Genomic DNA, 53,313 nt, shown 5'->3' with positions numbered 1-53,313 from the left:
CCGCCGGCGTGCCGAAGCTGCAACTGCTGGTGCGGCGGGAGAATGCCAAGGCCGGCGCGTTCTACCAATCGCTCGGCTATGACGAATCGACCTCGGTGATGCTGGCCAAATGGCTCGACGGTCGCGAAGCGACGCCGTGAGAGGGTTGAGGATCAACGCATGAGCATCGCCGACCGCGTCCGCGTCAAGGACGTCGAGCTGCTCTCGAAGCGCCGCTACGAGCTGAAGAGCGCGACGTTCGATTACCGGCGCGCCAACGGCGAATGGCAGACCCAGGTGCGCGAGGTCTACGACCGCGGCAACGGCGCGGCGCTGTTGCCCTACAATCTGACGACCCGCAGCGTCGTGCTGGTGCGCCAGTTCCGCTACCCCGCCTTCGCCAACGGCTATGACGGTCTGCTCATCGAGGCTGCCGCCGGCATGCTCGACGATGCCGAGCCGGAAGCACGCATCCGCGCCGAAGCGGAGGAAGAGATCGGCTACCGGCTCGCGCATGTGCGCAAGGTGTTCAAGGCTTTCACGTCTCCGGGCGCGGTGACCGAGAAGCTGCATTGCTTCGTCGCCGAATACGACGCCGCGATGCGCATCGGTGACGGCGGCGGGCTCGCCGACGAGGGCGAGGACATCGAGGTGCTCGAGCTCCCGATCGACGACGCGCTCGCCATGATCAGCGACGGGCGCATCGTCGACGCCAAGACCATCATGCTGCTGCAATACGCCGCGCTGCATCTGTTCAGGTGAACGCGGCTTTGTCCCGGCCGGTGCCGGGACGGCCTTGCGGCTTCGCGCACTCAACGCTTTAGACTAGCTGTCCCCGTCATCCCTGCGCAATGGCTATGCCATTGTCGCTGGAGGTGCGAGCCTCTTCGGCGAGCCTCGAAGGATGAATCGGCCACCAGCCGGGCCATGCATCCTTCGAGACGCGCGAAGACGCGCTCCTCCAGCGACAAAGGCCAAGCCTTTGCGCGGGGATGACGGGGATAAACTGAACGAAATGCTCTACCGCATCGTGATCGCAAGGCCGCTCAGATCGGCGTTGGCCATCAGACCGACCTGGTGTCCGGTCAATTCCAGCACCGCCCCCTTCTGATTGGTCAGCACGATCGCGCGCGCGCCGCGTCCGACGGCAAGCCCCGCGCCGGCCGCACCGTAGACGCCGGCCACGTCGGACGGACGGTTGATGTTGCTGACGCGGCCGCGCAGCACGGTCTTGGAGCCGCCGAACACCAGGCCGTAGTCGAGACCGCCGGTGGAGAGCCGGTAGGAGCGGCCGCGGAAGGTCAAGACACCGCTGCCGCCGGAGCCGCCGATGATCCATCCGGCCTTGTAGATCGTGAGCGTCACGAAGCCGCTGTCGGCACGGGCGGCGGAAGAGAACGCAAGGCCGGTGAACGCCAGCAGCGCCACCAGCGCGGCGCGAAGGGTGGATGAAAATTTCATGTGCGGTCTCCCCAGGATTTGCTCTCGTCGATTTGCTCGCGTCGCGACACGGCTGCGAATCGCGATGCTCCGACTGTAACAAGCGCGTAGATAGGCGCAATTTGGCACAGCGATGGCCGATTTGTTGACGGGTGCTTTCGCACGACCAGTGTTGAACCTGTTCCCGGGGTTGCAACACTCACTGCATGTCCGGGGCGATCGGCCCCTGAGCTCCAGGATTGCCCCGTGGAGCATTCATTTTCAAACCGGAGATTTCCCATGCGTCGTCTTGCGATTGCCTGTGCCGCCATTGCCGCCACCGTGTCCGTGCTTGCCGCGGCAAGCCCGGCCAGCGCCACGCCATATCATCTGATCCGCTGGCAGGACACCGGCTTCTGCCAGATCTGGGACCAGAGCATCCCGACCACGCCGTGGCCGACGAACTTCTCCATCGTCAGCGAGGAGCTGCCGACCTTCGACGCCGCGTTCAGCTACAAGACCGGCCTCCTGAACAACGGCACCTGCTCGTTCTGAGCGAACGCCATTCGATCACGCAAAAGGGCGGACCCGCGGCGACAGCGCGGCGTCCGCCCTTGTGCTGTCAGGTAGTGACGCGATCCAGCGTCAGTGATGCTTGATCAGGGCGTCGCGCGCGGCGGCGAGTTCGAGGAATGCCGCACCGTTGCCGCCACCGTTGGGATGCACCGTCTTGGCGGCGCGCTTGAAAGCCTGCTGGACTTCGGTCGCAGCGAGGCGGCGGCCGAGCGGCAGGCCGAGCAATTGCCGGTACTGCTCCTCCTGCGTCAGCGCCTTCGGCGCCAGGCCGCGCTGGCCAAACCGCGGTGCCGACAGCATGTGCAGTGCATCGCCGATGATGCCTAGACGGCGCAGTGCCATCGATTTGGTGCGGCGGTCAGCCGATTTCAGCGCCGCCTGACGCAAGATCGGCAGCACCTGTGCGGCCGCATGCCGCAGCGTCTCGTCGATGTCGGTCGCGGCGATCTCCGCGACCATTTTGGCCATCTCGCGGTAGTCGGGATCCGGCGCCGCGCAAAAGCGCTCGATCGCAACTTTCCAGTGTCTGATATTCGGGTCCATGTCCGCGGTCCATAACTGTCATCCGAATCCGGATAACAGCAACGCGCAAACGCGGCTTGGCGTTTCGGTTGGCGCAGTTTTGAATAGTGTTGTCGACAACGCTCACAAATCAGAACAAGGAAACGCCATGGCCCTTCTCGACAATCACATCGCCGTCATTACCGGTGCGGGCTCGGGCATCGGGCGCGCCATCGCATTGGGCTACGGCCGCGAGGGCGCGCGCGTGGTGCTGCTCGACATGAACGGCGATGCGGCGGCGGAAGCGGCCAGGGAGATCCGCAGTGCCGGCGGCAAGGCGGAGAGCTTTGCACTCGACGTGACCAATCGCGACGCCTGCGTCGCGATGGCAAAGCAAGTGGCCGACAAGGTCGGGCCGGTCTCGATCCTGGTCAACAATGCCGGCATCGCGCGCCGTAACGGCATGCTCGGCACCGACGAGGCCGTGATCAAGGATTGGGAAGACATCATCTCGATCAATCTCACCGGCGTTTTCAACGTGACGCATTCGTTCCTCGCGCCATTGCGCAAGAACAAGGGGCGCATCGTCAACATCGGCTCGATCCAGTCCTTCGTGCATCTGCGCACGCCGAGTTCGCCGGCCTATACCGCCTCCAAGCACGGCGTGCTCGGCTTCACCAAGGCGTTGGCCGCCGAGCTCGGCAAGGATGGTGTGCGCGTCAATGCGATCGGGCCGGGCTTCATCGAGACGCCGTTGAACGAGAAGGTGCGCGCCACCAACCCCGACCTCGTCAAGGTCTTCATGGACCACACCCCGCTCGGCCGCGCCGGCAAGCCGGAGGACATCGTCGGCCCCGCCATCTTCCTCGCCTCGGACCTGTCGGCCTATGTCTCGGGATCGATCGTGATGGTCGATGGCGGGTACCGCACATTGTGACGGATGGAACCGCAATCGTGGCGATTTCTGGGTATTTTGCTTACAGAGCAGGGAGTTAGGGCCACGTTAAGGACTTGTTAACCAAACCGGCACACCGTGGATCTACGGGGTAGTTGGTTCTCGATGTCTTCGCTTCACCGACGAAGCGGGCGTTGATCGGGAGGAGTTCATGTCTTACGCGTCCACCGTACCGTCGCCGGAAGCGCTGCTGCCGTCGCTGGCTCCAAATGAAATCGTCCCACTGCTGATCGGCGCGACCGTCGATGAAGTCGAGCGCGAGCTCGTGCTGCAAACGCTTGCGCGCTGCGACGGCAATCGCACCCGCGCCGCGCGCGTGCTCGGGCTGTCGGTCCGGACGTTGCGGAACAAAATCCGCGAATATTCGGCCGACGGCATCGACGTGCCGCTGAGCGAGCACGCCGCAGCCTAGAGCAAGATCCGGAACCGTGCGAAGCGGCTTTCCGGGACGATCATGTTTGGACAACGAGCTAAGCGTGATGACGATCCAACCCGATCTCATCACGCTTTAGCGGCACGTCGACGCTAGATCGGCAGGTCGATCGCAAGCCGCCGCCAGCGCGACAATAGCTCGCTGCCGTCGGCATCGAGGCAGCGAGCGAGACGCACCTCGGTCGTCGCGGCCCGCTGCATCGTCCGCGCGACCAGCGCCGTCGCATAGTCCCAATAGTCGCGCCGCCCCTTCGGATCGTCGTCGACCAGCGATTTTGCGAGGATCTCGACATAGATCGCAGCGACGGCTCTTTGCCAGAGCTCACCCGCGCGCTCGCCCTCCGCCGAGGCCGCGCCGGTCTGCGACTGCCAGGCCAACCAATAGTTTTCCTCCGCGCCGACCCAAGCGGATGGCAATAGCGATGGATCGAGGCATGGCGAGCGACACTCAAGCGGCTGCATGCCGCGCGCGTCGCAGAAGAAGCAATAGCCGAGCTTGTCGTACCAGCTGACGCGCAGCAATCTGCGAATCTCGGTCTGTTGATCCGCCGCGAGCTGCCTCACGCCGGTCCGTTCGAGATCACCGATGATCGCCGCCAGGCGATCGCGATCATACGGCTCGACCTCGAGCACCACGCCGATATTGCGCGGAAACAGGGCGTCGAGCATCTCGATCATCTCGCGATAGAACCGGCCCGCCAGGCCGCCGCCGCGCCACGTCTTCGCGACGCCGACATAGTTGCAGTAGATCAGCTCGCTTGCGTGATCGTAGGTGAAGAAGCCGAGGCCGATCGCGCGCCCTTCCGCGCGCAGGATGAAGCAGCGCGAGTCGAGGCAATATGACAGCTTCCGACCGCCGACGCTGAACTCTCGTCGCTCGCCGACATCGTCTGACAGCACCCAGCGCACAATGTCGTCGGGGGCGTCGCGCTCGTTCGGAGGAAACAGCTCGGCATACAGATCGAGGACGCCGGTGTTGCGAAACGCCGCTTCGTCGCGCAGATCGTGCCGCGTCACCACGATGTCGAACGTCGGCGCCCCTGTTGCGTCACCTGCAACTGCCCCGCGCCTGTCGTTCAGAATCCGCAACGCGTCCTCCCGTCACAATCTTCGCATCGAATTATGACTGTTGATCGCTTGCATCAGCCGCGCCGGGCAGAATTGAAGCCGTCATCCAACCTCTGTTACAAGCGGCTTGAAATCGCGACGGAGCATATCAGTGGCTGACGAGACAATCTCCCGCCAGGGGTCACGAGGGGCGCAGGGACCGCAGGGCCGTCAGGGCGAGCCGGGTCGGCCCGGTCCGCAAGGACATCCGGGGCGGCCGGGGCCGGAAGGTGCGCGCGGCAAGCCGGGTCCGCAGGGCAAGCCCGGACTGGTTGGGAAGGCGGGGCCCCAGGGCAAGCCGGGAGCGCAAGGCAAGGCGGGCGTGCAGGGTCCGCGCGGCGAGGCTGGCCCACAGGGACCGCAGGGACCGGCCGGCCCGCGCGGTGAAGCCGGCCCGCCCGGACAATTGCCGTCGATCGAACAGGTGATGCCGTGGCTGCACATGATCTTCGACGCCTGGGAAGACTACAAGCGCACCAGGGAGCGTGAAGCCGCCGAGTTCGCCGAGCGCGATGCCGCCGAGCGCGCGGCAGCGGAGGCGATCGCGCTTGACGTCGACGCCATCGACTTTGCGGAAGATGACGACGAGGACGACGATCACAAGAAAAAGAAGAAGCACCGCAAGAAGGACAAGAAGTAATCCTTCCTGTCCTCGCGCGGCGACACAGCCAGCTCTGTCCGTGTCGCGCCCGATGCCTACTGCTCCGCGCCCGGATTGGCCGGAGGATCGGAGGGCCGAGCGAGGTGCATGAGCTGGAAGACCCAGCGCATCGCGTAATACCAGGCAACGCCCGCGAACGCCCCGCAGGCCGACAGGATGATGACATTGGCAAGGTCGATCGTCCCGCTCGACCACAGCATGCCGCAGGTCCAGAGCACGGCGAACGCAATCGAACAGGACGTGAGCAGGGCAGGCTTCATGGCGTCGCTCCGGGATCGGGTGAACGGCACCGATGCCCGGACGCGCAGAGCGGTACCGTGATCTGCATCACGGTACGCCCCGCCCTCAGCCAAACCGCAGGCGCGAACGCTCCCTCGCCTTCTCCGCCTCCACCTCGCGATCGCGCGCGGGTGCCGTGGTCTGCAACGAGATCAGGAGCTTGCGCGCGGCGGTCGAGACCTCGGCCACGGCCAGGTTGAAGGCGGCCTCATTGGACTGCGACGGCTTGTTGAAGCCGGACAGTTTGCGCACGAACTGCAGCGCCGAGGCGTGGATCTCGTCTTCGGTGGCGGGCGGCTCGAAGTTGAACAGCGTCTTGATATTGCGGCACATGTCGGTCTCCCTCGCCCGCGGCAACGGGGCGGCTCCCTCAAAGACGATCGGCTGCTGCAAATTACGACATCGTGGTCTATTCTGGCAGTCTCATCGTCCACGGTGGAGCGAGGTTCCGGATGAGCCACGTGATCTACAAGGTCGTCCAGCACGACGGCGGCTGGGCCTATACCGTCAACGGGGTGTTCTCGGAACCATTTCCTACCCACGCCGCGGCCCTTGCCGCTGCCCGACGCGCCGCCAACGAGCAGCGCGTCCCCGGCCGCACCGAGGCGATCCAGTACGAGACATCGGACGGCAAATGGCTGACCGAAACCGCCTCCGGTAACGACCGCCCGGAGACCGAAGTCGAGGACGGCCGCTAGTCCACCTCGTCGCCTTCAGAACGGAACCTGGACGCCAAGCCGGTCGAAGAACGCCCGCCCCCGATCGGTGATCCGCAATGCGCGCGGAATCCGATGCGGCGCAACGCCGCGCATCTCGACCAGCCGTGCCAGCACGGCATTGGCAAACGGACCGGCGAGATGCGGCACGCGCTCGGTCCAGTCATTGCAGAGCCGCAGATGCGGCTGCCGCGCCGGATCGAAATCGATCGCCTCGGCCCGGCACCAGGCCAACCCCTGCTCGGTCACGCGACCATCGCGGCCGTCGATCAAGACGAGGCGGCGGCGGATCAGCGCATTCGACAGCAGCACGCCGAGCTGACCCGCAAGGTGGTGGTAGCAGGTGCGCGATTGCCTGAGCTGCTCGGCCGGCATCGCACGGCGCCGCCCCACGGTGGCCTTGGCCGCAAGATCGACGAGGTTCTCGATCAGCGCCGCGACGTCGTCGTCCCTGATCCGGTAATATCTGAACCTGCCCTGTGCCCACACCGACAGCACGCGGGCGTCGACCAGCTTCTGCAAATGCGCGCTGGCGCCTTGCGGCGAAATGCCGGCGACCGCAGCAAGCTCGCCCGCCGGCAACGCCTTGCCGTCGGCCAGCGCACTGACCATCGCCTCGCGGACCGGATCGCCCAAGGCCTCGGCGATCCGCGAAAATCCTGTCTGCAGGGCTTGGGATGATCCCACCGCATCGTCCTCCGGATCGCGCCGAAACGTCCTACCCGCATTCGCCGTGCCGCGCAGCTCATTTCAGATTTTCCTGAAACGTCGCGGCGGCCTCTTCCGCTCAAATGGGCAACAGTCGACCAAACACAAGGGAACAATCATGACAGCTGGCAGCAACGACGCGGAACGCATCTACAGGCTCTGGGATGAAGCGCTCGGCAACAAGGACCTCGAGGCGGCGCTCGCGCTCTACGCAGCCGACGCCTCGATCGAGAGCCCGCTGGTGCAGCATTTGATGCAGACCAAAGACGGGTTCGTCCGCGGCCGCGACGCGCTACGCGAGTTCATCACGCGCGTGTTCCGCACCAACCCGCCGCAACGGCGGCGCTTCAAGCAGGGCTTCTTCAGCGACGACCGCGTCCTTACCTGGGAATATCCGCGGCAGTCTCCGGACGGCGACCAGATGGATCTCGTCGAGGTCATGGAGATCGAGCACGGCCTGATCCAGCGTCACCGCGTCTATTGGGGCTGGTACGCACTCAACGTGCTGAAGGCGAGTTAACCGGACACTTCTGCGTCAGGCGCGTGGACGACGCTTTCCGTCATGCTAGGCTTGCACCGACGCGGCTGGACAAATGCGCCGTGCGTGGGGAGAAGCACCATGATCCGTTTATGCGCGGCGCTTGCGGCCGCTCTCGTCTCGATGTCGGTACCGGCCATGGCTGCAGATTACCCCACACCGCAGGATGGCGAGTGGACCGCGAAGGACTTCAAGTTTCACAGCGGCGAGGTGATGCCGGAACTGCGGCTGCACTACACCACGGTCGGCGCGCCGACCGGACAGCCGGTGCTGGTGCTGCACGGCTCCGGCGGCTCGGCCGCCAGCATGCTGACGCCGAGCTTTGCCGGCCAGTTGTTCGGCCCCGGCCAGCCGCTCGACGCGGCGAAATACTACATCATCATCCCCGACGGCATCGGGCACGGCAAATCGTCGAAGCCGTCGGACGCGATGCGGACGAGCTTTCCGAAATACGACTACAACGACATGGTCGACGCGCAGTATAGGCTCGTCACCGAGGGGCTCGGCATCAAGCATCTGCGGCTCGTGATCGGCAACTCGATGGGCGGCATGCACACCTGGATCTGGGGCGTGCGCTATCCGCGGATGATGGACGTGCTGGTGCCGATGGCCTCGCAGCCGACCGCGATGGCGGCACGCAACTGGATGCTGCGGCGGACGATGCTGGAAACGATCCGCAACGATCCCGACTACAACGGCGGCAACTACGCCAGCCAGCCGCGGATGATGAAATACGCCATCGCCGCCTATCGCTTCGCCAGCGCCGGTGGCACGCTCAATTACCAGGCGCTGGCGCCGACCGCAGCGCAGGCCGACAAGATGGTCGACGACCAGCTGGCGTTGCCGGTCACCGCGGATGCCAATGACTACATCTATCAATGGGAGGCCTCGCACGACTACGATCCCTCCGCCGGACTGGAGAAGATCGAGGCAACCCTGCTTGCCATCAATGCCGCCGACGATGAACGCAATCCGCCGGAGACCGGCGTCACCGAAGCTGCCGTGAAGCGGGTCAGGAACGGCAAGATTGATCTGATCCCGGCAAGCAGCGAGACACGCGGCCATCTCACCACCGGCGATGCGAAGTTCTATGCCAGGCAATTGCAGGAAGTGTTGCAGACGGCGCCGACGATGTAGCCATCGAGGTCAGGGCGATGTCCGCTGATCGCTTCCGCCGCATTGCGCTGAGCCTGCCCGAGGTCGTTGAAGGCGCGCATCACGGCACCGCCGACTTCCGCGTCGGCAAGCGCATCTTCGCGACGCTCGGCTATCCCGACCAGGATTGGGGCATGGTGAAGCTGACACCAGAGCAGCAGGCGATGGTGGTCGAGGTCGAGCCGGAGATTTTCCGGCCGGTGCCGGGCGGCTGGGGCAAGAGCGGCAGCACGAATGTCCGCCTCGCGAAGGCGGATCAGGTCACGCTGCGCAGCGCGCTCAAAATGGCGCGGGACAATATCGCGGTAAAAGCCGCGAACAACGCGCGCACGAAGAAGCCATCCTGAGCGCAACCATCCCGCACTGCATCAAGCGAGACGCGCGGTTTCGCTGATTCTTTGAGCATGCATCCCGCGCGCGGTTCGTGCCTAATCGCGCAAACACCGGATTCGCGCGACGCTACGCGCGGGTCACGTAGAAATTTTCGCCGGAGGAAGGCAATGCGAAGGCTCGCGCATGTCGCGGTGCTTGCGTGGCTCGCCATGATGGCGGGTGCTGCACTGGCGTTCGACAACGGCCAATATGACAACGTGCCGCCCGATATCCGCGCCTGGTTCAAGAGCGTGATCGCGCCGAATGGCGTGCCGTGCTGCGACATCTCCGACGGCCATCGCACCAGCTACGACGTTCGTGGCGGCGCCTATTGGGTGCCGATCGAGGGCGAGTGGATGATGGTGCCGGAGCGCGCCGTAATCCGCGATCGCGGCAACCCGGTCGGCGAGGCCGTGGTGTGGTACGTGCACCACCGCGGCAGCATCATCATCAGCTGCTTCGTTCCGGCGGATGCTGTCTGAACGGCGCCCGCCGTCTGCGCGGGGAAGCTCCGCGCGCGAGATCGCGTCAATTTGAAATAGTTACTCTCTGTTAACCTTACTTTTTAACCAATAATTAAGGATGAGTTTGCGGGCGCCATGAGGCGCGGCCTAGCGTCTGCAGAAATGCTCCGTAACCGCGAGTTGGTGCGTGCCATGGCTCTTCGAAGAATGGCGTATCGAACATATGGGGTGCTGATGGCGTCCCTGATGGCTTCCCTTGGCGTTGCAGCGCTGCTGCTTGCTTCTCCGACCGAAACCTATGCGAGATCCGGATCCGCGGCGCGCGGCACGTTCTCCTCGCACCATCCGGCCTTCCGCCATCATGTGCGGGTGCCCGGCATCGTGTTGCCGGATGCGGGCGGATATTATGATGGTGCGGCGAGCGTTCCCTTCGCCGCCGAGGTCCCGCCGCCGGTCTCCAACGACGTCCGCTACACCTACACCCAGGACGTGCCGTGGGATTGGGCGCATCGCTATCCGCCGGCCGTGGTGCCGTCGGATCGCCCCTATGTGTCGAGCTGCCCCACCGAGAGCGTCACCGTGCCCGGACGCGGCGGCGACCGCACCGTCAACATCACGCGGTGCTACTGACGAATAGCTCTATCCCGTTCGCGAAAACAAAAGAGGCCGCCCGCAAGGACGGCCTCTCGTATTTTGGCCGACGCTCGGCGCGCCGGCGGACAGCCGGTTAGGAATCCTCGCCCTTCAGATGACCGACGTGCTTCTGGGTGTAGAGCTCAAGGCCGATGCGCTTGATCAGGTCGAGCTGGGTCTCGAGGAAGTCGATGTGGTCTTCCTCATCCTTCATCAGCTGCTCGAACAGGTCACGGCTGACATAGTCCTTGACGCCATGGCAGTAGGTCGCCGCCTCCTGGTAGAGCGTGCGGGCGCCGATCTCGGCGGCGAGGTCACACTCGATGATCTCCTTGACGTCCTGGCCGATCTTAAGGGGATCGAGCACCTGCAGGTTCGGGAAGCCGTCGAGGAAGAGGATGCGATCGACGAATTTGTCGGCGTGCTCCATCTCCTCGATGGACTCCTTGCGCCAGACCTTGGCCATCTCCAGGAGGCCCCAATTGTTGAGCATCCGGTAGTGCAGCCAGTACTGATTGATGGCGGTCAGTTCGCTGCGCAGCCCCTTGTTCAGATAATCGATGACCTTCGGGTCGCCTTGCATGATCCACTCCACCTGTCGCGGCCAACCTTGGCCGACACTGAATTTAGAATGTTTCTAAATCAGATTACCGGCAAGAGCAACCCTTCGCAGAAGCGGCGCCTGGATAACCGGATTCGAGGGGATTTGGTGAAATCAGCAGGCCGCGAGCGCGAATTCGGCCGGCTCGGCGTCCTCGTTGGCGGCGTGCGGATGGCCGCTGTGGGGGCAGCCGGAACAGCAGGCCTTGGCGCAGGGACCGAGCGCCTCGTCGATGATCGCCTTGATGGTACGCGCGCAGCGGCCGCATTCGGCACTGCAGCCGAGGCAGCCGTACACCTGCTTGGCGTTTCGTGTCACGGACCCACCGCCGTTGACGGCATTGCGGACGTCGTGGTCGCTGAGGACGTTACAGGAACAGACAATCATCGGAGCAAGGCGGGGTCCAACGGTGATGCTTCCCAGTATGGATATTGTCGGCTCCCGCACGATGCAAAAGGAAAAAGCGGTTTTTGTAGCAATTCCAAACTGATGCGGGATTCATATTGGAATGAGTCTAAATCGGTCGGAGTTCGAACCCGCGGGGTGGCTACGGGCCAATAAGCGATTCCTTCGCCGCCGACCGCCATGAGCACGCGCCTCGCTGGGCGCTATCGGGCTTGTGCGTTGCAAGATATTCCAAAAGCTGCAAGCATTTGGTCGCGAATACGGCAGCGTCGTTCATTGAACATTCAAGCTGAGTATGGAACCCTCCGGCGAGACGGATCGCCAATGCACGCTGTCCCTGCTGCCGTGAGAAAGGTCAGGCCATGAAGAAGACATTGCTGGCGCTTTGCGCCGTTGCCGCTGTGGCGGCTTCGACTGTGGCGGTGCCCGCCCCCGCCCAGGCACAACGCGGTGTCGCCGCCGGCGTCGCTGCGGGATTGATCGGTGGCGCCATCGTCGGTGGCGCGATCGCTTCGCAGAACCGCTATTACGGTCCCGGATACGGCTACTATGCGCCCGGCCCGGCCTATGTCGCCGAACCCGGCTACGGCCCCGACTGCTTCTGGCAGCGCCAGCGGTTCTGGGATGGCTACACCTGGCGCGTTCGCAGCGTCCGCGTTTGCGATTGATCGCCGTTCATCTCGATTAAATCGAACCAGTTGTCCCGGAAAACCGACTGTTTCTCCGGGACATCTGCTGTAGATGGCCAGAAAAAACCGCTTTTCTGCGCGATCAGCCTGCGGACGTTTACTTTCGGTTGACTGTTCTGCGCTGTTTAGCAAGACAGCAGTTCGAGATCAGCGTGCGAGTCACCTCAACCCGGCGCCGGACCACGACGCCACCACCTTCCAGGAGAGCCAAAGACATGAAGAAGACTTTAGCTGCCCTTGTCGCCGTTACCACGATTGCCGGTTCGCTGGCCGTTGCTCCGGCTGCCAAGGCTGGTGACGGCGGCGCCGTCGCGGCCGGCGTTGCCGGCGGCCTGATCGGCGGCGCCCTGCTGGGCGGCGCGATCGCAGGCGCTCGCCCCGCCCCGGTCTATGTCGCACCGGCGCCGGTTTACGTCGAAGAGGCCCCGTGCCGCATGGTTCGCGAGCGCTTCTGGGACGGCTACGGCTGGCGCTTCCGTCGCATCCAGGTTTGCGACTGATCGACCGACACGCTTTCAGCATCACACTCGAAAACCCGGCCTCGCGGCCGGGTTTTTGCTTTGCGCCACCAGGCGGTCCTGCGAGCCAGCCCGGTCAGCGCTGCCCGTTCATCGCGCGCAGCACCGCCTCGCTCGGCCAGCAATCGACCTTCAGCCCGGCCTGCTTCTGATAGGCGCCGAGCGCCGCGCGGGTCTGCATCCCGGCCTTGCCGTCGAGCTTGTCCTTGTAGAGACCGATCTTCGTCAGCTGCTGCTGCATCGCCTCGACATCGGCGGAGCGCAGCTGCTTCGATGCCGACCATGGCGTCGCGAAAGGCTGCGGGCTCGTCATGCGGTCGGCGAGATGGCCGACGAACAGCACGTAGAGGTCGGAGAAATTGTATTCCTTGATCACGAAGTAGTTCGGCGTGGTCAGGAAGGCAGGACCGTAGCTGCCTTCCGGCTGCAGCAGCGACGCCGATTGCGCCTGCTCGGCGGTGCTGAGCTTCTGCCCGCGCACCGGCACGAAGCCAGCGCGCAGCCACTGGCTGATCGGCTTCGTCACTTCAGGCACGCCCATCGTGCAGTCGGCATTGGCCGGCGCCTGCACCTCATAGGCCCAGCGCACGCCGGGCTGCCAGCCCTTGTTGACCAGCTGCTGCGCTGCGGAGGCGAGCGCGTCCGGCACCGAGTGCCAGATATCGACGCGGCCGTCGCCGTCGAAATCGACGCCGTGCTTGTAATATTCAGACGGCAGGAACTGGGTGTAGCCGGTCGCACCGGCCCAGGAGGAGCGCATCTCCTTGCGCGTCACCGCGCCCTCGCCGAGGATCTTCAGCGCGAGGATGAACTCGGTGCGGTACTGATCCTTGCGGCGGCCGACATAGGCCTGCGTCGCCACCACGCGCAGCGTGTCGTAGGGCAACGAATAGCGCCCGTAATCGGTCTCGCGGCCCCAGATCGCCAGCACGACGGTGGCCGGGACGCCGAACCGCTTCTCGATCGCATCGAGCGACGGCCGATACTTCTGCAACAGCCGCTGCCCCTCCGCCGCGAGCCGCGCGATCGAGGCTTCCTTGATGTAATCGGCCGGCACCTGCACGAACTCGGCCTGCGCCGGCGCGCCGGTCTTGGGACGTCCGGGCAGGATCAGGTCGGGCAGCTTGTAGTCGGGCTCGAGCGAGCGCGTCTCGCGATCGAAGGTCTCGCGCGACACGCCGGCGGCCTTGGCCTCCGGCCACAGCGAGGCGATGAACTGGGTGAACGCAGCATCGGCGGCGTATGCGGGCCGCTGCACCGGCGCACAAAGCAGCAGCGCGAATGCGACAATGGTGGTTGGCCATTTCATGATCGATCTCACCCTGCGGAAACGGTCATTGCAACGCGGATTCGGCAATTGTCAGAATTCAATTCTGGGTGGTAAGTTTTGCCATGCGCATATTTCTGTCATTTCCCTCCGAACTGGAATCGCAGGCTGACAGCATCGCCCAGTCCCTGCGCAATTGCGACCATGACGTTTTCTTTTCGCACGACGATCTTCCGCCGGGCGACAGCTTCGATGCGCGCGTCGAAAAAGCCATCGAAAGCAGCGATTTTATGGTGTTCCTGATCAGTCCGGAATCGGTGACCAGGGGACGCTACACGCTGAGCGAGCTCGCCTTTGCCCGGAACAAATGGCCGAACCCCAGCAATCGCGTGCTGCCGGTGATGATGGCGCCGACCCCGCTCGACCAGGTTCCGACCTATCTCAAGGCGGTCACGATCCTCGAACCTCAGGGCAGCGCGGCCGCCGAGACACGGGCCGCCGTCGATCGCATGCTGGAAGCCAAAAGCGAGCAGTCGCGCGACCGATCGATTTTGCCCTTCGCCGTGCTGTCGCTTGCGTCGGCCATCCTGTGCAGCCTGGTCGCGACCTATGCGCTCAACGTCCTGCAATATTCGTTCGTCGTCTCCGACGCCGGCGGGATCACGATCCTGCCCGGCGTGATATTCGGCGCGGCGATCGCGACCTGCAATGTGATGTTTGGCGCCAGGGACCGGTTTCAGCTGGCGCTGGTGGTCGCGATCACGACGGCGGCGTGGATCGCGGCCTACGATGCCAGCGCCGTGACGCTTCAGGCGCTCGGCCAGTATGCGAGAACCGTGCCGATCGAGGGCAATGCCGCGAACCCGGCCCAGATCACCGAGACGCTCGGCAACAATCCCTACATGGGATTTTTGATCGGCGGCATCGGCGGCGCTGTCGGCGGAGCCATCACCATTCTCGGCGTGCTCCTGACCAACCCCGCGTTCAGGCGGATCGACAGCGTCGTCGTGACCTGGATCGCGGCCATCGCAGCCGGAACGGTTTACGGCGCGATCGTCAGGCTGCCGACCTTGCTGGGCTGGCTGGTGCTGTTCGGCGTCTGGCAGACCGCGTTCGTCCTCGCGATGGCGTGTGGATTTCCGCGCGGCGCGGCGCAGATCCCCGAATGGCTCGGCAGATCCGCGCCGGCACTGTTCGGCTCACGCGCGGCGCGGTGACGCCGCGCCGCCGTTCATCCCTAATGCCCAACCTGCTGCTTGGCGCCCTCGATCGAATCGTTCGACAGCTTGTCGACGATCGCGATGCCGATCGCCGACAGGATGAAGACGCAGTGGATGATGGTCTGCCACATCACGCCGGTCTCGGTGTAATTGCCCTTGCCTGACGACAGCGCGCCGGCCTCGATGAAGGTGCGCAGCAAATGGATCGAGGAAATGCCGATGATCGCCATCGCCAGCTTGATCTTCAGCACGCTGGCATTGACGTGGCTGAGCCATTCCGGCTCGTCCGGGTGGCCCTTCAGATTGAGGCGCGAGACGAAGGTCTCGTAGCCGCCGACGATCACCATCACGAGCAGGTTCGAGATCATGACGACGTCGATCAGGCCGAGGACGGCCAGCATGATCTGCTGTTCGCTGAAATCGAAGGCATGGGCGAACAGGTGCCACAATTCCTTCAGGAACAGCACGACATAGACGCCCTGGGCGATGATCAGGCCGACATAGAGCGGCAATTGCAGCCAGCGCGATCCGAAGATCAGCATGGGAACGGGACGCAGCGACCGGCCCTTTGCGGGGGCGCGCGCCTCGGAAAGTGCGGACATGGTGGAGTGCTCGCAGAATTTGATTTGCGGGAGCGCTCTATCTACGCAATCCCGCGCGCTTGAAAAGCGACAACTGGCCGCAGATTGCGCCGCGATGCCGTCACGATCCTGCCAACGAGCAACGGTCGAACGCGGCGCGATGGCCGCGCTCGACCGTTTGAGCCGATCAGCGCGTCAGCTTCTTGTACTTCACGCGATGCGGAATGATGCTGTCCTGGCCGAGCCGGCGCATCTTGTCCTTTTCGTAATCCTGGAAGTTGCCCTCGAACCATTCGACATGGCTGTCGCCCTCGAAGGCCAGGATATGGGTCGCGATGCGGTCGAGGAACCAGCGGTCATGGCTGATGATGACGGCGCAACCGGCGAAATCCTCCAGCGCCTCTTCCAGCGCGCGCAGCGTGTCGACGTCGAGGTCGTTCGTCGGTTCGTCGAGCAGCAGCACGTTGGCGCCCGACTTCAGCATCTTGGCGAGATGCACGCGGTTGCGCTCACCGCCCGACAGCGCGCCGACCTTCTTCTGCTGGTCGGCGCCCTTGAAGTTGAACGCCGAGCAGTAGCCGCGCGAATTGACTTCCTTCTTGCCGAGCAGGATCAGCTCGTTGCCGCCGGAGATCTCCTCCCACACGGTCTTGTTGCCCTCAAGCGCGTCGCGCGACTGGTCGACATAGCCGAGATGCACGGTCTCGCCGACCGTGATGGTGCCCTTGTCCGGCGTCTCCTGCTCGGTGATCATCTTGAACAGCGTGGTCTTGCCGGCGCCGTTGGCACCGATCACGCCGACGATGCCACCGGGCGGCAGCTTGAAAGTGAGATCGTCGATCAGCAGGCGATCGCCAAATCCCTTGCTGAGGCCTTCGAAGTCGACGACGTTGGCGCCGAGGCGCTCGGCGACCGGAATGATGATCTGCGCGGTCTGGGTCTGCTTCTCGCTCGCCTTCTTGAGCAGATCCTCATAGCGCTGGTAGCGGGCCTTCGACTTGGCTTGGCGCGCCTTCGGCGAGGACGCCACCCATTCCTGCTCGCGGGCCAGCGTCTTCTGATGCGCGGCGTCCTCGCGGCCTTCCTGCTCGAGCCGCTTCTGCTTCTGCACCAGCCAGGACGAGTAATTGCCCTCGTAGGGGATGCCGCGGCCGCGGTCGAGCTCGAGGATCCAGCCCGTGACGTTGTCGAGGAAGTAGCGGTCGTGGGTGACGATCAGGATCGCGCCGGGATAGTTGCGCAGATGGCCTTCCAGCCACGACACCGACTCGGCGTCGAGATGGTTGGTCGGCTCGTCCAGCAGCAGCAATTCCGGCTGGTCGAGCAGCAGGCGGCACAGCGCGACGCGGCGGCGTTCACCGCCGGACAGCTTGGTGACATCGGCATCGTCGGGCGGGCAGCGCAGCGCGTCCATCGCCTGGTCGACCTTGCTGTCGAGATCCCACAGGCCCTGGGCCTCGATCTCGTCCTGCAGCTTGGTCATCTCGTCGGCGGTCTCGTCCGAATAGTTGACCGCAAGCTCGTTGTAGCGGTCGAGGATCGCCTTCTGCTTGGCGACGCCGAGCATGACGTTCTCACGAACGTTGAGTGCCGGATCGAGGTGCGGCTCCTGCTCGAGATAGCCGACGCGGGCGCCCTCGGCGACCCAGGCCTCGCCGTTATACTCCTTGTCGAGGCCGGCCATGATCTTGAGCAGGGTCGACTTGCCCGAGCCGTTGACGCCGAGCACGCCGATCTTGGCGTCCGGGTAGAAGCTCAGATGGATGTTATCGAGCACCTTGCGGGTCGGGTACGCCTTGGTCAGACCCTGCATGAAATAGATGAACTGGCGAGCCATCCGCTGTCCCTGGAATTGATCCGATTTGTGGAAATTTTGCTGCCGCCGATGTAACGGCCGGCCCCCGAAAGCGCAACCGCGGGGCCTCTGTTTTCCGTCCGTTCACCACGTTTCGCGGCTTCACCACGGATGATTACGGGGTCGACGCCATGTGTGCGCCGAATCACGACAATTGAAACCATCTTTTAATAAATCAGGCCAAAACTCGTTCTCAACGTCGAAAAACGGCGATTTTCGCGGCAGAACCGCGGCCAAAACAGTTGAGGCCACGTCATGGCTACCATCATTTCAGCACCCCTTCCGCGCCCGACGACCAAAGGCGAGGCGACGCTGTTCGCCGAATTCCGCGCCTTTTGGCGGGCCTTCGTCGCCAAGGCTTTCAATCCCTACCGACCGGAACTGCACTATATGCGCGGCCCGGGTCCGGCTTGCCGCGCCAAGCAGATGGCGCTGTCGCCGGCGGTCCGCGCGATGCTCGCCGATATCCGCTCCACGAAGACGCAGAAGCCGTCTCCGCGCGTGTGACAATCGCCGCTTTTTGAAACCGCGGCCGCTTGCGCGCCTGCCGATTGCGCGCGACCATAACGGGTATCCCGACGGTTGATCTCCCGCCGTCGCCCTCACCCTGAATGGACCTTCCCCGATGACGCGGCTCCGCTGTGCAATCCTCGACGACTATTTTGACATCGCGCTTTCGGTGGCCGACTGGCCAAAGGTCAAGGACCGGGTCGACGTCACCGTGTTCGACAAGCCGTTCGCGAGCGAGGCGGAAGCGGCGACGAAGCTGAAGGATTTCGAGATCATCTGCGCGATGCGCGAGCGCACCCCGTTCCCGAAGAGCCTGCTCGACGCGCTGCCCAGGCTGCAGCTCCTGATCACGTCGGGCATGCGCAACGCGGCGATCGACATGGAGGCCGCGAAGGAGCGCAAGGTGGTGTTGTACGGCACCCAATATAGCCGCGATCCCACCGCGCCCCTGACCATGGGCCTGATCCTGGAACTGACGCGCGGCATCGGCCGCGAGAACGCGCGCATGCACGCCGGCGAGGCGTGGCAGACCTTTGCCGGTACCGAGATCGAGGGCAAGACGCTCGGCATCATCGGCCTCGGCAAGCTCGGCAGCAAAGTCGCCGGCATGGCCAAGGTGTTCGGCATGAACGTCATCGCCTGGAGCCCCAATCTGACGCCGGAGAAGTGCAATGAGGCCGGCGTCGGCTATGCCAGCAAGGACGAGCTGTTCGCGACATCAGACATCATCACCATCCATGTCGTGCTGAGCCCGCGCTCGCGCGGACTGGTCGGCGCCGCCGATCTCGCCCGCATGAAGCCGTCGGCCTATCTCGTCAACACCGCACGCGGGCCGATCGTCGATGAGGACGCCCTGTTCGCGGCGCTGCGCGACAAGACGATCGCCGGCGCCGGCATCGACGTGTTCTCCGTCGAGCCGCTGCCGTCGGATCATCCGCTGCGCAAGCTCGACAATGTCGTGATCACACCGCATCTCGGCTATGCGACGCGCGAGAGCCTGCAGGCGCACTATCAGCAGATGGTCGAGTGCATCGACGCCTTCAGCAAGGGCAGCGAGCCGCCGCGGCCCCTGGCCTGATCGTCACTCGCCGAGCCAGCGGAACGCGCGTTCGAGCTCGGCGCGACCGTTCCGGTCGTACCAGCGCCCGTGGGCGAGGATGATCCGCTCCGGATTCCATTCGATCATGCGGGCGACGATGGCCTTCAGCGCAGCGCGGTCCCGCGAGAAGGTCAATCGCATGTCGCGCGGCGTGCTGCCGTCAGGATCGCGCACGCCGCCGAGCCAGGTCAGGAACCGCATCAACGGCGAGCGGACTCGCCCGGCCTCAAAATTCTCGATCAGGTCGGTCAGCAGCAATGTCCGCGACGGCAGATGGAAGAACACGACCTCCGTCATGTAGCTGCCTGCCACCGGCAGCGTCGCGATCCCACTCATCCCAGGGATAGCCGGATGATCGTTCCAGTGGCTCGCCTTCGAAGGTCAGCCGACTGCCCGCCTGTTGCTTGATCCCGGGCGCAAGGAAGATGCGCGCGTCCGGATAGGCAGCATGCCATTCCGGAATCCACCAATAGTGCAGACGATTCGGACCGATGATCCAGCGCGGTACGCCCAGCTCAACGATTGCGGCCTTGAGCTCGGCCAGCAATGGTGTCGGCGAGTGAATGAACAGCCGCCCACCCGGCAGACGAACGATCGTCGCGCGCGTTGGAAACGGCATTTTGAACCAGCGCGGGCCGAACCGGATGATCGGACCATCGATCATCCATACGTCATCGGCGACAGGCTTCGGCGTATTCAGCGGCGGATAGGTCTCGCAGACGTCCCGCATCGCATTGCCTCCCGGCCGGCAACGTCGAGATGCGCGGCTTGTTGCAACAAAAAAGGCGCGCTGTTCGCGCGCCTTTTTCAATGATGAACTTGCCGGTTGGCCTAGCGCACCGTCACCGGTGCGGGCAGCGGCTGCACCGTGGTCGGCTGCGTGCCGGGCAGCGGCGCGGCCGCCTGAGCCGCAGAGGGAGCCATCGGGTTCGCGGGCGCGGCAGAAGCCGTCGCCGTTCCCGGCGGCGGACCACCGGGCAGCACAACCACGCGGGTGCCGACCTTGGCGCGTTCGAACAGGTCGGAGACGTCTTCGTTCAGCATGCCGATGCAGCCCGACGAGACGAACTTGCCGATGGTCGACGGCTGGTTGGTGCCGTGAATACGGTACACGGTCGAGCCGAGATACATCGCGCGGGCGCCGAGTGGGTTGCCGGGTCCGCCGGCCATGAAGCGCGGCAGATAGGGCTGACGCTCGATCATCTCGGTCGGCGGATGCCAATCCGGCCACTCGGCCTTGCGGGTGATCTTCTGCACGCCGGTCCAGGTGAAGCCGTCGCGGCCGACACGGACGCCGTAACGAACCGCCCGGCCATTGCCCAGGATGTAATAGAGGTAGGTGTTCGACGTATCGACAACGATCGTGCCTGCCGGCTCCTTGGTCGCGAACGACACTTCCTGGCGACGCAGATTCGGCGGCAGTTGCGCCGGGGCGTCTTCGGGCTGCTCGTCCGGCGGCAGCGCCGCGATCTGTACCGGCTTGCCATTGGCATCGACCGGCGCCTGCTGCTGCGGCACGGCTCCGGTAACGCCCTCGGGCGGACGCATGCCACCGCGGTCGTCGCCATAGGAAACGCCGGCGGCCGGAACGCCATTGTCGCGATTGGCTTGTTGCGCACCCGGACGATCGCCGTAGATCACCGGCGGCGGCCCCATCGGCCGGCCATAGCGGGGATCATCGGGCGACATCACCGGGCCAGTCGGCGCACCACGGTCGGAATAGACCGGAGGAGCATTCATCGGGCGGCCATAGCGCGGGTCGTTCGGCGACAGCACCGGACCGGGCGGCGGCAGCGCAGCCGAATCCTGCCCGTCGTCGTCATTGAGCGCGTCGAAATCCGGCATGTTGCCCTGGGGGTAGGGCTGCGGCGCCGTCGAATAGGCGGTGCCCTGGGGCGCCGGATAACCCTGCTGCGCATGCGCAAGCGAGGTTCCTGCCACGCCGAGAGCCGCGGCAGCGCAAATCGTCAGAATGCGGTTGATCATCATTGCTCTGTTATAGTCCCCAAGCCACACCGGACTGTTAACGGCCCAATGCAGGAAGATAGCGGCGCATTCAAGACAATTCCGCGAAACCCGGGCTATTCCGGGCCTTTTGTGATTTCGCGTCAACGCTGCGGCAAAGATGTCTCATGAGCCCGGAATGTTTGTCCACGTGGCCAAAGTCATCAATCACCCGCATTTTGTAACAAACAGTCCCGGGACGTTGCGATATCTTCGAATCGGCCTGATTCGCGCTCGCGACGCCGGCTTTCTTGTGTGGTCACCGCGTTCCCTCGACATCGAAGACCCTCCCGCAGAAGGGGGAACCCGCGCCCATGCTCCCCGGCCTTCGTTTTCTGTTCGCCGCGATCGTGCTGGCGACCTCGCTTCTGGTGTTCGGGTTAGGGGCAGCCGCGCTGTTTCGCGCGGCGCATGAAGAGTTCGCCAGCATTCCGGCCCGCCGGGCGCCGCCCGAGCCGCAATTCGCGCAGCAGCCCGAGACCCCGCCAGTGCTTGCCATGGTGCGGGTCGAACCGCCCGCCGCCGACAAGGTGACGACCGATACTCCGGCAGCCCCGTCCGAGCCGGCCGCGTCCGAACCGGCTGCTCCCGCTGAGATCACCCCTGCAGCCGAGCCGGAGAAGGTCGCCGCCGTGACGGCGGATGATCCGGTCCCGCCCGCCCCGCCGAAGCCGGAAGCCCAGGCCGCGACGACCCCGGCGCCAGCCCAATCCGCCGACACCGCGGCTCAGACTCCGACCGCAGCTCCCTCGCCGGCATCGGAGCCGACGCCCGCTGCAGCCGAAGCCGCACCGGCAGCCACCGAGGCCAAGGTCGCCGCCATCGCCGATCCGCCCGCCCCCAGCGAGCCCGCGCCTCCTCCGCCGGCACCGGCGATGGCAGCGCCCGAGCCGGCGCCGCTTCCGTCACCCGAGGCGATCGCGGCCGCGACCAAGATCGCGACGCTGGGCGGACCTGAAGTTGTTGTCGAAGCGCCGGTGGCGCCGAAGGCCATCGAGGCGAAGAAGCCGGAGCGCAACGCGGTCAGCAAGCCGGCACATCGCAAGGAGCGGCGGCGGATTGTCCGCGCGCAACCGGTTCGGCAGGTCGTTCAGCAGCAGCTCGATCCGTTCGGCCAGCCGACCCTGGTGCCGCTCACCCGACGCTAGCAAGCAAGGATTACTCTGTCAGGCCGGCCCCGTCGCGATCGGCGGGCCGCTCGCCTGCCCCCATTCCGACCACGAGCCGTCATAGAGCGCGGTCTCGGTGACGCCGAGCCGGTAGAGCGCAAGCGTCAGCACGCCGGCCGAGACGCCCGAGCCGCAGCTCGTCACGATCGGCGCATCGAGCTTCACGCCGGCGCCCGTGAACGACTTGCGCAGGTCATCGAGCGGCTTCATCTCGCCGGTCGCCGCATCGAACAGCTGGTTGTAGGGCACGTTGCGGGCGCCTGGGATGTGGCCGGCGCGGATGCCCGGCCGCGGCTCCGGGGCGCGGCCCTCGAAGCGATCGGCGGCGCGCGCATCGATCACCTGCTCGGCACGGCTTTCGACATTGGCGATCATCTGCTCGATGCTGCGCACGCGCTGCGGATCGTAGCTCGCCTTGAAGGTCGCAGGCTTCGGCTTCACCTCGCCGCTCTCGACCGCCCTGCCCTCGGCGCGCCACTTCTTCAGGCCGCCGTTGAGGATGCGCACGTTGCGATGGCCATAGGACAGGAACATCCACCAGGCGCGCGGCGCCGCAACCCAGCCGCCGGAATCGTAGATCACGACGGTGTCGGCACTGCTGATGCCGAGCCCGCCGACGTCGCGGCCGAACTGCTCGGCGCTCGGAAACATGTGCGGCAGCGGATTGGAATGGTCGGACACCGCATCGACGTCGAAGAACACACCGCCCGGCAGATGCGCGGCGAGATAATCGTCCTTCGGCAGCGGCAGCACGCCGGGCAGCTTGAAGGTCGCGTCGAGCACCTTGACGTTGGCATCGCCGAGATGCGCAGCCACCCATTCGGTCGAAACGAGCGGATCGTCGGTGGCGGTCATGATCATTCCTTCTTGTCATTCCCCAGTGCGCAATTGCGCACCTGAGGGCACGCGAAGCGTGAACCCGGAATCCAGAGGTTGTCGCGCGAGATTCCGGGTTCGCGCTACGCGCGCCCCGGAATGACGGAGAACCTTCAGCCCTTCTTCTTCGGCTCCCACGCCTCGATCGGCCCGCCGGCCTCGCGCCAGGCGGCAAAGCCGCCGCCCATATGCGCGACCGGCTTCAGGCCCATGTCCTTCGCGGTCTTGGCGGCGAGTGCCGAGCGTAGGCCGCCGGCGCAGTGGAAGATGAACTTCTTGTCTTCCTGGAAGATCGGCTTGGCATAGGGGCTGTTCGGATCGATCCAGAACTCGAGCATGCCGCGGGTGCAGGAGAACGCGCCCGGGATCTTGCCGTCGCGCTCAATCTCGCGGGGATCGCGGATGTCGACGATGACGACGTCGTTCTTGCCGATCAGCGTGATCGCATCGGCCGCGCTGATGGTCTCGATCTCGGCATTGGCCTCGTCGATCATCACCTTGATGCCGCGGTGGATGTTCTGGGGCATGGGGCTCCTCCCTGGCTTTTCTTGATCGTCATTCCGGGGCGATGCGGCAGCATCGAACCCGGAACCTCGATCGAATTTCATCAGCTCGAGATTCCGGATCGGTCCTGCGGACCGTCCGGAATGACGGGATCGGCTACCGCACCAGCTCCCGCATCGCGTTCTCCAGACCTTCGATCGTGATCGGATACATGCGCTCTGAGAACAGGCGGCGGATGATGGTGGTCGATTCCGAATAGTCCCAGTGCTTCTGCGCCACCGGATTGAGCCACACCGCGTGCGGATAGGTGCGGATGATGCGATCGAGCCAGACCGAGCCGGCCTCTTCGTTGACATGCTCGACCGAGCCGCCGGGCACCATGATCTCGTAAGGCGACATCGAGGCGTCGCCTACGAACACCACCTTGTAGTCGTGCGGGTACTTGTGCAGCACGTCCCAGGTCGGCGTGCGATCGGTGAAGCGCCGCTTGTTCTGCTTCCAGACGCCTTCATAGAGGCAGTTGTGGAAGTAGAAATATTCCATGTGCTTGAATTCGCTCTTGGCGGCCGAGAACAGTTCCTCGACCTGCTCGATATGCGAATCCATCGAGCCGCCGATATCGAAGAACACCAGCACCTTGACCGCGTTGCGCCGCTCGGGGCGCATGTGCACGTCGAGATAGCCGTGGTTGGCGGTCTCCTTGATCGTGGTGTCGAGGTCGAGCTCGTCCGGCGCGCCGGTGCGCGCGAACTTGCGCAGCCGCCGCAGCGCGACCTTGATGTTGCGGATGCCGAGCTCGACATTGCCGTCGAGATCCTTGAACTCGCGCTTGTCCCACACCTTCACGGCGCGGTTGTTGCGGTTCTTCTCCTGCCCGATGCGCACACCCTCGGGATTGTAGCCATGGGCGCCGAACGGCGAGGTGCCGGCGGTGCCGATCCACTTGCTGCCGCCCTGGTGGCGGCCCTTCTGTTCCTCGAGCCGCTTCTTCAGCGTCTCCATGAGCTTGTCCCAGCCCATGGCCTCGATCTGCTTCTTCTCTTCCTCGGTGAGATATTTCTCGGCGAGCTTCTTCAGCCACTCCTCGGGGATCTCCGCCTTGCCCATGGCGTCGAGCAGGCTCTCGAGCCCCTTGAACACGGTGCCGAACACGCGATCGAACTTGTCGAGATTGCGCTCGTCCTTCACCAGCGCGGCGCGCGACAAATAGTAGAAATTCTCGACCGTCTGCTCGGCGAGATCGGCGTCAAGCGCTTCCATCAAGGTCAGATATTCCCGTAGCGTCACGGGGACCTGGGCGTCGCGCAGCGATGTGAAAAACTGCAGGAACATACCCACCTAGATCGCCCGCTGGGCCGGTGGCGTCAAGGGCCCCCGGCCGTGCTTCATCCCGAGATCAGCTATCCATTTTCACCGGGTTACCTCCACCGCCGTCGGCCCGTGGCGGCGCCCGCGCCATCGCGGCAAGGTCGCGCCACGCCGGCGATCATTCCGCAGAACGGAAAGATGATGCATGACATTCCATGCGGAAGCCCACATCGGTACCGCTGCGCTGCGGAATCCGCGCTAGACCGCCCGGCTTTTTCAACTAGAATTGTACCGGACAAGATATCGGAGAGAACATGCGACCGCTGCGAGAGCGGTCGTTTCGTGTGGGGCCCGGGCCGCCGACGAACGAAGCAAGGCAAACAGATAAATGAAATTCACGGGTACCAAGGACTACGTCGCCACCGATGACCTCAAGGTCGCCGTCAATGCCGCCATCGTGCTCGAGCGCCCGCTGCTGGTGAAGGGCGAGCCCGGCACCGGCAAGACCGTGCTGGCCGAGGAAGTCGCCAAGGCGATCGACGCGCCACTTTTGACCTGGCACATCAAGTCGACCACCAAGGCGCAGCAGGGCCTCTACGAATACGATGCGGTGTCCCGGCTGCGCGACAGCCAGCTCGGCGACGCCCGCGTGTCCGACATCAAGAACTACATCAAGCGCGGCAAGCTGTGGGAGGCCTTCACCAACGAGAAGCGCCCGGTGCTGCTGATCGACGAGATCGACAAGGCCGACATCGAATTCCCCAACGATCTGCTGCTCGAACTCGACCGCATGGAATTCCACGTCTACGAGACCGGCGAGACCATCAAGGCGAAGCTGCGCCCGATCGTGATGATCACGTCGAACAACGAGAAGGAACTGCCGGACGCCTTCCTGCGCCGCTGCTTCTTCCACTACATCAAGTTCCCCGACAGCGAGACGATGGGCAAGATCGTCGACGTGCACTTCCCCGGCATCAAGAAGCGGCTGGTGGAAGAGGCGCTACGGATCTTCTTCGAGGTCCGCGAGGTGCCGGGCCTGAAGAAGAAGCCCTCGACCTCGGAGCTGCTCGACTGGCTCAAGCTGCTGCTCAACGAGGACATCACGCCGGAGATGCTCAGGGAGCGCGATCCGCGCAAGCTGATCCCGCCGCTGCATGGCGCGCTGCTCAAGAACGAGCAGGACGTGCACCTGTTCGAGCGGCTGGCTTTCCTCAGCCGCCGCGAAGTCTAGTTCCGATATCGGTACACGCCGGGGCGATGGCTCCGGCGCTTTGCTTCTGCAGCTCAACAAACAAGCCAACAAGCAAGAAGACCAGGGAAGATGAACGTCCAGACCCAGATCCGCGCCGCCGAGCCCGTCACCACAGAGCATTTCGACGTCCTGATCGCAGGCGCCGGCATCTCCGGCGTCGGCGCCGCCTACCACCTCGCCACGCAATGCCCCGGCACCAGCTTCGTGGTGCTGGAGACGCAGAAGACTTTTGGCGGCACCTGGTCCACCCACCGCTATCCCGGTATCCGCTCCGACAGCGACCTGCACACCTTCGGCTATCGCTTCAAGCCGTGGACCAGCGCGCCGATCGCGACCGCGGCCGAGATCCTGAAGTACATGGGCGAGGTGATCGAGGAGAACGACCTCGCCCGTCACATCCGCTATCGCCACACCATCACCGCGGCGAAGTGGTCGAACGAGACCAATCTCTGGACCATCGATGCTGTCCGCATCGACACCGGCGAGCGGCTGCGCTTCACAACCAACTTCTTCTGGATGTGCCAGGGCTATTATCGCCACGACGCGGGCTATACGCCCGAATGGACCGACATGGCGAAGTTCAAGGGTACGGTCGTGCATCCGCAGACCTGGCCCGACGACCTCGACTACAAGGGCAAGCGCGTGGTCGTAATCGGCTCCGGCGCCACCGCGGCGACGCTGATCCCGGCGATGGCCAAGGACGCCAGCCATGTCACCATGCTGCAGCGCTCGCCGACCTATTTCCGCACCGGCCGCAACGCGATCGAGATCGCCGAGGAGCTGCGCAGGCTGCAGGTCGACGAGCACTGGATCCACGAGATCACCCGCCGCAAGATCCTGTTCGAGCAGGACGCCTTCACCAGGCGGACCTTCGCCGAGCCCGAGGGCGCCAAGAAGGACCTGCTGGCGGCGGTCGAAGCCGTCCTCGGCAAGGACTACGACATCGCCACCCACTTCACGCCGAGCTACCGGCCGTGGCGGCAGCGCATCGCCTTCGTGCCGGATGCCGACCTGTTCCACGCCATCAAGGGCGGCAAGGCGTCGGTCGTCACCGACGAGATCGCCCGCTTCACCGAGACGGGCATCCTGCTCAAGTCCGGCAAGCAGCTCGATGCCGACATCATCATCACCGCGACCGGCTTCCACCTCTCCGCCAATGGCGGCATCGACTTCGAGATCGACGGCAAGGCGCTCGACTTCGCCGATACCGTCACCTATCGCGGCATGATGTTCACCGGCGTGCCGAACCTCGTCTGGGTGTTCGGCTATTTCCGCGCCAGCTGGACCTTGCGTGTCGATCTGGTCGGCGACTTCGTCTGCCGCCTGCTGCAGCACATGAAGGCGACCGGCGCGAACAAGGTGACGGCCGAGCTGCGCCCCGAAGACCACAACATGCCGCTGCTGCCGTGGATCGATCCGGAGAACTTCAACCCCGGCTACATGATGCGCGGCATGCACCTCTTGCCGAAGCGCGGCGACAAGCCCGAATGGCAGCACAACCAGGACTACTGGGCCGAGAAGGACGAATTCCCGGCGATCGACCTCGAGGACAAGGCGTTCGTCTACGGCTGAGCTCCTTTTTTATTCCGTCACCCTGAGGCGCTAACGGCCACACACTCTGCTGTCGTCCCGGCGAAAGCCGGGACCCATACTCCGTGGCGGATGTTGTGGACGGGACTCGTCATTCCGCCAGCACGCAACGATGACCATCGGTGGTTATGGGTCCCGGCCTTCGCCGGGACGACGCTGAACGATTATCGTCGTACGCCTCTATCCCCTCACGCATATTCCGGCAGCTTCGCGGCGGCCTCCGGCGCCTTGCCGCGGATCATGTCGGAGGCCTTGTCGGCGATCATCAGGGTCGAGGCGTTGAGATTGGCTGAGATCATCCGCGGCATGATCGAGGCGTCAATCACGCGCAGGCCCTCCATGCCATGGACCCGAAGCTGGTCGTCGACGACAGCCCACGGCGCGTCCGCCGGTCCCATCCGGCAGGTACAGCCGGGATGGAAGGTCGTGGTGCCGCGCTGGGTCGCGGCCGCGAGCAGTTCGTCGTCGCTCGTGACCTTCGGGCCCGGAAAGTCCTCATAGGCGTAATACGGACTGAGCGGCTCGGAGGCGAGCAGCCGGCGCGCCAGCTTCATGCCGGCGACGACGACGCGGCGGTCGATCTCCTCGGCGAGGTAGTTGGTCTGGATGATCGGCGGCGCGAACGGGTCGGCCGAGCGGATCCGGACATAGCCGCGGCTCTCCGGCCGCTGCTGCCATGACGCCACCGTCATGCCGGGCTCGTCCTCGAGCTGGCCCTGCACGCCTTCCTTGTAGCTCGCCGGCGTGAAGGTGAGCTGCAGATCGGAGCTCTCGGTGGTCTCGCCGGAGTGCCAGAAGCAATAGACCATGGTCGGCGACAGCGACAGCAGGCCGCGCCGCGTCGTCGCCCATTTGATCGCCTCGCCCCACAGGCTGAAGCCGCGCCGCATTTCGTTGATGGTCCGGATATTCTTGACCCGCGCCACCGAGCGCGGCGCGTAGTGATCCTGCAGGCCTTCGCCGACGCCCGGCAGCGCGTGGCGCACCTCGATGCCGTGCGCCTGCAACAGCTCGGGCGCGCCGACGCCGGAGAGCTGCAACAGCTGCGGCGAGTTGTAGGCGCCGCCGGAAAGGATGACTTCCTTGGTCGCGCGGATCTCCAGGGGATCGCCGTGCTTGCCGCCGCGGTTATAGCGCACGCCGACCGCGCGCTTGCCCTCGAAGATGATCCCCGTGACGTGGGCATGCGTGCGCACATCGACATTGGGCCGCCGCCGCGCCGGATGCAGGAACGCGGTCGCGGCGCTGACCCGGCGGCCGTTCAGGATGGTGCGCTGGCAGTACGACACGCCCTCCTGGATCTGGCCGTTGTAATCGGGATTGCGCGGAATGCCGAGGCTGACCGCGCCCGCCATGAACGCTTCGCAGAGCGGGTCCTGCCAGTCCATGGTGGTGACGGTGAGATTGCCGTTGCGGCCGCGATAGGTGTCGTCGCCCTCGCCGATTCTTCTCTCCATGCGCCGGAAATAGGGCAGCACGTCGGGATAGCCCCAGCCGCGATTGCCGAGCTGCGCCCAGGTGTCGAAATCCTGGCGCTGGCCGCGGTTGTAGATGTGGCCGTTGATCGAGGACGAGCCGCCGAGCGTCTTGCCGCGCGGTGCGTAGATGCTGCGCCCGCCGGTGTAGGGACCCACCTCCTGCTGGTAGGCCCAGTTCACGCTCTTCATGTGGAAGGTCTTGATGAAGCCGGCCGGCAGATGGATGTAGGGATGCCAGTCGCTCGGCCCCGCCTCGAGCACACACACGCTGGTGCCCGCGTCTTCACTCAACCGGTTGGTCAGCACGCTCCCGGCGGAGCCTGCGCCGATGATCACATAATCGAACGTTTCCATCGTCTCGCTTCTGGCGCCGACCAAAGTGTCAGCGCGGCTTTTCGTTGAGTTGATAGGTCAGATGCGCCTTCACCGTCGGCCATTCGCCGGCGATGATGCTGTAAACCACGGTGTCGCGCAACGTGCCGTTGGGCGCGATCTGATGGCTGCGCAGGATGCCGTCCTGCTTCGCACCCAGACGCTCGATGCCGCGCCGGCTCTGGTGATTGAAGAAATGCGTGCGGAACTCGACCGCGATGCAATCGAGCTTCTCGAAGGCATGGGTGAGCAGCAGCAATTTGCACTGCGTGTTGACCGCGCTGCGCTGCACACGCTTGGCGTACCAGGTCGAGCCGATCTCGACGCGACGGTTCGGCGTGTCGACGTTCATGTAGGTCGTCATGCCCGAGATCCGCCCCTCGGCGTCGAACACCGTGAACGGCAGCATCGATCCGGCCTTTTGCAGGCCGAGCCGGCGGTCGATCTCCTTGGCCATGTTCTCCGGCTGCGGGATCGCGGTGTACCAGAGCTTTGACAGCTCGCCGTCCTTCACCGCATCGACCAGCCCGTCGCGATGATCGTGCGACAACGGCTCCAGCCGCGCATGCGCGCCGCGAAGGGTGACCGGTTCAAGCCAGGGCATTCGAGATCTCTCCATCTTTGTCATTCCGAGATGGTGCATCAGCACCAGACCCGGAATCTCGAGATCCCGGGTTCATCGCTTCGCGATGCCCCGGGATGACGATTGCGCTTCTGCGCAATCGTCACTTGTTCAGAAAATTCAGCGGCAATCCCGGCCGCGGCCAGTCCATCGCGATCAGCTCGCCCTTGCCCGACAGCGTGATGTAGGCGGTCTTCAACTCGGGGCCGCCGAAGGCGATGTTGGTGGTGACGCGGTCGCCGGTCGGCACCTGCTCGACCACGGTGCCGTCGGGCGCGATCACCGAGATGCAGCCCGAGACCAGCGTCGCGACGCAGACATTGCCGTTCGCTTCCACGGCGAGCGAGTCGAACATCTGGTAGCCGCCGAGGCCGGCGATCGGCTTGCCGCGCTCGCCGCGATAGATCACGTCGCGCGGCTTGACGGTGCCGGGCTCTGAAACTTCATACGCCCACAGCCGCGCGGTCGGCGTCTCCGCGATGTAGACGGTCTTCTCATCCGGCGACAGGCCGATGCCATTGGCTGGCAGGATGCCGTGCACGGCCTCGACGATCTCGTTCATGCCGGGCTTCAGATAATAGAACGCGCCGACATCCATGTCGCGGGCGCGGCGCTTGCCGAGATCGGAGAACCACAGGCCGCCCTGCCTGTCGAACACCAGATCATTCGGCCCGCGCAGCTCATGCTCGCCGCATTTCGTGACGACGGTCTCGACCTTGCCGGATTGCAGATCGACGCGCTGGATCGAGCCGCCGAGATAATCCTCGGGCTGCGGCCCCGGCATGATCATGTTGCGGGTCGGAATCCAGGAGAAGCCGCCATTGTTGCAGATGTACATCTTGCCGTCGGGACCGAGCGCCGCGCCGTTCGGGCCGCCCGGCACCTTGGCGACGATCTCCTTGCGCCCGTCGGGATAAACCCGCGTCAGCCGCTGGCCGCGGATTTCGACCAGCACGACCGAACCGTCGGGCATGACGACCGGACCTTCGGGAAACTCCAGATCGGTGGCGAGAACTCGGATATTGGCCATGGCATCCTCCCGGCTCTTTGGCTGCAGGCGGACTCCGAACGGCCCCGCACGCGCAACGTTGTTGTTTCATCCTGTTATGGCAAACGGGGTTTGGCTTGCCAAGCAATGGCCCCGCAAGGCTGCCCGGCGTTGAGGTGGGATGGGCGCGCCGCAAATGCCCCTGTCGTGCCTGCGAAAGCAGGGACCCATACTCCGCGGCCCGTGTTGTGAACGGGACTCGTCGTTCCAACGTCGCGTAACAATCAGCGTCGGTGGTTATGGGTCCCTGCTTTCGCAGGGACGACACCGAGTGTTTGGCGTCTCTTGTGAGTCAAACATCCGCATTCTCGCGACATGTTTTGCCCGAGCTTTGCGCTTCGTTCCGCCCTCTTGATCAGAGGGCGCAGGGAAAGCCGGGTGCCGATCGCACCCATGGGCCCCGTGCAAAAGGTAGAAAGCACGGGGGTAGGACCACAGGTGTAACCGGAAACACTCCGGCTTTCCCTGCGCGATGGGCTACGGCTTATACGTGCTCTCCCCGGTGAGACTGGGCTTTTTTGTCACCGTCTTCACAAAACGCGTTTGCGCTTTGCGAAAAGACACCTGCCGCTAGGGCGTCAGGCCTGCACGACTTCGCCGTCCGCTTCACGCGCACTCGTCAGTTGCGCAATCGGCGTCCACCGCATCTCGACCCACGTTCGTGACGACCGCGAAGCGCCCCTCGATCGGGTGAGACGGACGAACCATATACCGAGTGGCGCTTCGGATAAAGCGAAATATTTTCGCGAGCGAGGATTGACAGGTTTTTGCTGAGTTGCCCGTCGGGGCAGTTTGTCGCACCACGTCATACCCCGGTGCGCGATTGCGTACCGAGGAATCAAAGGGAGAGGCGCGAACTCAGCTCAGCGTGCCCGCATGCACCCACCAGGTGGGATGCCCGGCGCGGAGCTGTTCGCCGGCAGCCTCGGCGTCGGCGTCGGTTCCGAACACGGCAAAGCAGGTCGCGCCGGAGCCCGACATACGCACCAGACGAACGTCCCTGGTCTCACGCAGCGCGAATAACACATCACTGATGACGGGCTCGATGCGCGCCGCGGGGCCTTCGAGATCGTTGGTGCCGCGCTCCAGCGCCGCGATCCAATCGTCGATCGCGCGGCCGGCTTCCGGCCATGACGGCGCCTGCATCACGACATCGGTGGCGCCGATCAGAAGCTCGCCATTGCGCAGGCCGAGCGCATTGAAGACGTCCCTCGTCGCAACCGGCACGCGCGGATTGACCAGCACGCACGGCATTTTCGGCAGGTCGAGCGGCAGCAGGCCTTCGCCGACGCCGGTCATGTCGCAGGCGCGCGAGGCGACGCACACCGGCACGTCGGCGCCGGTCTGCAGCGCGACCTCCATGATCCTGCGATCGTCGAGCGAGAGCTCGTTGAGCCGCGCCAACAGCCGCAGCGCCGCCGCGGCATCCGCCGAGCCGCCGCCGATGCCGGCCGCGACGGGCAGCACCTTCTCCAGCGTGAAGTGGCCGACCTCGAGATCCGCGACGTGCTCGCCGAGCAGCCGCGCGGCCTTGAGCACCAGATTGTCCGAGGTGTCGCCGCAGGCCTCGGCCAGCGGCCCCGCCATCGTCAAAGACAGCTCGGGTCCCGGCTCGAGCGTGAGACGGTCGGCGCAATCGGCAAACGCGACGACGCTCTCGAGGTCGTGAAACCCGTCGACGCGCCGCCCGACAACCTTCAGCGTCAGGTTGACCTTGGCACGCCCTTCTTCAATCAGCGCCGGCACGGCGATAAACCCCTAAAAAACAAACATCATGATGCGATTAGCGTAAATCGCCGTACGATCCTATCCCTTTGTTTGGATGGAAATTCCAGGGGGTATCCCGGCCCGAGCGCCGCATCCACCGCCGTCGTCCCTGCCTGGTGCGCAATTGCGCACTGGTTATGGGTCCCTGCTTTCGCAGGGACGACGCCGAATTTGCCGCACCGCTATCTCTAGCCGCCCTTGCCGTCGTCGTCCTTCTTCTTCTCGGCAGCGGCGGCGTTGGAGGTATCGTCCGGCAGGCCGTTGTCGATCTTGGCCTGGATCTTCGGCAGCTCTTCCGGCTCGGGCTTGAGGTCGCGGGCATGCGCCCACTGGAACTTGGCTTCCAGGGTGCGGCCGACGCGCCAGTAGGCGTCGCCGAGATGGTCGTTGATGGTCGGATCTTCCGGCTTCAGATCGATCGCGCGCTCGAGGTTCTTCACCGCCTCCTCGTAATTGCCGATCCGGTAGTAGGCCCAGCCGAGCGAGTCGACGATGTAGCCGTCGTCAGGACGCTGATCGACGGCACGCTTGATCATCTTCATGCCTTCGTCGAGGTTGATGCCCTGGTCGATCCAGGAATAGCCAAGATAGTTCAGCACATGCGGCTGCTCGGGCTGCAGCTCGAGCGCCTTGCGCATGTCGGCCTCGGCCTTGTTCCACTGCTTGGAGCGCTCCTCGCAGATGCCGCGATAGTAATAGGTGACCCAGGCGTTCTTGTCGCCGCCGGCCGGCAGCGCGTCGATCGCCTGCGAATAGGTGGTGGCGCAGTCGGCGAACTTCTTGCGGCCGCGCTCGATATTGCCGAGCGCCAGGATCGCCTCGATGTCCTTCGGCTGATCCGAGGTGACTTCCTTGAGGATCTTGATCGCCTCGTCGCTGCGGTCGGCGGCATCGAGATTGGTCGCGAGCTGGATCTGCGCGTTGCGCTTCAGCGGCGAGGACGCCGGCATCCGCTCGTAGACCTTGATCGCCATCTGCGGCTTCTTCACCGACTCATAGAGATCGGCGAGCGACAGCAGCGCCAACGGATGGTTGGGCTGCAGATAGAGCGCGAGCTGCAGATAGACCAGCGCGAGGTCCTCGCCGCCGCGGCGGGTCAGCGTCGCGCCGATGCCGTACAGCGCCTCGGCCGCGCCGGCCTGCGGTGACTCGACCAGCGGCGGCAGCTTCTTGCCGGCCTTGGTCTCCTTGATGCCTTCCAGCACCAGCGGGTGACGCGGCAACTTCTTGTCGAAGGCCTCGTACATCGCGGTCGCGGCGGCCGCGTCCTTGTTGCGCGAGGTCCAGCGCGCATATTCGTCGACCGTGCGCAGCATCGAATCGTCGAGCTTGTAGACGCGCTCGAAGCGGGCGCCGGCATCCTTCTCCTTGCCGGACAGCTCGTAGATCATGCCGGCATGCAGGTCCTTGAAGATCGGGTACCACTCGGGGCCGGTCAGCTTGTCGATCGAGGCGACCGCGGCCTTGCCGTCGCCGGCGCCATAGGCGGCCCAGGCCGACAGCAGCGTCGCGACGAGATCGGTGATCGGGCCGCGCACCGACTGGTTGATGTTGGACTGCGCGGCGGCATATTTCTTCAGCTTGAGATCGCGCACGCCGACGACCAGGCGCGCGACGCGGTTGGCCTTGTCCTGGGTCAGGATGCGGTCGGCAAGCTTGACCGCCTCCTCGATGTCGCCGTCGGCGAGCGAGGAGATGAAGGCGCGGTCGAGCAGCTCGGAATTCTTCGGGTCGGTGCGCAGCGCCGAGCGGTAGAACGCCGCGGCCGAGGTCGCATCGCGCTCGACGCTGGCGTGGCGAGCGGCGAGATAGCTGCCGGCGGTGGTCAGCGACTTCAGGTCGTTCTTGGACGGGAATTGCGCGGTATTGTCGGTCGGATGGTCCGGCGTTTGCGCTGCAAGCTGCGCAGGGACGGCAAGCGCCGCGGCAGCGAGAACGGCAATCGTCAGGCGGTGGAATCGGGTGGACAGCATCACGGTCGCCTTGCTCCAGGGATTTACGCCAAGATGGATTTTATGGCCAAGATCTTGCGATCAGTCTCAAAATGCGAACCCAAGCGGCGGCATCACGGCGGGGGACAATGCCGCTTTTGGCGCTTATCCGCAAGGATCGCCCAAAGGCAATCCATGACGAATCAATTGGCAGATTAGGCCTTTAGGCCCGCCGATCCAGCCGGCCCCCGCAAGACGCTTCCACTATGGCGGTATCGTGACCGGGCCGGGCATATTCGCGCGCGAACGCAAAAAGCGCCCCAAGAGGCTCGCCACGCGGCCAGTTCCACCTCTCCCCTTGTGGGATAGGTCGGAATTCAAGCGAAAGCTTGAATTCCGGGTGAGGGATTCAGGTCTATCCGTCGATCGAAGTCCCTCGATGGACCGGTACCCTCACCCGGATTGCATCTGTCGATGCAATCCAGCCTCTCCCACAAGAGGAGAGGCGCAACGCAGGTTGCGGCGACTCGCGCGGCCGCCTCACGCAAAAGTGGTCGGCCGCCTTGAGAGCACCGTCGCCTTACATCGCCTCGTAGTTCGGACCGCCGCCGCCCTCCGGCGGAACCCAGGTGATGTTGCCGTTGGGGTCCTTCACGTCGCAGGTTTTGCAGTGGACGCAGTTCTGGGCGTTGATCTGGAAGCGCGGGCCTGACGACTCCTCGACCCATTCATAAACGCCGGCCGGGCAGTAGCGGTTGGAGGGGCCGGCGAACACGTCGTGTTCCGAGGTCTTCTGCAGATTGAGGTCGGCGACCTTGAGGTGGACCGGCTGGTCCTCCTCATGGTTGGTGTTGGACAGGAACACCGACGACAGCTTGTCGAACGAGATTTTGCCGTCCGGCTTCGGATAGGCAATCGGCTGGTGCTGCTTGGACGGATCGAGCGTCTTGCGGTCCGGCTTGGCGTGCGACTGGGTGCCGAACAGCGAGAAGCCGAGCGTATTGCACCACATGTCGAAGCCGGAGAGCGCCATTCCGAGCAGGTTGCCGAACTTCGACAGCAACGGCTTGGCATTGCGGACCTTGAACAGGTCCTTGCCGATCGCCGACGAGCGCCAGGCGTTCTCGTATTCGACCAGTTCGTCATTGGCGCGGCCGGCGCCGAGTGCGCCCGCGACATGCTCGGCGGCGAGCATGCCGGAGCCCATCGCATTGTGGACGCCCTTGATGCGCGGCACGTTGACGAAGCCCGCCGCGCAGCCGATCAGCGCGCCGCCCGGGAACGAGAGCCGCGGCACCGACTGGTAGCCGCCCTCGGTGATGGCGCGCGCGCCATAGGCAAGCCGCTTGCCGCCCTCGAACAGTTCGCGGACATCGGGATGGGTCTTGAAGCGCTGGAATTCGTCGAACGGCGACAGATACGGATCGTTGTAGTTCAGATGCACCACGAAGCCGACCGCGACGCGGTTGTCGTCGTAGTGATAGAGGAACGAGCCGCCGCCGGTCTTGTCGTTCAGCGGCCAGCCGAGCGTGTGCTGAACCCGACCCTTCTTGTGCTTCGCCGGGTCGATCTGCCAGACCTCCTTGAGGCCGATGCCGAACTTCGGCGGCTCGGAGTTGGCATCGAGTTTGAACTTCGCGATCAGCTGCTTGGACAGCGAGCCGCGTGCGCCTTCGGCGAACAGCGTGTACTTGCCGAGCAGCTCCATGCCGCGGGTGTAGGAATCCTTGTGGCTGCCGTCCCTGGCGATGCCCATGTCGCCGGTGGCGATGCCGCGCACCGCGCCCTTGTCGTCATAGAGCACTTCGGTGGCGGCGAAGCCCGGATAGATCTCGACGCCGAGCGCTTCCGCCTTCGGTGCCAGCCAGCGGCAGACATTGCCGAGCGAGCCGATGTAGCAGTGATGATTGTTCATCAGCGGCGGCATGATGAAGTTCGGCAGGCGGAACCAGCCTTGCGACGTCGTCCAGTAGAAGCGGTCGTCCTTGACCTGCGTCTTCAGGGGACAGTCGGCGTCCTCGCGCCAATCGGGCACGAGCTTGTCGAGGCCGGCCGGATCGATCACCGCACCCGACAGGATGTGCGCGCCGACCTCGGAGCCCTTCTCCACCACGACGATCGAGAGCTCCGGATTGAGCTGCTTCAGCCGGATCGCGGCCGACAGGCCCGACGGGCCGGCGCCGACGATGACGACGTCGAATTCCATAGACTCGCGCGGAGGAAGGTCTTCAGCACTCATGATCTTTGATCTCAGCCCATTGAGAACGCTTCTAAGCTTTTCAGAGGTCGTTGTTTCCGATTTTTAGCGCAAGGACAACCATGGAATTGCACTTGGCGAGGTTTCGCGCGGCCGCGACGCCACAGGAGCATAATCTTTTCCAAAAACCAGCCTGCACTTTTCCCGTTCATGCTAAAATTACACCCATGATGGCCCTGCCGCCCGAGCCCACCCCTACACTGCAGCAATTGCTTGCCTTTTACCTCGAGGCCGGGGTCGATTGCGCGCTCGGCGATGCGCCGATCAACCGGCTCGAGGAGCCCGAGCCAGTTCCCGCCCCTGCCGCGCCGCGTCCATCAGTTGCGCTCAATCCGCTGCGTCCGCCGCCGATGCCGTCAGTTCCGCGCAGCGAAATCACCGTGGCGCCGGATGCGGCGATCGCCTCCGCGCGCGAGGCGGCGCGGACCGCGCCGACGCTCGAGGCGTTGCGCACGCTGATGGAGAATTTCGACGGCTGCGCGCTCAAGCACACCGCGACCAGGCTGGTGTTCGCCGACGGTAACCCGCAAGCGCGCGTGATGTTCGTCGGCGAGGCGCCCGGCCGCGACGAGGACATCGAGGGCCTGCCGTTCGTCGGCCGCTCCGGCAAGCTGCTCGACCGCATGATCGCCGCGATTGGGCTCGACCGCAGCAAGGCCTATATCGCCAACGTGATCCCGTGGCGGCCGCCCGGCAACCGCACGCCGACGCCGCAGGAGACGCAGGTGTGCCTGCCCTTCATCCAGCGCCATATCGAACTCGTGAATCCCGACGTGCTGGTGACGCTCGGCAATCCCTCGACGCAGGCGCTGCTCGGCACGCGCGAGGGCATCATGCGCACGCGCGGCAAATGGATCGACTACGACACCGGCACCCGCACGATCCGCGCCGTCGCCACCTTCCATCCGGCCTATCTGCTGCGCTCGCCGTCGTACAAGCGGCTGTCATGGCAGGATCTGCGCGCGATCGCAAAGGTGCTTGCTTCGTAGGATGGGTAGAGCGCAGCGAAACCCATCGCCGCTCCAGCCGCGGAGAGAATGGTGGGTTTCGCTTCGCTCTACCCACCCTACGAATTTGACGTCTACGACCCCTTCGGCCGCACGATCGCCCAGCCGATCCGCAGCACCGGCTGCCGGCCGTTGACCAGCCGGTCGAACGAACGCGGCACTTCCGGCACGAGGCCGGGGAAGCGCTGCGCGATGTCGGGCGGCGGCGTACCGGCGGTGTCCTGTGCGCGCCACACCACGACGCCGCCGGTCTCGTTGAATTTTGCGACCGACAGCCACGGCGTCCGCTGCGGCGTGGCGTCGAGCAAGAGATGCGGGCGGCGGCGGTTCATCGCAATCAGGCTGGCAAGTTCGGGATCGCCGGCCACCGCGCGCAGGCGCTGGTTGGTGCGGCGCTCATAGCTGTCATCGAAGAAGCGGCCCATCGCGGCTGCCGGCAGCGAGGTGGACGCTTCCGTGGTGCTGGTCCAGGGCAGGAACAGCGCCGCCGCCAGCGCCAGCGCGGCGGGCGCCGCGACCGCCAGGGCCCAGACCGAACGCAGCAGCCGCTGCCGCCTCAGCGGGATCATATCGCCGGTCGCGACGACGACGGCGAGCCCGGACATCAGCAGCGCCACGCCGGCGCCGCCGAACGCGCGATCGAGATTGAACAGCCCGGAGACGAAGCTGCTCGCGATCGCCGGCGCGAACGCGAAGAAATACACGAATTGCCGCGCCAGCGGACTGACCGGCGGACGGTAGATGATCGGGGCATCCTCGGTCTTGCCAGCGAACCAGCGCGAATTGAAGATCGCCAGCAGCGCGATCGCGGTGGTCGCCACGATCAGCCCGCCGAGCACCACGCCCCAGCGCAGCGCGCGCGCCTTGAGATCGGCGAGTGCAGGCAAGGCCGGCAGCGCCAGCACGTCGGCGCGGACCAGCCAGATCAGGTAGGGCAGCGCCAGCACGATGATGACCAGCAGCGCGTAGATCGGATCGACCGATTTGAGCATGCGCCGCCCGCGCTCGGTTGCGAGCGCAAAGCCTGTCACGAGCAGGATCATGCCGATCGCCGCCGGCGTCGTCAGCAGCAGGAGGCCGCAATCGATCGACCAGGCGAACCAGGCGCTGCGCCGGTTCTGCCCGATCAATTGCCAGGAATGCAGCAGCAGCAGCGCCCAGAGCGGGCGCGCCAGGATCAGCGGGCCGAACTCGACGCTCGGCGAGGAGAACACCACCACCGTCATCGACAGCAGCACCGCCAGCACGCCCTGCGGGCCGCCGACGATGGCGCGCGCCAGGGCGTAGAAGGCGATGAAGGTGACGATTTCGCAGACCTGCGCCAGGAGATAGACGCCGAACACGTGATTGCCGACGGCGCGGAAGGCGATGTCGGCGAGCCAGAACGCGAGCGGCGGCCCCATGTCGGTGCCGACCTGGTATTCGCGGCCGAAGGCGAGGATGGCGGCGAGGTTGCCGGGCGGGCTGCCGTAGAAGATGGCCGGCAGGAACAGCCAGATCGCGGCCTGCGCCAGCACCACGATCCAGACCACGAGGCGCGGCCGGGCGCGGATCAGTTCGACAACCAGGGAGGTAAACCGCATGAAACGCCTGAAATGCCCAGCCACCCCTATCAAGCGGCGCCATCTGATCCCGAGGGTTTTTGATAAACGGCGGCGGCGGTGGAGGCAACGGTGTCGCGCCAGACTGCACTGTAAAGTCTCAGTCTCCGCTGTCATCCCCCGCTTCCGCTGTCATCACCCGCGAAAGCGGGTGATCCAGTACGCCGCGGCCTCTCGATCAAAAACGACTGCCTCTGGAATACTGGATCGCCCGCTTTCGCGGGCGATGACAGCGTCGCGTGGTTGGAGACGGTGCGCCTACGCCGCTTCGGAGGCCGCGGCTTCGCTTTCGGCGTCGATCGTGAACAGATCCGGCTCCGCCGGGACCGGGAAATGCTTCAGCCGCGCGGCGACGACGGGCGCGAAGAAGGTGCGGTGATGGCTGCTGGGGCCGAGCCGGTCGAGCGCCTCGAGGTGCTCGGGGACCGCATAGCCCTTGTGCTGCTCGAAGCCGTAACCGGGACAATCCAGCGCCAGCGCGCACATCAGGCGATCGCGCGTCACCTTGGCGATGATCGAGGCCGCCGCGATCGAGGCCACGATGCCGTCGCCGCCGATCACGGCGTCGCAGTCGCAGGGCGTGGCGAGCTTGTCGCGGCCGTCGACGAAGACGTGCTTCGGCATTTCCGGCAGCGCATGCACGGCGCGCGCGAGCGCCCACAGCGAGGCGCGCAGGATGTTGTCGCGATCGATCCGCGCCCGCGACGCCACCGCGACCGAGAACGCCGATGTGGCGCAGATCTCCTCGAACAGTTCCTCGCGGCGCTCGACGGTCAGCCGCTTCGAATCATCGAGGCCCTTGGGAATCCGATTTGGGTCCAGCACCACGGCGGCGGCGACCACGGGACCCGCCAGCGGCCCGCGCCCGGCCTCGTCGCAGCCGGCGACCGGCCAGACGCCGCGCTTGATCAGCGCGCGCTCGCGCCGAAAGCTCGGCCGCGTCACCACGATGACGCGCTTGTCCGGCTTGGGCGGCTCGGCCGGTTTCTTCTTCGACGCGGTCTTAACCGTGCTGTTGGACTTGTCCCGAATCATGCGGGGATCGTGATCAAGCCCGGCCCGCGGCGCAACCGGGAACCTGGCGCCCTTCCCCGCTATTCAATTCGCCGCTCTAATCGGGAATTGACACCCGGCGGTCGTCGCGAACCTCAAAGCCCGGCGCGCGCACCACTTCCCAGGCGTGGCCGTCGGGATCGCCGAAATAGCCGCAATAGCCGCCATAGCTGGTGGGCTGCGCGGGCTTCAGCAGCCTGGCGCCTTTCGACAGCGCGAACGCCATCACGCGATCGACCTCGGCGTCGTCGTTGCAGTTCCAGGCGATCGCGACGCCGCGGAACGCTGACGGCCGCGGCTGATCCGGCAGCCCCGCATCGGCGGCGAGCAGATGCCACGGGAACAGGCCGAGCACGGTGCCGCCGGTCTCGAAGAAGGCAACCTCCTCGCCGGTCGCGCGCATCTTCCTGGTGAAGCCGAGCGATTCATAAAAGGCGATGCTGGCGCGCATGTCGCTGACGCCGAGCGTGAGGACGGTTAAGCGTGCGGTCGGGGTGTTACTCATTCTTGCACTCACTCATTGTTATGTTCGTAGCTCGGATGGAGCGAAGCGAAATCCGGGAAATCTTTGGCCAGGGGTCGACGAGCCCCGGATTTCGCTGCCCTCCATCCGGGCTACACCCTCACCTAGAATAGACTGAGTTGCTGTCCGCTGCGCTTCGGCTTGGCGAAGTGATCGGTGGTCAGCTTGGTCCGCCGCTTGTTGAGGCCGAGCTTTTCGCAGGCGATCTCGAAGCGGCGGCCGATCATCCAGGCCATCGGGCCGGTGCCCTTCATCCTGGTGCCCCATTGCGAGTCGTAGTCGCGGCCGCCGCGCATGTCGCGGATCAGCGTGAAGACGTGACGGTAGCGGTCGGGATAATTCGCCATCAGCCATTCGCGGAACAGATCGCGCACCTCGAGCGGCAGGCGCAGCAGCACGTAGCTCGCCTCCCTGGCGCCGGCATGCGCGGCGGCATCGAGGATGCGCTCGATCTCGGAGTCGTTCAGCGCCGGGATCACGGGGGCGACCATCACCGTGGTCGGGATGCCGGCGTCGGCGAGCCGCTTGATCGCCTCGAGCCGCTTCGGCGGGGTCGACGCCCGCGGCTCCATGGTGCGGGCGAGCTTCGGGTCGAGCGTCGTCACCGAGAGCGCGACCTTGGCGAGATTGCGCTTGGCCATCCGCGCCAGGATGTCGATGTCGCGGGTCACCAGCGCCGACTTGGTGACGATGCCGACGGGATGGCCGGCGCGCTCGAGCACCTCGAGGATGCTGCGCATGATCTTCCGGTCGCGTTCGATCGGCTGATAGGGATCGGTGTTGGTGCCGATCGCGATCATCCGCGCCTCGTAGTCCGGCGCCGCCAGTTCCTTCTCGAGCAGCGCGGGTGCATCCGGCTTGGCGAACAGCTTCGATTCGAAGTCCAGCCCCGGCGACAGGCCGAGATAGGCGTGGGTCGGCCGCGCGAAGCAATAGACGCAGCCGTGCTCGCAGCCGCGATAGGGATTGATCGATCGGTCGAAGCCGATGTCGGGCGAGTCGTTGCGGGTGATCACCTTGCGCGAGGTGTCGAGCGCCACGCTGGTCGTGAACGGCGGCAAATCTTCGAGGCTCTGCCAGCCGTCGTCGAAGGCGACGCGGGCCCCGGCCTCGTAGCGGCCGCTGGCGTTGGACTGCGCGCCGCGGCCGCGCCGCCGCTCGCGCTCGATCGCGACCGCAAGCTCGGGAAAAGGGGAAGGTGCACCCGCCGGGTTATCGGAGGGCGCCGTTACCGGCGGGTGCTTGAGGGCATGAGAGGATGCTCGGCTCATGTTCTGAAGCTAACACAGCACGAGAACAAATCAAGAACATGAACGGAGAAATTCCACAGAACCTTGCTACAAAATTCTGCAGGCGAACAGGCTGCTTTGAATATGACAAGGTGATAACACGGCCGGAGTTTGTCCATCGTTTGAGCCATCGAAGCCTCAAAATCATGCTGAGCGTGATCATTCCAACCGACGGCGTCGAGCGCACCGCGGTCGCAACCCTGGCGGCGCTGGTGCCGGGCGCGGCCGCGGGTGTCATCCGCGAAGTGCTGCTGGTCGACCGCAGCAACAGCGATGTGATGGAGCGCGTCGCCGACGTCGCCGGCTGCCGCTTCCTGCGCTTCGAGGGCACGCGCGCCGCAGCGCTTGCGGCAGGCGCGCGGCAGGCGCGGTCGCCTTGGCTGATGTTCCTGCATCCGGGCGCGGTGCTCGATGCCGGCTGGATCGAGGAATCCACCCAGTTCATCCAGATGGTGGCGGCCAGCGGCAAGGACCGCGCCGGCATCTTCCGCTACGCCCGCGCGCCCTACACCGACCCCGGCCTGCGCGACGGCCTCAAATTCGTCGCCCGGATGATCACCGGGCCTTCGGCCGAACAAGGCCTTTTGATCGCGCGCGAACATTACGAGCGGATCGGCGGCTACCGGCCCGATGCCCGCCGCTCCGAGGCGCGCCTGCTGCGCCGGCTTGGCCGCTCCTCCCGCACCATGCTGCGCAGCCGGATCATGGTGGCCTGAATAAAGCGCTTGCGGATTATTTGATTCCGTCAAATAATATACTTGATGAAATCAAATTCCCATGACACCGCCCTCGAGAGCCAAGTCGCCGCGATCCGCGGCTTCAGCCGGTTCTATACCCGCAAGCTCGGCATCATCGAGCCGAAGCTGCTGCACTCGCCATTCACGTTGCAGGAAGCGCGGATCATCTACGAGCTCGCGCAACGCGAAAATTGCACCGCGACCGATCTGGTGCGCGATCTCGACCTAGATGCCGGCTTCGTCAGCCGCACGCTGGCGGCGCTGCAAAAGCGCCAGATCGTGACACGCAAGCCCTCGAAGGCCGACAAGCGCGTCAACGAGGTGGCCCTCACCGCCAAGGGCCGCACTGCTGCCGCCGATCTCGACCGCCGCTCGCGCAGCGAGGTCGGGGCGCTATTGAAGCAGATGGACAGCGACCGTCGCGCCGCGGTGGTGCGCGCCATGAGCACGATCGAGCTATCGCTGGAGCCGCCCGCCGGGAAACCGGTCGGCTTCCTGCTGCGCAGCCATCGCGTCGGCGACATGGGCTGGGTCGTCTCGCGGCAGGGACAAGCCTACGCGGAGGAATATGGCTGGGACATCAGCTACGAGGCGTTGGTGGCCGAGATCTGCGCGCAGTTTCTGCGATCGTTCGATCCCGCCCGCGAGCATTGCTGGATCGCGGAGGTCGACGGCGAGCCGGTCGGCTCGATCTTCCTGGTCGACGGCGGCGACGGGGTCGCCAAGCTGCGCCTGCTGCTGGTGGAGGAGAAGGCGCGCGGGCTCGGCGTCGGCCGCGCCCTGGTCGAGCAATGCATCCGCGCCGCGCGCGAGAAGGGCTACAAAAAGATGACGCTGTGGACCCAGAGCATCCTGGTCGCCGCGCGCGGCATCTACGCCCGCGCCGGTTTTCAGCGGGTGAAAGAAGAGAAGCATCACAGCTTTGGGGTCGACCTGGTCGGCGAGACCTGGGAGCTGGAGTTGTAAAGCCGCAGCGCCGAGAAGTCTGGACTGCGTAGCCCGGATGGAGCGCAGCGCAATCCGGGAACGATGCGGCCGCGGAAGAGACTGCCCCGGATTTCGCTCCGCTCCATCCGGGCTACGGCAGCTCACCCTTGAGATTCCGGGCTCATCGCTGCGCGATGCCCTCAGATGCGCAATTGCGCATCGGGGAATGACGGCTGCTACGCGCTCGCGCCCTTCGCCTTCGGGCGGCGCAGATGTTCATCCAGCCGCGGCATGATCTCGACGAAATTGCAGGGGCGCGTGCGGTAGTCGAGCTGCGCGGCCAAAATGCCGTCCCAGCCGTCGCGGCAGGCGCCGGGCGAACCGGGCAGGCAGAAGATGAAGGTCGCGCCCGCAACGCCGGCGGTGGCGCGGCTCTGGATCGTCGACGCCCCGATCTTGGCGTGGCTCAGCATGTGGAAGGCGATCGAAAAGCCGTCCATCCGCTTCTCGAACAGCGGCTCGACCGCCTCCGGCGTCACGTCGCGGCCGGTGAAGCCGGTGCCGCCGGTGGTGATGACGGCATCGACGGCAGGATCGGCGATCCAGCGCCGGATCACGGCCCTGATCGCCTCGACATCGTCGGTGACGATCTCCCGCGCCGCGAGCTTGTGGCCGGCCGCGGTGAGACGGTCGGCCAGCGTGGTGCCCGACTTGTCATCCGCCAGCGAGCGGGTGTCGGAAATCGTCAGCACCGCGATGTTGAGCGGGATGAATGATTTGGATTCGTCGAGTGAGGACATCTACACCTCTTTCCCATCCCGCTGACGTCATCCTGAGGTGCCCGCCTTGCGGTGGACTTGCACCGCTGGGCGAGCCTCGAAGGATGGGCCACGGGCGCTTCATCCTTCGAGGCTCGCCGAAGAGGCGAGCACCTCCCGAGTGAGCGCGAATGCGCTCATCCGGGGATGACGCGGTCTAGAGCTACAAGCTACCGCCGAACGTGTTGCAGGCCTGCACTGTGCCCTGCTGGTAGCCCCTCATGAACCACTCCTTGCGCTGCGCGGCGGAGCCGTGGGTGAAGGAATCAGGCACCACCCTGCCCGTTGCCTGCCGCTGCAGCGTGTCGTCGCCGATCGCGTTCGCGGTGGTCAGCGCGGCGTCGATATCGCCGGCCTCGAGGAAGCCCGGCCGCTTCTTCTCCTCGCGATTGACCCAGACGCCGGAGAGGCAATCGGCCTGCAGCTCGACCTTGACCTGCAGCGCGTTGGCCTCGGCCTTGCTGCCGGCCTGCTGCTGCAGCCGGTTCACGCGCGGAATGATGCCGAGCAGGTTCTGGATGTGATGGCCGGCTTCATGCGCGATGATATAGGCCGCGGTGAACTTGCAGGCGTTGCCCGAGCAGCCGCGGAAGCGCGTCTCGACCTCGCGGAAGAAGCCGGTGTCGAGGAAGATGGTCTTGTCCGGCGGGCAGTAGAACGGTCCCATCGCCGACTGCGCCATGCCGCAGCGGCCGCCATTGGTGGCGTTGCGGAACAACACGATCTTCGGACCGGTGTAGGTCTGGCCGCTGGCCTTGAAGATCTCGCTCCAGCGATCGTCGATCTCGCCCAGGATGCCGGCGATCATGCTGCCCATCTCGTCGGTCGGCGCGCCGCGCTTGGCCTGCCCGCCCGACGACTGCCGGTCGGTCTGGTAGGTCGGCGCCTGGCCGCCGCCGGTGAGAATCTCGGCGCCGCCGATCAGAATGCGCGGGTCGATGCCGAAGGCATAGCCGAGCAGGCCGAGCACGATGATGGTGCCGATGCCGAGCCCGCCACCACCCATCGGAATGCCGAAGCCGCCACCGCCACCTCCGCCCATCCCGCCTTCATCGCGACGGTCTTCGATGTCGTCGCTGCGGCGGAAATCATCATAGCGCATGGCGGTTTCCCTTCATTCCAGTCGGCGACCCAACGCGGGACACTCCAACTTAAAATTTCCATTCTGTTAATCAATATCCTGCCCGGCAATAATTGCCTAGTCCGGAAGGCGCGCATCCTTGCGGTGCAAACGGCTGCGAATGAGGGCGAATCTACCGCGCGAATCGTGCCGGTTTGATGATCCGCAAATTTTTTCGCCGAACGCGCTGATGTTGCAGCACAACGCCGACAGCACCGCGCCATGCCGCGCAAAAGATGCTGCAATCTTTAGCATGAAGATTTCCAATTAAGTCGATTTTTACTTTGCCGGGTCAATGTGGCGCCAGTCGGTTGTTTAGTCCCGCGTCGCCGACAGCGTCGCCTGAGTCAGAGTTCTTGAGTCATGGTAGTGTCGCGTCGCGGGGCGTCTGCAAGGGCGCCCCGCACTAAATTTGAGAGTGCCCCATCGAGCCACATCGTCATTGGCGATTGCGTGGCCGAATTGTCGAAGCTTCAGGCCGGCTCGGTCGACCTGGTCTTCGCGGATCCTCCCTACAATCTGCAGCTCAAGGGCGACCTCAAGCGCCCCGATGAGTCGCATGTCGATGCCGTCAACGACGACTGGGACAAGTTCTCGTCGTTCGCTGCCTATGACGATTTCACCCGCGCCTGGCTGCTGGCCTGCCGCCGCGTGATGAAGCCGTCGGCAACGCTGTGGGTGATCGGCTCCTATCACAATATCTTCCGCGTCGGCGCCATCATGCAGGACCTCGGCTTCTGGCTCCTGAACGACATCGTGTGGCGCAAGTCCAATCCGATGCCGAACTTCCGCGGCCGCCGCTTCACCAACGCGCACGAGACCATGATCTGGGCCGCGCGCGACGAGAAGGCCAAGGGCTACACCTTCAATTACGAAGCGCTGAAGGCGTCCAATGAGGACGTGCAGGCACGCTCCGACTGGCTGATCCCGCTGTGCACCGGCGAGGAGCGCCTCAAGGACGGCGACGGCAAGAAGGTGCATCCGACGCAGAAGCCCGAGCAGTTGCTCGCCCGCGTGCTGCTGTCGTCGTCGAAGCCCGGCGATCTCGTGATCGATCCGTTCAACGGCACCGGCACCACCGGCGCCGTCGCCAAGCGCCTCGGCCGCAGCTATATCGGCTTCGAGCGCGACAGGACCTATGCGGCTGCCGCCGAGGCGCGCATCGCCGCGATCGAGCCGCTGCCGGACGCAACGCTGGCGCCGTTCATGACCGCGCGCGAGGCGCCCCGCGTTGCGTTCTCCGAACTGATCGAGCGCGGCATGATCGTGCCGGGCGCAAGGCTGGTCGACGCCAAGAAGCGCCACGGCGCCCTGGTGCGCGCCGACGGCGCCATCATGCTCGGCGACAAGGTCGGCTCGATCCACCGCATCGGCGCGGTCGCGCAGGGCTCGGGCGCCTGCAACGGCTGGACTTTCTGGCACGTCGAGACCAAGACCGGCCTGCGGCTGATCGACGAGCTGCGCGCCGAGATCCGCTCCGAGATGGCGGCGGGCTGAGGCAAGCCGACCAATCTTCCTCGTCATTCCGGGCTCGCCGCTTCGCGGCGCCCTCAGATGCGCAATTGCGCATCGGGGAATGACACGTCGGGAAAGATGACGCCGTCTTGAACGCGGGCCGTCTTGATGCACCGGCGAAGCGGGCCTACGCTCGCCCGTCACTTGCCCGTTTCGATTGGTCGCCCGATGCGCAGACAATCCGAGACCTTGCTGCTGGTGCCGCTGCTGCCGGTCTTCCTGCTCGGCATGTTTCCGATGCTGCTGATCGGCCTGCTCGGGTTCTTCGGCCTGATCATCTTCGGCATCCTGCTCGTCTGCGTCGGGTTGACGCTCGCGCTCGAGGCGCATGGCGAGTTCAATGAAGAGATCATCGTCCATGGCTACGCGCGGGGATCAAAACGCGCGACGCAGGTCTCCCATTTGCGTGCTGCGACCCGCTCCGCCGCCGCGCTGGACGTCGCGGGCATCGCGCTGGTCGTCGCGGGTATCCTGGGCTTCTTCTGGGCCGGCTGACCAGCGCGCCACGCGACCCTGATTCACAAACTCGTCGCTTGCGCAGCGCAGCGAAATTTGCGCATGAGGGGATCGTCTGCGGCCTTCCCCGCCGCGTCCCGATCTCGCCGGTTACAAGAACCAAGGGAGTCCCTTCATGATCAAATTCTATTTCAACGGTGCGCCGAACCCGAACAAGGTCGCGCTGTTCCTGGAAGAGTCCGGCCTGCCGTTCGAGGCGATCCCGGTCGACACCCGCAAGGGCGAGCAGTTCGCGCCGGAATTCCTGAAGGTCAACCCGAACGGCAAGGTGCCGGCGATCGACGATGACGGCGTGCTGGTGTTCGATTCGAACGCGATCCTGCTCTACCTCGCCGAGGAGCACGGCAAGTTCCTGCCCGCCAATACGCCGGCCAACCGCGCCGCGACGCTGTCCTGGCTGATGTTCATCGCGACCGGCCTCGGCCCCTATTCCGGCCAGGCCGTGCACTTCAAGCACTTCGCGCCGAAGGATCTCGACTACGCCAACAACCGCTACCAGTACGAGGCGCACCGCCATTACAAGATCCTCGACGATCACCTGGCGAAACGGCGCTATATGGTCGGCGACAGCTACACGATCGTCGACATGGCGTTCTGGGGCTGGGCGCGGATGGCGCCGTTCGTCCTCGGCGAGGAAGGCTACGCCAAATATCCGAACGTCAAGCGGCTGGTCGACGAGATCTCGGCGCGGCCGGCGGCGGCACGCGCGATCGCGCTGAAGGACAAGCACACCTTCAAGGCCGAGATGGACGACGCGGCCCGCGACATCATGTTCGGCCACCTCAAGTCCAAGGTGGCGTAAGCCGATCCACACGACGGCAAGACGACGGCGCCCGGACGGGCGCCGTCTTCGTTTGTGCCGCCCGTTAGCGGGGCACCGCTACGCGGGAAACGCGCCGAGCGCCTTCTCGGTCAGGACCGAGTCGCAATATTCCCGCACCTCCTTAATCCGGCCGCCGTCGAAGCGGAACACCAGGCAATAGTCGTTGTCGTAGCGCTGGCCTTGCTTGGTGAGGTTGTTGCCCTTGGCCTCGACCACGACGATGTCGCCGTCGGCGAGGATCCGATGGGCGACGGTGCGGCCGCGCTCGGCCAGCTTCGAGCGGACATGGCCGTGCAGATCGTTGATGATCGATTGCTTGCCGGTGAAGGTGCGCGACCAGGAATATTGCCCGGTCACGGTCCAGATCGCGTCGTCGGCAAGCGTTGCCATGAACAGCGAGTTCTCGCGCACCGCAGGATCGGGACTGCCCGCGATCACGAACATCTCCTGCACCAGTTTCTTGTTGTCGGCTGCGCTCATGGCGCGTCTCCTTGCGATTGATAGAGCCTGATTTCAGGCGTCTCCTCGCGCGATGCGGTCTTCGGCTCGCGTGATAACGCCTTGCCCCAATCCTGCGGCCTGGCTTCGCATTCTTCCAATCGATAGGTGGTATGATATATATTCACCTGATGAATTTGAATTCGCTTGACCTCAATCTGCTGGTCGCGCTCGACGCCCTGCTGCGCGAAGCCAATGTCAGCCGCGCCGCGATGCGGCTCAATCTGTCGCAGCCGGCGACCAGCCACGCGCTGCAGCGGCTGCGCGACCTGATCGGCGATCCGCTTTTGGTGCGCAACGGCGCGCGGATGGAGCTGACGCCGCGGGCGCAGGCGCTGCGCTCGCCGCTGGCCCATGCGCTCGACCAGGTGCGCGCGCTGTTCGTCTCCGACGATTTCGACGCCGCGCGCAGCGACCGGCACTTTCGCCTGATGATGCCCGACCTCGCGGTCGAGCTCCTGATGCCGCCGCTGATGGAGAAGGTGACGCTGATCGCGCCGAACGTCACCATCGACGTGGTGCCGTGGCGGGGACCTGCGATCTTCACGCCCGAATTCGCCCGCACCATCGATCTCGTGATCTCGATCGGCGACTCCTTCAAGGGCTTTCACCGCCAGCGGCTCTACACCGACAGCGATGCGCTCGCGGTGCGGCGCGGCCACCCCGCCGGCACGAAGCTGAAGAAGCGCGAAGCGTTCCTCGCCGCGCGCCATGTCGCCGTGATCATCCGCGGCCAGAACGAGGACCTGATCGACACCTGGCTGCGCGCCAAGGGCATCGAGCGGCGGATCGCGCTGGTGGTGCCGGGCTATATCGAGGCGCTGCACGTCACCGCGCGCACCGACCTCGTCGCCTTCGTGCCGCGCCGGCTGATCTCGGCGCTGTCGAAGCAATTGTCGCTGATGACGGTGACCCCGCCGCTCGATCCAGGGATCGACGAGCAGCACATGTTCTATCCGACACGGGCGCAGATGGATCCGGGCTCGATCTGGCTGCGCAAGCTGATGCTGGAGACGGGACGCGAGCTGGAGGGAAGGAAGGCATAATGGCGCTTTATCCCCCGTCGTCCCGGCGAAAGCCGGGACCCATACCCACAGTTGAGAATTGGGGATGAAGGGCTGTGGCCCCAGCGTCGCGCCACAATTAAGATTTGGGGTTATGGGTCCCGGCTTTCGCCGGGACGACAGCGAGTTCCTGGCTTCCGCCTTGTCCTCTGCGCTTACGCCTTCTGCTCGGCCAGCACCTTCTGCACCGCCGGGCGGCTCTCCATCGCCGCGCGATGCGCCTTCACCTTGGGCAGCGTTGCGATGTCGACCCCATCGCCGTCGAGCCACAGGGTCAGCGTGTAGAGATAGGCATCGCCGACGGTGTAGTTCTCGCCCATCACCCACGGACCCTTCAGCATGTCGCGCTCGATCAGGTTGAAGCAAGCGCCCATGGTCTTCGGCACCATCGCCTTCATGTCGGCGAACGAAGTCTCCTGCGTCGCCCAGCGCGCACCGCGCATCTTGTGGGCGTGGCAGATATGCACCGTCGAGCACAGATAGGAGTTGAAGGCCTGCAGCGTGGCGAATTCGAAGGCGTCGTCGGGCGCGAGCTTCGCCTGCGGAAAGCTCTGCGCGATGTAGGCCAGCATCGCCGGCGTCTCGGTCAGCACGCCGCGATCGGTCACCAGCGTCGGCACGCGGCCCTTCGGATTGATCTTCAGGTATTCCGGGCTGTTCTGCTGGTTGGTCTTGAAGTCGATCTTCTCGGTCGTGTAGGGCGCGCCGGCCTCGGCCAGCGCGATGTGGGACGCCAGCGCGCAGGTGCCGGGAGCAAAATAGAGCTTGAGCATGTTGCAGTCCTCTCCGAGCGTTGTCGGTTCGTTACGAACCCGGCTCTGGTTCTTGTTTTGACGGCGCGGAGGTTAACGGCGGCGCCATCGGCCGTCCACCCCGCGCGCGCCGCGGACCTTGCCCACGGCGGTGCCGTCGTGCGATGACCATGCCAATTGAGGGATTTTTCATGACTGTGCTCATTGCAGGTGGCGGAATTGGCGGGCTGACGCTGGCGCTCAGCCTGCACCAGATCGGCGTGCGGGCCCGCATCTTCGAGAGCGTGCCCGAGCTGAGGCCGCTCGGCGTCGGCATCAACGTGCTGCCGCATGCGGTGCGCGAACTGATCGAGCTCGGCCTGCACGATGTGCTCGACGCTTCAGCGGTGCGCACCCGCGAGCTCGCCTATTTCTCCAAGCATGGCAAGCCGATCTGGAGCGAGCCGCGCGGGCTCGAGGCCGGCTACAAATGGCCGCAGTTCTCGATCCATCGCGGCCGGCTGCAGCAGCTGCTGCTCGATGCCGCGACCGAACGGCTGGGAGCTCAGAACATCCTTACCAGCCATCACCTCACCGGCTGGACCGAGACCGCCGACGGCGTCCGCGCCGATTTCATCGACCGCGCCACCGGCAAGCCCGCCGGCAGCCATGACGGCGCGGTGCTGATCGCCGCCGACGGCATCCATTCGGCGGTGCGCGAAAAGCTCTATCCGCAGGAGGGGCCGCCGATCTGGAACGGCCGGATCCTGTGGCGCGGCATCACCCGCGGCGATGCCTTCCTGACCGGCCGCACCATGATCATGGCCGGCCACGAGATCCTGAAATTCGTCTGCTACCCGATCTCGAAGGAGGCCGGCCCCGACGGCAAGTTCGACATCAACTGGGTCGCCGAGCGGCACATGCCGCCGACCTATCAATGGCGCCGCGAGGACTATAACCGGACCGCCAAGCTCGACGAATTCCTGCCGTGGTTCGAGAGCTGGAATTTCGACTGGCTCGATGTCCCCGGCCTGATCCGCAACTGCCCGCATGCCTACGAATATCCGCTGGTCGATCGCGATCCGATCCCGCAATGGACGTTCGGCCGCGTCACGCTGATGGGCGACGCCGCGCATCCGATGTATCCGATCGGCTCCAACGGCGCCTCGCAGGCGATTTTGGATGCGCGTGTGCTGACGCGCGAGATTTTGGCGCATGGCTCGACGCAGGCGGCGCTCGCGGCCTATGAGGCCGAACGGCGGCCCGCGACCACGGACCTTGTGATGCTGAACCGCCGCAACGGCCCGGAGCAGGTGATGCAGCTGGTCGAGGAGCGCGCGCCTGACGGCTTCAAGGTCGTCACCGACGTGCTGTCGCAGCAGGAGCTGGAAGACATCGCCGCCAACTACAAGCGCGTCGCCGGTTTCCAGGTCGAGGGACTGAACGCCAAGCCGCCGATCGTGCAGCGGGCGGGCTGAGTTGTAGCGCGGCGCACGATCTATCACCGTCACCCTGAGGAGCCGTGAAGCGGCGTCTCGAAGGGTGCACGGCCCGGCCGGTGGCCGTCGACCCTTCGAGACGCGCGCGAGATGCGCGCTCCTCAGAGCTTGTGACCCTATGAGTTGCGAGCGCGGCATTTGCCCTGGTAAGGCGATGGCGCGATCGGAAGGATG

The 53,313-nt window shown here is 65.0% G+C and carries 60 protein-coding genes (1 of these 60 only partly in view); 28 read left to right on the top strand and 32 right to left on the bottom strand.

Going from position 1 to position 53,313, the window contains the following annotated elements:
- Positions 1-140 carry the final stretch of a GNAT family acetyltransferase gene (locus tag QJT82_RS32020; protein WP_035632483.1) on the top strand. It extends 310 nt beyond the left edge of the window, so 140 of the gene's 450 nt are visible here — the last part of the coding sequence; its start codon lies beyond the left edge, outside the window; it ends in the stop codon at positions 138-140.
- Between the two features lie 19 nt (positions 141-159).
- On the top strand, positions 160-741 hold the full coding sequence (locus QJT82_RS32015) for a GDP-mannose pyrophosphatase (RefSeq protein ID WP_028343004.1): 582 nt from the start codon (positions 160-162) through the stop codon (positions 739-741).
- Between the two features lie 258 nt (positions 742-999).
- Here the strand turns inward: QJT82_RS32015 and QJT82_RS32010 are convergent, their stop codons facing one another.
- Entirely contained in the window at positions 1,000-1,440 is a 441-nt protein-coding gene (locus tag QJT82_RS32010) for a hypothetical protein (RefSeq protein WP_028343003.1), read from the bottom strand.
- A 258-nt stretch (positions 1,441-1,698) separates the two neighbouring features.
- On the opposite strand from QJT82_RS32010, the gene QJT82_RS32005 reads away from it, so the two are divergent.
- Positions 1,699-1,953, top strand: coding sequence for a hypothetical protein (locus QJT82_RS32005; protein WP_028343002.1), 255 nt, complete (start codon positions 1,699-1,701; stop codon positions 1,951-1,953).
- A 90-nt stretch (positions 1,954-2,043) separates the two neighbouring features.
- Here the strand turns inward: QJT82_RS32005 and QJT82_RS32000 are convergent, their stop codons facing one another.
- Positions 2,044-2,517: a hypothetical protein gene (locus tag QJT82_RS32000; RefSeq protein ID WP_028343001.1), complete on the bottom strand. Its 474-nt coding sequence runs from the start codon at positions 2,515-2,517 to the stop codon at positions 2,044-2,046.
- Positions 2,518-2,644: 127 nt separating this feature from the next.
- Here QJT82_RS32000 and QJT82_RS31995 point away from each other — a divergent pair, with 127 nt between their 5' ends.
- On the top strand, positions 2,645-3,412 hold the full coding sequence (locus QJT82_RS31995; protein WP_028343000.1) for an SDR family oxidoreductase: 768 nt from the start codon (positions 2,645-2,647) through the stop codon (positions 3,410-3,412).
- A gap of 169 nt (positions 3,413-3,581) precedes the next feature.
- Positions 3,582-3,842 (top strand): helix-turn-helix domain-containing protein, encoded by a 261-nt coding sequence (locus QJT82_RS31990; protein ID WP_016840962.1) that lies wholly within the window; start codon positions 3,582-3,584, stop codon positions 3,840-3,842.
- A 113-nt stretch (positions 3,843-3,955) separates the two neighbouring features.
- Here QJT82_RS31990 and QJT82_RS31985 read toward each other — a convergent pair whose 3' ends face one another.
- Positions 3,956-4,951, bottom strand: a complete 996-nt coding sequence (locus tag QJT82_RS31985) for a hypothetical protein (RefSeq protein WP_028342999.1) — start codon at positions 4,949-4,951, stop codon at positions 3,956-3,958.
- A gap of 130 nt (positions 4,952-5,081) precedes the next feature.
- Here QJT82_RS31985 and QJT82_RS31980 point away from each other — a divergent pair, with 130 nt between their 5' ends.
- On the top strand, positions 5,082-5,609 hold the full coding sequence (locus QJT82_RS31980) for a collagen-like protein (RefSeq protein WP_028342998.1): 528 nt from the start codon (positions 5,082-5,084) through the stop codon (positions 5,607-5,609).
- A gap of 56 nt (positions 5,610-5,665) precedes the next feature.
- On the opposite strand, the gene QJT82_RS31975 is transcribed toward QJT82_RS31980, so the two are convergent.
- Entirely contained in the window at positions 5,666-5,890 is a 225-nt protein-coding gene (locus QJT82_RS31975) for a hypothetical protein (RefSeq protein ID WP_028342997.1), read from the bottom strand.
- A gap of 85 nt (positions 5,891-5,975) precedes the next feature.
- Positions 5,976-6,242, bottom strand: a complete 267-nt coding sequence (locus QJT82_RS31970) for a DUF2277 domain-containing protein (protein ID WP_028342996.1) — start codon at positions 6,240-6,242, stop codon at positions 5,976-5,978.
- Positions 6,243-6,361: 119 nt separating this feature from the next.
- Between QJT82_RS31970 and QJT82_RS31965 the strand changes: the two genes are divergently transcribed.
- On the top strand, positions 6,362-6,607 hold the full coding sequence (locus QJT82_RS31965) for a DUF2188 domain-containing protein (protein ID WP_016840968.1): 246 nt from the start codon (positions 6,362-6,364) through the stop codon (positions 6,605-6,607).
- 15 nt (positions 6,608-6,622) lie between these two features.
- On the opposite strand, the gene QJT82_RS31960 is transcribed toward QJT82_RS31965, so the two are convergent.
- Positions 6,623-7,312, bottom strand: a complete 690-nt coding sequence (locus tag QJT82_RS31960; RefSeq protein ID WP_155258676.1) for a metalloregulator ArsR/SmtB family transcription factor — start codon at positions 7,310-7,312, stop codon at positions 6,623-6,625.
- 139 nt (positions 7,313-7,451) lie between these two features.
- Between QJT82_RS31960 and QJT82_RS31955 the strand changes: the two genes are divergently transcribed.
- The 5 genes from QJT82_RS31955 to QJT82_RS31935 all read left to right on the top strand — a co-directional run bounded on the left by QJT82_RS31955 (position 7,452) and on the right by QJT82_RS31935 (position 10,492).
- Positions 7,452-7,853, top strand: a complete 402-nt coding sequence (locus QJT82_RS31955; RefSeq protein WP_245288827.1) for a nuclear transport factor 2 family protein — start codon at positions 7,452-7,454, stop codon at positions 7,851-7,853.
- Between the two features lie 99 nt (positions 7,854-7,952).
- Positions 7,953-9,008, top strand: a complete 1,056-nt coding sequence (locus QJT82_RS31950; protein WP_028342994.1) for an alpha/beta fold hydrolase — start codon at positions 7,953-7,955, stop codon at positions 9,006-9,008.
- 17 nt (positions 9,009-9,025) lie between these two features.
- Positions 9,026-9,373, top strand: coding sequence for an MmcQ/YjbR family DNA-binding protein (locus QJT82_RS31945; RefSeq protein ID WP_028342993.1), 348 nt, complete (start codon positions 9,026-9,028; stop codon positions 9,371-9,373).
- Between the two features lie 153 nt (positions 9,374-9,526).
- Positions 9,527-9,880, top strand: a complete 354-nt coding sequence (locus QJT82_RS31940) for a hypothetical protein (RefSeq protein WP_028342992.1) — start codon at positions 9,527-9,529, stop codon at positions 9,878-9,880.
- A gap of 189 nt (positions 9,881-10,069) precedes the next feature.
- Positions 10,070-10,492, top strand: a complete 423-nt coding sequence (locus QJT82_RS31935) for a hypothetical protein (protein ID WP_028342991.1) — start codon at positions 10,070-10,072, stop codon at positions 10,490-10,492.
- Between the two features lie 97 nt (positions 10,493-10,589).
- Here QJT82_RS31935 and bfr read toward each other — a convergent pair whose 3' ends face one another.
- Positions 10,590-11,078 carry a bacterioferritin gene (gene bfr, locus QJT82_RS31930; RefSeq protein WP_026193251.1) on the bottom strand — a complete coding sequence of 163 codons (489 nt, stop codon included), beginning with the start codon at positions 11,076-11,078 and terminating at the stop codon, positions 10,590-10,592.
- Positions 11,079-11,210: 132 nt separating this feature from the next.
- Positions 11,211-11,483 carry a (2Fe-2S)-binding protein gene (locus tag QJT82_RS31925; protein ID WP_016843730.1) on the bottom strand — a complete coding sequence of 91 codons (273 nt, stop codon included), beginning with the start codon at positions 11,481-11,483 and terminating at the stop codon, positions 11,211-11,213.
- 380 nt (positions 11,484-11,863) lie between these two features.
- Between QJT82_RS31925 and QJT82_RS31920 the strand changes: the two genes are divergently transcribed.
- Positions 11,864-12,169, top strand: coding sequence for a hypothetical protein (locus tag QJT82_RS31920; protein WP_016843729.1), 306 nt, complete (start codon positions 11,864-11,866; stop codon positions 12,167-12,169).
- A gap of 236 nt (positions 12,170-12,405) precedes the next feature.
- Positions 12,406-12,690, top strand: a complete 285-nt coding sequence (locus QJT82_RS31915) for a hypothetical protein (RefSeq protein ID WP_016843728.1) — start codon at positions 12,406-12,408, stop codon at positions 12,688-12,690.
- Positions 12,691-12,784: 94 nt separating this feature from the next.
- On the opposite strand, the gene QJT82_RS31910 is transcribed toward QJT82_RS31915, so the two are convergent.
- Entirely contained in the window at positions 12,785-14,017 is a 1,233-nt protein-coding gene (locus QJT82_RS31910; RefSeq protein WP_155258675.1) for a lytic murein transglycosylase, read from the bottom strand.
- Positions 14,018-14,100: 83 nt separating this feature from the next.
- Here QJT82_RS31910 and QJT82_RS31905 point away from each other — a divergent pair, with 83 nt between their 5' ends.
- Positions 14,101-15,192 (top strand): toll/interleukin-1 receptor domain-containing protein, encoded by a 1,092-nt coding sequence (locus tag QJT82_RS31905; protein WP_028342989.1) that lies wholly within the window; start codon positions 14,101-14,103, stop codon positions 15,190-15,192.
- 20 nt (positions 15,193-15,212) lie between these two features.
- Here QJT82_RS31905 and QJT82_RS31900 read toward each other — a convergent pair whose 3' ends face one another.
- Together QJT82_RS31900 and ettA are read right to left on the bottom strand one after the other, a co-directional pair.
- Positions 15,213-15,797, bottom strand: a complete 585-nt coding sequence (locus QJT82_RS31900) for a TIGR00645 family protein (RefSeq protein WP_028342988.1) — start codon at positions 15,795-15,797, stop codon at positions 15,213-15,215.
- Positions 15,798-15,963: 166 nt separating this feature from the next.
- Positions 15,964-17,613: an energy-dependent translational throttle protein EttA gene (ettA, locus tag QJT82_RS31895; RefSeq protein WP_028342987.1), complete on the bottom strand. Its 1,650-nt coding sequence runs from the start codon at positions 17,611-17,613 to the stop codon at positions 15,964-15,966.
- A gap of 273 nt (positions 17,614-17,886) precedes the next feature.
- Here ettA and QJT82_RS31890 point away from each other — a divergent pair, with 273 nt between their 5' ends.
- Both QJT82_RS31890 and QJT82_RS31885 read left to right on the top strand, forming a co-directional pair.
- Entirely contained in the window at positions 17,887-18,138 is a 252-nt protein-coding gene (locus QJT82_RS31890) for a hypothetical protein (RefSeq protein WP_028342986.1), read from the top strand.
- Positions 18,139-18,256: 118 nt separating this feature from the next.
- Positions 18,257-19,219 (top strand): D-2-hydroxyacid dehydrogenase family protein, encoded by a 963-nt coding sequence (locus QJT82_RS31885; RefSeq protein WP_028342985.1) that lies wholly within the window; start codon positions 18,257-18,259, stop codon positions 19,217-19,219.
- A 3-nt stretch (positions 19,220-19,222) separates the two neighbouring features.
- Here the strand turns inward: QJT82_RS31885 and QJT82_RS45650 are convergent, their stop codons facing one another.
- From QJT82_RS45650 to QJT82_RS31875, 3 genes are read right to left on the bottom strand one after another with little or no spacing between them, the layout of a single operon-like run.
- Complete coding sequence (locus tag QJT82_RS45650; RefSeq protein ID WP_338132190.1) at positions 19,223-19,537, bottom strand: hypothetical protein; 315 nt, start codon at positions 19,535-19,537, stop codon at positions 19,223-19,225.
- The gene (locus tag QJT82_RS45645; RefSeq protein WP_338132189.1) at positions 19,467-20,051 is read right to left on the bottom strand and encodes a hypothetical protein; all 585 of its coding nucleotides are present in this window, start codon (positions 20,049-20,051) and stop codon (positions 19,467-19,469) included. The genes QJT82_RS45650 and QJT82_RS45645 overlap by 71 nt, the downstream gene beginning before the upstream one ends.
- A 20-nt stretch (positions 20,052-20,071) precedes the next feature.
- On the bottom strand, positions 20,072-21,226 hold the full coding sequence (locus QJT82_RS31875) for a L,D-transpeptidase (protein ID WP_028342984.1): 1,155 nt from the start codon (positions 21,224-21,226) through the stop codon (positions 20,072-20,074).
- A gap of 332 nt (positions 21,227-21,558) precedes the next feature.
- Here QJT82_RS31875 and QJT82_RS31870 point away from each other — a divergent pair, with 332 nt between their 5' ends.
- Complete coding sequence (locus QJT82_RS31870) at positions 21,559-22,392, top strand: hypothetical protein (protein ID WP_035632467.1); 834 nt, start codon at positions 21,559-21,561, stop codon at positions 22,390-22,392.
- Positions 22,393-22,410: 18 nt separating this feature from the next.
- Here the strand turns inward: QJT82_RS31870 and sseA are convergent, their stop codons facing one another.
- The 3 genes from sseA to QJT82_RS31855 all read right to left on the bottom strand — a co-directional run bounded on the left by sseA (position 22,411) and on the right by QJT82_RS31855 (position 25,125).
- Positions 22,411-23,268 carry a 3-mercaptopyruvate sulfurtransferase gene (gene sseA / locus QJT82_RS31865; RefSeq protein WP_028342983.1) on the bottom strand — a complete coding sequence of 286 codons (858 nt, stop codon included), beginning with the start codon at positions 23,266-23,268 and terminating at the stop codon, positions 22,411-22,413.
- Between the two features lie 134 nt (positions 23,269-23,402).
- Positions 23,403-23,816 (bottom strand): rhodanese-like domain-containing protein, encoded by a 414-nt coding sequence (locus tag QJT82_RS31860; RefSeq protein WP_016847778.1) that lies wholly within the window; start codon positions 23,814-23,816, stop codon positions 23,403-23,405.
- A gap of 133 nt (positions 23,817-23,949) precedes the next feature.
- Positions 23,950-25,125, bottom strand: coding sequence for a VWA domain-containing protein (locus QJT82_RS31855; RefSeq protein WP_016847779.1), 1,176 nt, complete (start codon positions 25,123-25,125; stop codon positions 23,950-23,952).
- 364 nt (positions 25,126-25,489) lie between these two features.
- On the opposite strand from QJT82_RS31855, the gene QJT82_RS31850 reads away from it, so the two are divergent.
- Positions 25,490-26,332 (top strand): MoxR family ATPase, encoded by an 843-nt coding sequence (locus QJT82_RS31850; protein WP_028342982.1) that lies wholly within the window; start codon positions 25,490-25,492, stop codon positions 26,330-26,332.
- A gap of 90 nt (positions 26,333-26,422) precedes the next feature.
- Entirely contained in the window at positions 26,423-27,925 is a 1,503-nt protein-coding gene (locus QJT82_RS31845; RefSeq protein ID WP_028342981.1) for an NAD(P)/FAD-dependent oxidoreductase, read from the top strand.
- Between the two features lie 206 nt (positions 27,926-28,131).
- Here the strand turns inward: QJT82_RS31845 and QJT82_RS31840 are convergent, their stop codons facing one another.
- The 6 genes from QJT82_RS31840 to QJT82_RS31815 form a co-directional block, all read right to left on the bottom strand.
- Positions 28,132-29,775 (bottom strand): GMC family oxidoreductase N-terminal domain-containing protein, encoded by a 1,644-nt coding sequence (locus tag QJT82_RS31840; RefSeq protein WP_028342980.1) that lies wholly within the window; start codon positions 29,773-29,775, stop codon positions 28,132-28,134.
- A 28-nt stretch (positions 29,776-29,803) separates the two neighbouring features.
- Positions 29,804-30,397, bottom strand: coding sequence for a GNAT family protein (locus QJT82_RS31835; protein ID WP_028342979.1), 594 nt, complete (start codon positions 30,395-30,397; stop codon positions 29,804-29,806).
- A 121-nt stretch (positions 30,398-30,518) separates the two neighbouring features.
- Entirely contained in the window at positions 30,519-31,445 is a 927-nt protein-coding gene (locus QJT82_RS31830; protein WP_028342978.1) for an SMP-30/gluconolactonase/LRE family protein, read from the bottom strand.
- Between the two features lie 876 nt (positions 31,446-32,321).
- A complete protein-coding gene (locus QJT82_RS31825) occupies positions 32,322-33,209 on the bottom strand; it encodes a 4-(cytidine 5'-diphospho)-2-C-methyl-D-erythritol kinase (protein ID WP_028342977.1) in 888 nt (295 codons plus the stop codon).
- A gap of 209 nt (positions 33,210-33,418) precedes the next feature.
- A complete protein-coding gene (locus QJT82_RS31820) occupies positions 33,419-35,203 on the bottom strand; it encodes a tetratricopeptide repeat protein (RefSeq protein ID WP_028342976.1) in 1,785 nt (594 codons plus the stop codon).
- A 538-nt stretch (positions 35,204-35,741) separates the two neighbouring features.
- Complete coding sequence (locus QJT82_RS31815) at positions 35,742-37,400, bottom strand: electron transfer flavoprotein-ubiquinone oxidoreductase (protein ID WP_028342975.1); 1,659 nt, start codon at positions 37,398-37,400, stop codon at positions 35,742-35,744.
- A 194-nt stretch (positions 37,401-37,594) separates the two neighbouring features.
- Between QJT82_RS31815 and QJT82_RS31810 the strand changes: the two genes are divergently transcribed.
- Positions 37,595-38,407, top strand: a complete 813-nt coding sequence (locus QJT82_RS31810) for a uracil-DNA glycosylase (RefSeq protein WP_028342974.1) — start codon at positions 37,595-37,597, stop codon at positions 38,405-38,407.
- A gap of 92 nt (positions 38,408-38,499) precedes the next feature.
- Here the strand turns inward: QJT82_RS31810 and QJT82_RS31805 are convergent, their stop codons facing one another.
- The 4 genes from QJT82_RS31805 to QJT82_RS31790 all read right to left on the bottom strand — a co-directional run bounded on the left by QJT82_RS31805 (position 38,500) and on the right by QJT82_RS31790 (position 42,873).
- Positions 38,500-40,008: a glycosyltransferase family 39 protein gene (locus QJT82_RS31805; protein WP_028342973.1), complete on the bottom strand. Its 1,509-nt coding sequence runs from the start codon at positions 40,006-40,008 to the stop codon at positions 38,500-38,502.
- A 276-nt stretch (positions 40,009-40,284) separates the two neighbouring features.
- The gene (locus QJT82_RS31800; RefSeq protein ID WP_028342972.1) at positions 40,285-41,061 is read right to left on the bottom strand and encodes a ribonuclease HII; all 777 of its coding nucleotides are present in this window, start codon (positions 41,059-41,061) and stop codon (positions 40,285-40,287) included.
- A gap of 76 nt (positions 41,062-41,137) precedes the next feature.
- On the bottom strand, positions 41,138-41,584 hold the full coding sequence (locus tag QJT82_RS31795) for a VOC family protein (RefSeq protein ID WP_028342971.1): 447 nt from the start codon (positions 41,582-41,584) through the stop codon (positions 41,138-41,140).
- Between the two features lie 122 nt (positions 41,585-41,706).
- A complete protein-coding gene (locus tag QJT82_RS31790) occupies positions 41,707-42,873 on the bottom strand; it encodes a PA0069 family radical SAM protein (protein WP_028342970.1) in 1,167 nt (388 codons plus the stop codon).
- 164 nt (positions 42,874-43,037) lie between these two features.
- On the opposite strand from QJT82_RS31790, the gene QJT82_RS31785 reads away from it, so the two are divergent.
- Both QJT82_RS31785 and QJT82_RS31780 read left to right on the top strand, forming a co-directional pair.
- Positions 43,038-43,607, top strand: coding sequence for a glycosyl transferase (locus QJT82_RS31785; protein ID WP_028342969.1), 570 nt, complete (start codon positions 43,038-43,040; stop codon positions 43,605-43,607).
- A gap of 45 nt (positions 43,608-43,652) precedes the next feature.
- Positions 43,653-44,594, top strand: a complete 942-nt coding sequence (locus QJT82_RS31780) for a helix-turn-helix domain-containing GNAT family N-acetyltransferase (RefSeq protein WP_028342968.1) — start codon at positions 43,653-43,655, stop codon at positions 44,592-44,594.
- 197 nt (positions 44,595-44,791) lie between these two features.
- On the opposite strand, the gene moaB is transcribed toward QJT82_RS31780, so the two are convergent.
- From moaB to QJT82_RS31765, 3 genes are all read right to left on the bottom strand, one after another.
- Positions 44,792-45,355 (bottom strand): molybdenum cofactor biosynthesis protein B, encoded by a 564-nt coding sequence (moaB, locus tag QJT82_RS31775; protein WP_028342967.1) that lies wholly within the window; start codon positions 45,353-45,355, stop codon positions 44,792-44,794.
- A 181-nt stretch (positions 45,356-45,536) separates the two neighbouring features.
- A complete protein-coding gene (locus QJT82_RS31770; RefSeq protein ID WP_028334795.1) occupies positions 45,537-46,475 on the bottom strand; it encodes a neutral zinc metallopeptidase in 939 nt (312 codons plus the stop codon).
- Positions 46,476-46,571: 96 nt separating this feature from the next.
- Positions 46,572-46,748, bottom strand: coding sequence for a hypothetical protein (locus QJT82_RS31765; protein WP_155258673.1), 177 nt, complete (start codon positions 46,746-46,748; stop codon positions 46,572-46,574).
- Between the two features lie 108 nt (positions 46,749-46,856).
- Here QJT82_RS31765 and QJT82_RS31760 point away from each other — a divergent pair, with 108 nt between their 5' ends.
- The 3 genes from QJT82_RS31760 to QJT82_RS31750 all read left to right on the top strand — a co-directional run bounded on the left by QJT82_RS31760 (position 46,857) and on the right by QJT82_RS31750 (position 49,326).
- Positions 46,857-47,990, top strand: coding sequence for a site-specific DNA-methyltransferase (locus QJT82_RS31760; RefSeq protein ID WP_028342966.1), 1,134 nt, complete (start codon positions 46,857-46,859; stop codon positions 47,988-47,990).
- A 186-nt stretch (positions 47,991-48,176) separates the two neighbouring features.
- The gene (locus QJT82_RS31755) at positions 48,177-48,503 is read left to right on the top strand and encodes a hypothetical protein (RefSeq protein ID WP_028342965.1); all 327 of its coding nucleotides are present in this window, start codon (positions 48,177-48,179) and stop codon (positions 48,501-48,503) included.
- Positions 48,504-48,639: 136 nt separating this feature from the next.
- Positions 48,640-49,326, top strand: a complete 687-nt coding sequence (locus QJT82_RS31750) for a glutathione S-transferase family protein (RefSeq protein WP_028342964.1) — start codon at positions 48,640-48,642, stop codon at positions 49,324-49,326.
- 78 nt (positions 49,327-49,404) lie between these two features.
- On the opposite strand, the gene QJT82_RS31745 is transcribed toward QJT82_RS31750, so the two are convergent.
- Positions 49,405-49,827: a nuclear transport factor 2 family protein gene (locus QJT82_RS31745; protein WP_028342963.1), complete on the bottom strand. Its 423-nt coding sequence runs from the start codon at positions 49,825-49,827 to the stop codon at positions 49,405-49,407.
- Between the two features lie 149 nt (positions 49,828-49,976).
- On the opposite strand from QJT82_RS31745, the gene QJT82_RS31740 reads away from it, so the two are divergent.
- A complete protein-coding gene (locus QJT82_RS31740) occupies positions 49,977-50,891 on the top strand; it encodes a LysR family transcriptional regulator (RefSeq protein WP_028342962.1) in 915 nt (304 codons plus the stop codon).
- A 173-nt stretch (positions 50,892-51,064) separates the two neighbouring features.
- Here the strand turns inward: QJT82_RS31740 and QJT82_RS31735 are convergent, their stop codons facing one another.
- Complete coding sequence (locus QJT82_RS31735; RefSeq protein ID WP_028342961.1) at positions 51,065-51,682, bottom strand: glutathione S-transferase family protein; 618 nt, start codon at positions 51,680-51,682, stop codon at positions 51,065-51,067.
- Positions 51,683-51,852: 170 nt separating this feature from the next.
- Here QJT82_RS31735 and QJT82_RS31730 point away from each other — a divergent pair, with 170 nt between their 5' ends.
- Complete coding sequence (locus QJT82_RS31730; protein ID WP_028342960.1) at positions 51,853-53,118, top strand: flavin-dependent oxidoreductase; 1,266 nt, start codon at positions 51,853-51,855, stop codon at positions 53,116-53,118.
- Positions 53,119-53,313 lie beyond the last annotated feature (195 nt).

Source organism: Bradyrhizobium sp. Mp19, from assembly GCF_029952935.1.
Taxonomy (GTDB): domain Bacteria; phylum Pseudomonadota; class Alphaproteobacteria; order Rhizobiales; family Xanthobacteraceae; genus Bradyrhizobium; species Bradyrhizobium elkanii.
This window is presented reverse-complemented; position numbering and strand designations above follow the sequence as displayed.

Excerpts from the sequence above, each read along its gene's own strand:
- QJT82_RS31940 (WP_028342992.1), top strand. The coding sequence starts at position 9,527 with ATGCGAAGGCTCGCGCATGTCGCGGTGCTTGCGTGGCTCGCCATGATG.
- QJT82_RS31805 (WP_028342973.1), bottom strand. The coding sequence starts at position 40,008 with ATGCGGTTTACCTCCCTGGTTGTCGAACTGATCCGCGCCCGGCCGCGC.
- QJT82_RS31855 (WP_016847779.1), bottom strand. The coding sequence starts at position 25,125 with ATGTTCCTGCAGTTTTTCACATCGCTGCGCGACGCCCAGGTCCCCGTG.
- QJT82_RS31950 (WP_028342994.1), top strand. The coding sequence starts at position 7,953 with ATGATCCGTTTATGCGCGGCGCTTGCGGCCGCTCTCGTCTCGATGTCG.
- QJT82_RS31835 (WP_028342979.1), bottom strand. The coding sequence starts at position 30,397 with ATGCCCTGGCTTGAACCGGTCACCCTTCGCGGCGCGCATGCGCGGCTG.
- QJT82_RS31890 (WP_028342986.1), top strand. The coding sequence starts at position 17,887 with ATGGCTACCATCATTTCAGCACCCCTTCCGCGCCCGACGACCAAAGGC.
- QJT82_RS31750 (WP_028342964.1), top strand. The coding sequence starts at position 48,640 with ATGATCAAATTCTATTTCAACGGTGCGCCGAACCCGAACAAGGTCGCG.
- QJT82_RS31875 (WP_028342984.1), bottom strand. The coding sequence starts at position 21,226 with ATGATCAACCGCATTCTGACGATTTGCGCTGCCGCGGCTCTCGGCGTG.
- sseA (WP_028342983.1), bottom strand. The coding sequence starts at position 23,268 with ATGACCGCCACCGACGATCCGCTCGTTTCGACCGAATGGGTGGCTGCG.
- QJT82_RS31820 (WP_028342976.1), bottom strand. The coding sequence starts at position 35,203 with ATGCTGTCCACCCGATTCCACCGCCTGACGATTGCCGTTCTCGCTGCC.
- QJT82_RS32000 (WP_028343001.1), bottom strand. The coding sequence starts at position 2,517 with ATGGACCCGAATATCAGACACTGGAAAGTTGCGATCGAGCGCTTTTGC.
- QJT82_RS31905 (WP_028342989.1), top strand. The coding sequence starts at position 14,101 with ATGCGCATATTTCTGTCATTTCCCTCCGAACTGGAATCGCAGGCTGAC.
- QJT82_RS31990 (WP_016840962.1), top strand. The coding sequence starts at position 3,582 with ATGTCTTACGCGTCCACCGTACCGTCGCCGGAAGCGCTGCTGCCGTCG.
- QJT82_RS31975 (WP_028342997.1), bottom strand. The coding sequence starts at position 5,890 with ATGAAGCCTGCCCTGCTCACGTCCTGTTCGATTGCGTTCGCCGTGCTC.
- QJT82_RS31900 (WP_028342988.1), bottom strand. The coding sequence starts at position 15,797 with ATGTCCGCACTTTCCGAGGCGCGCGCCCCCGCAAAGGGCCGGTCGCTG.
- QJT82_RS31995 (WP_028343000.1), top strand. The coding sequence starts at position 2,645 with ATGGCCCTTCTCGACAATCACATCGCCGTCATTACCGGTGCGGGCTCG.
- QJT82_RS31915 (WP_016843728.1), top strand. The coding sequence starts at position 12,406 with ATGAAGAAGACTTTAGCTGCCCTTGTCGCCGTTACCACGATTGCCGGT.
- QJT82_RS31955 (WP_245288827.1), top strand. The coding sequence starts at position 7,452 with ATGACAGCTGGCAGCAACGACGCGGAACGCATCTACAGGCTCTGGGAT.
- QJT82_RS31785 (WP_028342969.1), top strand. The coding sequence starts at position 43,038 with ATGCTGAGCGTGATCATTCCAACCGACGGCGTCGAGCGCACCGCGGTC.
- QJT82_RS31790 (WP_028342970.1), bottom strand. The coding sequence starts at position 42,873 with ATGAGCCGAGCATCCTCTCATGCCCTCAAGCACCCGCCGGTAACGGCG.
- QJT82_RS31830 (WP_028342978.1), bottom strand. The coding sequence starts at position 31,445 with ATGGCCAATATCCGAGTTCTCGCCACCGATCTGGAGTTTCCCGAAGGT.
- QJT82_RS45650 (WP_338132190.1), bottom strand. The coding sequence starts at position 19,537 with ATGACGGAGGTCGTGTTCTTCCATCTGCCGTCGCGGACATTGCTGCTG.
- QJT82_RS31935 (WP_028342991.1), top strand. The coding sequence starts at position 10,070 with ATGGCGTATCGAACATATGGGGTGCTGATGGCGTCCCTGATGGCTTCC.
- QJT82_RS31970 (WP_028342996.1), bottom strand. The coding sequence starts at position 6,242 with ATGTGCCGCAATATCAAGACGCTGTTCAACTTCGAGCCGCCCGCCACC.
- QJT82_RS32015 (WP_028343004.1), top strand. The coding sequence starts at position 160 with ATGAGCATCGCCGACCGCGTCCGCGTCAAGGACGTCGAGCTGCTCTCG.
- QJT82_RS31815 (WP_028342975.1), bottom strand. The coding sequence starts at position 37,400 with ATGAGTGCTGAAGACCTTCCTCCGCGCGAGTCTATGGAATTCGACGTC.
- QJT82_RS32005 (WP_028343002.1), top strand. The coding sequence starts at position 1,699 with ATGCGTCGTCTTGCGATTGCCTGTGCCGCCATTGCCGCCACCGTGTCC.
- QJT82_RS31735 (WP_028342961.1), bottom strand. The coding sequence starts at position 51,682 with ATGCTCAAGCTCTATTTTGCTCCCGGCACCTGCGCGCTGGCGTCCCAC.
- QJT82_RS31860 (WP_016847778.1), bottom strand. The coding sequence starts at position 23,816 with ATGCCCCAGAACATCCACCGCGGCATCAAGGTGATGATCGACGAGGCC.
- QJT82_RS31870 (WP_035632467.1), top strand. The coding sequence starts at position 21,559 with ATGCTCCCCGGCCTTCGTTTTCTGTTCGCCGCGATCGTGCTGGCGACC.
- QJT82_RS31840 (WP_028342980.1), bottom strand. The coding sequence starts at position 29,775 with ATGGAAACGTTCGATTATGTGATCATCGGCGCAGGCTCCGCCGGGAGC.
- QJT82_RS31780 (WP_028342968.1), top strand. The coding sequence starts at position 43,653 with ATGAAATCAAATTCCCATGACACCGCCCTCGAGAGCCAAGTCGCCGCG.
- QJT82_RS31925 (WP_016843730.1), bottom strand. The coding sequence starts at position 11,483 with ATGATTGTCTGTTCCTGTAACGTCCTCAGCGACCACGACGTCCGCAAT.
- QJT82_RS31730 (WP_028342960.1), top strand. The coding sequence starts at position 51,853 with ATGACTGTGCTCATTGCAGGTGGCGGAATTGGCGGGCTGACGCTGGCG.
- QJT82_RS31965 (WP_016840968.1), top strand. The coding sequence starts at position 6,362 with ATGAGCCACGTGATCTACAAGGTCGTCCAGCACGACGGCGGCTGGGCC.
- bfr (WP_026193251.1), bottom strand. The coding sequence starts at position 11,078 with ATGCAAGGCGACCCGAAGGTCATCGATTATCTGAACAAGGGGCTGCGC.
- QJT82_RS31850 (WP_028342982.1), top strand. The coding sequence starts at position 25,490 with ATGAAATTCACGGGTACCAAGGACTACGTCGCCACCGATGACCTCAAG.
- QJT82_RS31770 (WP_028334795.1), bottom strand. The coding sequence starts at position 46,475 with ATGCGCTATGATGATTTCCGCCGCAGCGACGACATCGAAGACCGTCGC.
- QJT82_RS31795 (WP_028342971.1), bottom strand. The coding sequence starts at position 41,584 with ATGAGTAACACCCCGACCGCACGCTTAACCGTCCTCACGCTCGGCGTC.
- QJT82_RS31920 (WP_016843729.1), top strand. The coding sequence starts at position 11,864 with ATGAAGAAGACATTGCTGGCGCTTTGCGCCGTTGCCGCTGTGGCGGCT.
- QJT82_RS31885 (WP_028342985.1), top strand. The coding sequence starts at position 18,257 with ATGACGCGGCTCCGCTGTGCAATCCTCGACGACTATTTTGACATCGCG.
- QJT82_RS31945 (WP_028342993.1), top strand. The coding sequence starts at position 9,026 with ATGTCCGCTGATCGCTTCCGCCGCATTGCGCTGAGCCTGCCCGAGGTC.
- QJT82_RS32010 (WP_028343003.1), bottom strand. The coding sequence starts at position 1,440 with ATGAAATTTTCATCCACCCTTCGCGCCGCGCTGGTGGCGCTGCTGGCG.
- QJT82_RS31910 (WP_155258675.1), bottom strand. The coding sequence starts at position 14,017 with ATGAAATGGCCAACCACCATTGTCGCATTCGCGCTGCTGCTTTGTGCG.
- QJT82_RS31745 (WP_028342963.1), bottom strand. The coding sequence starts at position 49,827 with ATGAGCGCAGCCGACAACAAGAAACTGGTGCAGGAGATGTTCGTGATC.
- QJT82_RS31755 (WP_028342965.1), top strand. The coding sequence starts at position 48,177 with ATGCGCAGACAATCCGAGACCTTGCTGCTGGTGCCGCTGCTGCCGGTC.
- QJT82_RS31740 (WP_028342962.1), top strand. The coding sequence starts at position 49,977 with ATGAATTTGAATTCGCTTGACCTCAATCTGCTGGTCGCGCTCGACGCC.
- QJT82_RS31845 (WP_028342981.1), top strand. The coding sequence starts at position 26,423 with ATGAACGTCCAGACCCAGATCCGCGCCGCCGAGCCCGTCACCACAGAG.
- QJT82_RS31800 (WP_028342972.1), bottom strand. The coding sequence starts at position 41,061 with ATGATTCGGGACAAGTCCAACAGCACGGTTAAGACCGCGTCGAAGAAG.
- ettA (WP_028342987.1), bottom strand. The coding sequence starts at position 17,613 with ATGGCTCGCCAGTTCATCTATTTCATGCAGGGTCTGACCAAGGCGTAC.
- QJT82_RS31765 (WP_155258673.1), bottom strand. The coding sequence starts at position 46,748 with ATGCTAAAGATTGCAGCATCTTTTGCGCGGCATGGCGCGGTGCTGTCG.
- QJT82_RS31760 (WP_028342966.1), top strand. The coding sequence starts at position 46,857 with ATGGTAGTGTCGCGTCGCGGGGCGTCTGCAAGGGCGCCCCGCACTAAA.
- moaB (WP_028342967.1), bottom strand. The coding sequence starts at position 45,355 with ATGTCCTCACTCGACGAATCCAAATCATTCATCCCGCTCAACATCGCG.